This window comes from Listeria weihenstephanensis, assembly GCF_003534205.1.
In the GTDB taxonomy this organism is placed as follows: Bacteria; Bacillota; Bacilli; order Lactobacillales; family Listeriaceae; genus Listeria_A; species Listeria_A weihenstephanensis.
This window is the reverse complement of sequence record NZ_CP011102.1, coordinates 844,045-901,715: the sequence shown is the minus strand read 5'-3', so window position 1 is coordinate 901,715 and position 57,671 is coordinate 844,045. Positions and strand designations below refer to the sequence as shown.

Annotated in this window: 51 protein-coding genes and 1 CRISPR repeat array (1 of these 52 running past the window's edge); of the genes, 14 read left to right on the top strand and 37 right to left on the bottom strand. The window is 40.6% G+C overall.

All coding sequences use genetic code 11. From position 1 onward, the window contains the following. Positions 1 to 307: 307 nt before the first annotated feature. Both UE46_RS04320 and UE46_RS16260 read left to right on the top strand, forming a co-directional pair. Complete coding sequence (locus UE46_RS04320) at positions 308 to 1,309, top strand: LLM class flavin-dependent oxidoreductase (RefSeq protein ID WP_036059253.1); 1,002 nt, start codon at positions 308 to 310, stop codon at positions 1,307 to 1,309. Positions 1,310 to 1,312: 3 nt separating this feature from the next. Beyond that, positions 1,313 to 1,492, top strand: coding sequence for a hypothetical protein (locus tag UE46_RS16260; RefSeq protein WP_233230985.1), 180 nt, complete (start codon positions 1,313 to 1,315; stop codon positions 1,490 to 1,492). On the opposite strand, the gene UE46_RS04315 is transcribed toward UE46_RS16260, so the two are convergent. Then, positions 1,493 to 2,221: a metallophosphoesterase gene (locus tag UE46_RS04315; RefSeq protein WP_118907427.1), complete on the bottom strand. Its 729-nt coding sequence runs from the start codon at positions 2,219 to 2,221 to the stop codon at positions 1,493 to 1,495. It lies immediately after the preceding gene. Positions 2,222 to 2,315: 94 nt separating this feature from the next. Further along, positions 2,316 to 2,510, bottom strand: a complete 195-nt coding sequence (locus UE46_RS04310; protein ID WP_036059249.1) for an Lmo0654 family protein — start codon at positions 2,508 to 2,510, stop codon at positions 2,316 to 2,318. Between the two features lie 161 nt (positions 2,511 to 2,671). On the opposite strand from UE46_RS04310, the gene UE46_RS04305 reads away from it, so the two are divergent. After that, complete coding sequence (locus UE46_RS04305) at positions 2,672 to 3,697, top strand: DUF975 family protein (protein WP_036059246.1); 1,026 nt, start codon at positions 2,672 to 2,674, stop codon at positions 3,695 to 3,697. Beyond that, complete coding sequence (locus tag UE46_RS04300) at positions 3,681 to 4,202, top strand: GNAT family N-acetyltransferase (protein WP_118907426.1); 522 nt, start codon at positions 3,681 to 3,683, stop codon at positions 4,200 to 4,202. The genes UE46_RS04305 and UE46_RS04300 overlap by 17 nt, the downstream gene beginning before the upstream one ends. A gap of 46 nt (positions 4,203 to 4,248) precedes the next feature. On the opposite strand, the gene UE46_RS04295 is transcribed toward UE46_RS04300, so the two are convergent. The 3 genes from UE46_RS04295 to UE46_RS04285 all read right to left on the bottom strand — a co-directional run bounded on the left by UE46_RS04295 (position 4,249) and on the right by UE46_RS04285 (position 6,631). Further along, positions 4,249 to 4,905: a GntR family transcriptional regulator gene (locus UE46_RS04295; protein ID WP_051492804.1), complete on the bottom strand. Its 657-nt coding sequence runs from the start codon at positions 4,903 to 4,905 to the stop codon at positions 4,249 to 4,251. Between the two features lie 102 nt (positions 4,906 to 5,007). Continuing rightward, entirely contained in the window at positions 5,008 to 5,649 is a 642-nt protein-coding gene (locus UE46_RS04290) for a GntR family transcriptional regulator (RefSeq protein WP_036059243.1), read from the bottom strand. 28 nt (positions 5,650 to 5,677) lie between these two features. Beyond that, positions 5,678 to 6,631 (bottom strand): magnesium transporter CorA family protein, encoded by a 954-nt coding sequence (locus tag UE46_RS04285; protein WP_118907424.1) that lies wholly within the window; start codon positions 6,629 to 6,631, stop codon positions 5,678 to 5,680. A 112-nt stretch (positions 6,632 to 6,743) separates the two neighbouring features. Between UE46_RS04285 and UE46_RS04280 the strand changes: the two genes are divergently transcribed. After that, entirely contained in the window at positions 6,744 to 7,043 is a 300-nt protein-coding gene (locus UE46_RS04280; protein ID WP_036059241.1) for a hypothetical protein, read from the top strand. A 67-nt stretch (positions 7,044 to 7,110) separates the two neighbouring features. Here the strand turns inward: UE46_RS04280 and UE46_RS04275 are convergent, their stop codons facing one another. After that, entirely contained in the window at positions 7,111 to 7,965 is an 855-nt protein-coding gene (locus tag UE46_RS04275; RefSeq protein WP_036059239.1) for a VOC family protein, read from the bottom strand. 80 nt (positions 7,966 to 8,045) lie between these two features. Then, positions 8,046 to 8,276, bottom strand: a complete 231-nt coding sequence (locus tag UE46_RS04270) for a helix-turn-helix domain-containing protein (protein ID WP_036059238.1) — start codon at positions 8,274 to 8,276, stop codon at positions 8,046 to 8,048. A 327-nt stretch (positions 8,277 to 8,603) separates the two neighbouring features. On the opposite strand from UE46_RS04270, the gene UE46_RS04265 reads away from it, so the two are divergent. Both UE46_RS04265 and UE46_RS04260 read left to right on the top strand, forming a co-directional pair. After that, positions 8,604 to 9,263, top strand: a complete 660-nt coding sequence (locus tag UE46_RS04265) for a Crp/Fnr family transcriptional regulator (RefSeq protein ID WP_036059236.1) — start codon at positions 8,604 to 8,606, stop codon at positions 9,261 to 9,263. A gap of 273 nt (positions 9,264 to 9,536) precedes the next feature. Continuing rightward, complete coding sequence (locus UE46_RS04260) at positions 9,537 to 10,901, top strand: MFS transporter (RefSeq protein ID WP_036059233.1); 1,365 nt, start codon at positions 9,537 to 9,539, stop codon at positions 10,899 to 10,901. Between the two features lie 50 nt (positions 10,902 to 10,951). Here the strand turns inward: UE46_RS04260 and UE46_RS04255 are convergent, their stop codons facing one another. The 24 genes from UE46_RS04255 to UE46_RS04140 form a co-directional block, all read right to left on the bottom strand. Then, positions 10,952 to 11,332 carry a VOC family protein gene (locus tag UE46_RS04255; RefSeq protein WP_036059230.1) on the bottom strand — a complete coding sequence of 127 codons (381 nt, stop codon included), beginning with the start codon at positions 11,330 to 11,332 and terminating at the stop codon, positions 10,952 to 10,954. Then, the gene (locus tag UE46_RS04250; protein WP_118907423.1) at positions 11,329 to 12,066 is read right to left on the bottom strand and encodes a DUF2238 domain-containing protein; all 738 of its coding nucleotides are present in this window, start codon (positions 12,064 to 12,066) and stop codon (positions 11,329 to 11,331) included. The genes UE46_RS04255 and UE46_RS04250 overlap by 4 nt, the downstream gene beginning before the upstream one ends. Before the next feature lie 85 nt (positions 12,067 to 12,151). Then, positions 12,152 to 13,030: a PhzF family phenazine biosynthesis protein gene (locus tag UE46_RS04245; protein ID WP_411431051.1), complete on the bottom strand. Its 879-nt coding sequence runs from the start codon at positions 13,028 to 13,030 to the stop codon at positions 12,152 to 12,154. Between the two features lie 289 nt (positions 13,031 to 13,319). Next, on the bottom strand, positions 13,320 to 13,532 hold the full coding sequence (locus tag UE46_RS04240) for a hypothetical protein (RefSeq protein ID WP_036059227.1): 213 nt from the start codon (positions 13,530 to 13,532) through the stop codon (positions 13,320 to 13,322). A gap of 138 nt (positions 13,533 to 13,670) precedes the next feature. After that, entirely contained in the window at positions 13,671 to 15,167 is a 1,497-nt protein-coding gene (gene yjeM, locus UE46_RS04235; protein WP_036059226.1) for a glutamate/gamma-aminobutyrate family transporter YjeM, read from the bottom strand. Positions 15,168 to 15,473: 306 nt separating this feature from the next. Continuing rightward, entirely contained in the window at positions 15,474 to 16,997 is a 1,524-nt protein-coding gene (cls, locus tag UE46_RS04230; protein ID WP_036059225.1) for a cardiolipin synthase, read from the bottom strand. Positions 16,998 to 17,103: 106 nt separating this feature from the next. After that, positions 17,104 to 18,213 (bottom strand): sporulation integral membrane protein YtvI, encoded by a 1,110-nt coding sequence (gene ytvI / locus UE46_RS04225; RefSeq protein WP_036059224.1) that lies wholly within the window; start codon positions 18,211 to 18,213, stop codon positions 17,104 to 17,106. Positions 18,214 to 18,291: 78 nt separating this feature from the next. Beyond that, positions 18,292 to 19,233 carry an L-lactate dehydrogenase gene (locus UE46_RS04220; RefSeq protein WP_036059223.1) on the bottom strand — a complete coding sequence of 314 codons (942 nt, stop codon included), beginning with the start codon at positions 19,231 to 19,233 and terminating at the stop codon, positions 18,292 to 18,294. Beyond that, positions 19,226 to 21,868, bottom strand: a complete 2,643-nt coding sequence (locus UE46_RS04215; protein WP_036059221.1) for a cation-translocating P-type ATPase — start codon at positions 21,866 to 21,868, stop codon at positions 19,226 to 19,228. The genes UE46_RS04220 and UE46_RS04215 overlap by 8 nt, the downstream gene beginning before the upstream one ends. 486 nt (positions 21,869 to 22,354) lie before the next feature. After that, complete coding sequence (locus tag UE46_RS04210; RefSeq protein ID WP_036059219.1) at positions 22,355 to 23,032, bottom strand: DUF4956 domain-containing protein; 678 nt, start codon at positions 23,030 to 23,032, stop codon at positions 22,355 to 22,357. Then, entirely contained in the window at positions 23,032 to 23,742 is a 711-nt protein-coding gene (locus UE46_RS04205) for a polyphosphate polymerase domain-containing protein (protein ID WP_036059217.1), read from the bottom strand. The genes UE46_RS04210 and UE46_RS04205 overlap by 1 nt, the downstream gene beginning before the upstream one ends. A gap of 152 nt (positions 23,743 to 23,894) precedes the next feature. After that, a complete protein-coding gene (locus tag UE46_RS04200) occupies positions 23,895 to 24,587 on the bottom strand; it encodes a Crp/Fnr family transcriptional regulator (RefSeq protein ID WP_036059216.1) in 693 nt (230 codons plus the stop codon). A gap of 30 nt (positions 24,588 to 24,617) precedes the next feature. Then, positions 24,618 to 25,580: an NAD-dependent epimerase/dehydratase family protein gene (locus tag UE46_RS04195; protein WP_036059214.1), complete on the bottom strand. Its 963-nt coding sequence runs from the start codon at positions 25,578 to 25,580 to the stop codon at positions 24,618 to 24,620. A gap of 52 nt (positions 25,581 to 25,632) precedes the next feature. Further along, positions 25,633 to 26,598, bottom strand: coding sequence for an ABC transporter ATP-binding protein (locus tag UE46_RS04190; protein WP_233230984.1), 966 nt, complete (start codon positions 26,596 to 26,598; stop codon positions 25,633 to 25,635). A gap of 15 nt (positions 26,599 to 26,613) precedes the next feature. Beyond that, positions 26,614 to 27,423, bottom strand: a complete 810-nt coding sequence (locus tag UE46_RS04185; protein WP_036059213.1) for an ABC transporter permease — start codon at positions 27,421 to 27,423, stop codon at positions 26,614 to 26,616. A gap of 17 nt (positions 27,424 to 27,440) precedes the next feature. Next, complete coding sequence (locus UE46_RS04180; RefSeq protein WP_051492802.1) at positions 27,441 to 28,508, bottom strand: accessory Sec system protein Asp2; 1,068 nt, start codon at positions 28,506 to 28,508, stop codon at positions 27,441 to 27,443. A 24-nt stretch (positions 28,509 to 28,532) separates the two neighbouring features. Further along, the gene (locus UE46_RS04175; RefSeq protein WP_118907422.1) at positions 28,533 to 30,665 is read right to left on the bottom strand and encodes a glycosyltransferase; all 2,133 of its coding nucleotides are present in this window, start codon (positions 30,663 to 30,665) and stop codon (positions 28,533 to 28,535) included. 12 nt (positions 30,666 to 30,677) lie between these two features. After that, the gene (locus UE46_RS04170) at positions 30,678 to 32,828 is read right to left on the bottom strand and encodes a CgeB family protein (protein WP_118907421.1); all 2,151 of its coding nucleotides are present in this window, start codon (positions 32,826 to 32,828) and stop codon (positions 30,678 to 30,680) included. After that, on the bottom strand, positions 32,828 to 33,958 hold the full coding sequence (locus tag UE46_RS04165) for a hypothetical protein (protein WP_118907420.1): 1,131 nt from the start codon (positions 33,956 to 33,958) through the stop codon (positions 32,828 to 32,830). The genes UE46_RS04170 and UE46_RS04165 overlap by 1 nt, the downstream gene beginning before the upstream one ends. Continuing rightward, positions 33,945 to 35,249 (bottom strand): glycosyltransferase, encoded by a 1,305-nt coding sequence (locus UE46_RS04160; protein ID WP_118907419.1) that lies wholly within the window; start codon positions 35,247 to 35,249, stop codon positions 33,945 to 33,947. The genes UE46_RS04165 and UE46_RS04160 overlap by 14 nt, the downstream gene beginning before the upstream one ends. A 10-nt stretch (positions 35,250 to 35,259) precedes the next feature. Next, positions 35,260 to 36,459 (bottom strand): glycosyltransferase family 4 protein, encoded by a 1,200-nt coding sequence (locus tag UE46_RS04155; protein WP_118907418.1) that lies wholly within the window; start codon positions 36,457 to 36,459, stop codon positions 35,260 to 35,262. Between the two features lie 41 nt (positions 36,460 to 36,500). After that, on the bottom strand, positions 36,501 to 37,784 hold the full coding sequence (locus UE46_RS04150) for a nucleotide sugar dehydrogenase (protein WP_036059210.1): 1,284 nt from the start codon (positions 37,782 to 37,784) through the stop codon (positions 36,501 to 36,503). Between the two features lie 36 nt (positions 37,785 to 37,820). Beyond that, the gene (locus UE46_RS04145) at positions 37,821 to 38,291 is read right to left on the bottom strand and encodes a DUF4352 domain-containing protein (protein ID WP_036059208.1); all 471 of its coding nucleotides are present in this window, start codon (positions 38,289 to 38,291) and stop codon (positions 37,821 to 37,823) included. A 76-nt stretch (positions 38,292 to 38,367) separates the two neighbouring features. Next, the gene (locus tag UE46_RS04140) at positions 38,368 to 43,464 is read right to left on the bottom strand and encodes an immunoglobulin-like domain-containing protein (RefSeq protein ID WP_118907417.1); all 5,097 of its coding nucleotides are present in this window, start codon (positions 43,462 to 43,464) and stop codon (positions 38,368 to 38,370) included. A gap of 859 nt (positions 43,465 to 44,323) precedes the next feature. Between UE46_RS04140 and UE46_RS04135 the strand changes: the two genes are divergently transcribed. Together UE46_RS04135 and UE46_RS04130 are read left to right on the top strand one after the other, a co-directional pair. Continuing rightward, on the top strand, positions 44,324 to 44,548 hold the full coding sequence (locus tag UE46_RS04135; protein WP_036059205.1) for a hypothetical protein: 225 nt from the start codon (positions 44,324 to 44,326) through the stop codon (positions 44,546 to 44,548). Then, positions 44,545 to 45,999 carry a helix-turn-helix domain-containing protein gene (locus UE46_RS04130; RefSeq protein ID WP_118907416.1) on the top strand — a complete coding sequence of 485 codons (1,455 nt, stop codon included), beginning with the start codon at positions 44,545 to 44,547 and terminating at the stop codon, positions 45,997 to 45,999. Before UE46_RS04135 ends, UE46_RS04130 begins: the two co-directional genes overlap by 4 nt. 61 nt (positions 46,000 to 46,060) lie before the next feature. Here UE46_RS04130 and UE46_RS04125 read toward each other — a convergent pair whose 3' ends face one another. Together UE46_RS04125 and UE46_RS04120 are read right to left on the bottom strand one after the other, a co-directional pair. Continuing rightward, entirely contained in the window at positions 46,061 to 46,786 is a 726-nt protein-coding gene (locus UE46_RS04125) for a WxL domain-containing protein (RefSeq protein WP_036059202.1), read from the bottom strand. Between the two features lie 146 nt (positions 46,787 to 46,932). Continuing rightward, complete coding sequence (locus tag UE46_RS04120) at positions 46,933 to 47,796, bottom strand: GRP family sugar transporter (RefSeq protein ID WP_036059200.1); 864 nt, start codon at positions 47,794 to 47,796, stop codon at positions 46,933 to 46,935. Positions 47,797 to 48,200: 404 nt separating this feature from the next. Between UE46_RS04120 and UE46_RS04115 the strand changes: the two genes are divergently transcribed. Further along, positions 48,201 to 49,922 carry an ABC transporter ATP-binding protein gene (locus UE46_RS04115; protein WP_036059197.1) on the top strand — a complete coding sequence of 574 codons (1,722 nt, stop codon included), beginning with the start codon at positions 48,201 to 48,203 and terminating at the stop codon, positions 49,920 to 49,922. Beyond that, positions 49,922 to 51,694, top strand: coding sequence for an ABC transporter ATP-binding protein (locus UE46_RS04110; RefSeq protein ID WP_036059195.1), 1,773 nt, complete (start codon positions 49,922 to 49,924; stop codon positions 51,692 to 51,694). Before UE46_RS04115 ends, UE46_RS04110 begins: the two co-directional genes overlap by 1 nt. A gap of 55 nt (positions 51,695 to 51,749) precedes the next feature. On the opposite strand, the gene UE46_RS04105 is transcribed toward UE46_RS04110, so the two are convergent. Continuing rightward, positions 51,750 to 52,742, bottom strand: a complete 993-nt coding sequence (locus UE46_RS04105) for a YeiH family protein (protein WP_036059193.1) — start codon at positions 52,740 to 52,742, stop codon at positions 51,750 to 51,752. Between the two features lie 80 nt (positions 52,743 to 52,822). Between UE46_RS04105 and UE46_RS04100 the strand changes: the two genes are divergently transcribed. The 3 genes from UE46_RS04100 (at position 52,823) to UE46_RS04090 (ending at position 54,800) form a co-directional block, all read left to right on the top strand. Then, positions 52,823 to 53,641: a LysR family transcriptional regulator gene (locus tag UE46_RS04100; protein WP_051492798.1), complete on the top strand. Its 819-nt coding sequence runs from the start codon at positions 52,823 to 52,825 to the stop codon at positions 53,639 to 53,641. Between the two features lie 98 nt (positions 53,642 to 53,739). Beyond that, positions 53,740 to 54,318 (top strand): DUF4240 domain-containing protein, encoded by a 579-nt coding sequence (locus tag UE46_RS04095; protein WP_036059191.1) that lies wholly within the window; start codon positions 53,740 to 53,742, stop codon positions 54,316 to 54,318. Beyond that, a complete protein-coding gene (locus UE46_RS04090) occupies positions 54,315 to 54,800 on the top strand; it encodes a GNAT family N-acetyltransferase (protein WP_036059190.1) in 486 nt (161 codons plus the stop codon). The genes UE46_RS04095 and UE46_RS04090 overlap by 4 nt, the downstream gene beginning before the upstream one ends. Positions 54,801 to 54,845: 45 nt before the next feature. Here the strand turns inward: UE46_RS04090 and UE46_RS04085 are convergent, their stop codons facing one another. From UE46_RS04085 to UE46_RS04075, 3 genes are all read right to left on the bottom strand, one after another. Beyond that, positions 54,846 to 55,652 (bottom strand): Cof-type HAD-IIB family hydrolase, encoded by an 807-nt coding sequence (locus UE46_RS04085; protein ID WP_036059188.1) that lies wholly within the window; start codon positions 55,650 to 55,652, stop codon positions 54,846 to 54,848. 62 nt (positions 55,653 to 55,714) lie between these two features. Next, a complete protein-coding gene (locus tag UE46_RS04080) occupies positions 55,715 to 56,539 on the bottom strand; it encodes a sulfite exporter TauE/SafE family protein (protein WP_077912452.1) in 825 nt (274 codons plus the stop codon). A 33-nt stretch (positions 56,540 to 56,572) separates the two neighbouring features. Then, entirely contained in the window at positions 56,573 to 57,025 is a 453-nt protein-coding gene (locus UE46_RS04075) for a MarR family winged helix-turn-helix transcriptional regulator (RefSeq protein ID WP_036059187.1), read from the bottom strand. Positions 57,026 to 57,398: 373 nt separating this feature from the next. Then, a CRISPR array of direct repeats spans positions 57,399 to 57,671; the repeat unit is 36 nt; unit sequence GTTTTAGACCTCTTCTATTTTGAGGTACTCTAAATC (it continues 225 nt past the right edge of the window).

Below are 57,671 nucleotides of genomic sequence, written 5' to 3'. Positions count from 1 at the left end.
GTACGACTGTACATGATGACTGAAAACAGGGAGAGGGTAGTTTCCTCGACCATGTAAGAAGTTATGCGAAGCGCAGCGTAGAAGAACCGCAAAGATGTAACGCATCCTTGTTCTAAGTCTCCTACAGGAACGCCTATTCGCGATGCTCGCTCATAGGCATATTGGGGCTGTAACTCACTCTGTTTCGTACAGCCCCAACAATGCGAGCGCTTTTCGCCGATTTATCTGGGTTATGCCCCCAGACCCTTTTTTTTGACTATGTTTACGAAGACGCTTATACTATTAGTCAAAGAAGGGCAGTGATTTTATGACAAAAAATAAATTTGGACAAGTTCCACTATCAATTCTAGACCTAGCAACGATTCGTGAAGGTTTTAATGAAGCCGATGCTTTTGAAAATAGTAAGAATTTAATTCAGTTTGCTGAGAAAACTGGTTTTCACCGCTATTGGGTAGCTGAACATCATGGCATCGCTGGTGTTGCAAGTTCTGCGACAGCGGTCTTAATCGGATATCTCGCTGGACACACGAAGACGATTCGCGTTGGTTCTGGTGGTGTGATGTTGCCGAATCATTCTCCACTCATCATCGCTGAGCAGTTTGGAACGCTTGAAACAATGTATCCAAATCGTATTGATCTTGGACTCGGACGCGCACCTGGTACTGATTTCAAAACAGCTCGTGCGCTGCGTCGTGATTTACATGAAACCGTTGAGGCTTTTCCTAATTCTGTTGTTGAGCTGAGCAAGTATTTTTCAGACGGTGGTAATAATGGTATCATCGCAATTCCTGGTCGCGGCCTTCATGTCCCGCTATATTTGCTTGGTTCCAGCACATACAGCGCCAAACTTGCGGCTAAACTAGGCCTTCCATTCGCTTTTGCAAGCCATTTTGCGCCAGATGAACTCGGAAATGCACTAGAACTTTACCGCAGCCGTTTTGAGCCGTCAGATGTGTTAGCAGAGCCTTACGCGATGGCTACCGTCAACACAATTATTGCAGACACGGACGAAGAAGCCAATTTACTCGCAACTTCTGGCTACCTCTCATTCTTGAACTTAACACGAGGTGCGCCAACGCCACTTCCAAAACCAGTGACGAATATGGATGATATCTGGTCTGACTACGAGAAAAATGCACTTAAACACCAAATGAAATACTCTTTTATCGGCGATCAGCAAAAAGTAACCGCTGATTTGAAGGAATTTATGGATGTAAACGCACCAGATGAGCTTATCGTTGCATCTAACATTTATGACCCTCTTCTACGACAAAAAAGCTATCAAGCGCTAGCCGATGTTTGGTTTTAATTAATGTTACTGCTTGACGGTCTACTTTATCTTGTATTCGATGTCATTGGCGAAGCTATTATGAGCTTATTTGATAGAAAAAAATCGGGCGGCAAGCGAAGAACAACGAAGAAAAGAAGTAAGCGAGCGCGCCGTCGTGAAGCAACTATAAAACATCCACGCAAATCAAAGAAGTTTAGATGATCAGACATCTAAACTTCTTTGATTTGCTGGTATACTATACGTTTTTTCGATTCCTGATTCCGTTACAACAACACCATGTAATTCTCCGCCAAATACAGCGCCACCGTCAATATCAACTATCGAACGATCTGGCGAATACCAAATAGCACTTGATCCATCCGCATTCAAGCTTGATGTCGGAGTATGCCCGATAATAAACGTCTTACCCGTGTTGTTCACCCCTTCTTGAAACGGCTCGCGAATCCAGACCATATCATGTGGCTTCGTCTTTTTCCAGTCTGACAGCGTCAAATCAACACCCGCATGCACAAAAACAAAATGGTGCCATTCATGGTAATAAGGCCGTTCACGAATAAATGCGAGTTCAGCTGCCGCCTCTATCTCCACACGTCGTACCAACTCATCTGGCGTCATTTTTGCCGAGGTTTTATTTGTAATAAGGCTCTCAATCGTCTCCATTCCACCTTGACTAATGTAATACATCATCTTTTCACAAGGATCTCGAAGCCAATCTAATAGCATATTTTCATGATTCCCGCGTAAAAAAATCGCCTGATATTGTTTCTCTAATGCCATCGCTTTACGAATCACAGCCCGCGGATCAGGTCCTCTATCAATCAAATCACCAATCACCAAAAGTTGCTGCTTCTCAGGGTCCCATTTCTTTAGCAACTCTTCCATAAGATCCATTTCCCCGTGCACATCGCCAATCGCAAAAATTTCATCCATCTTAAATCACCTCATATGTAATACCTTTCACGAAACTGCGACGTAATACCGACAGTCTCGCAAAAAAGGCTGGCTTTGGCATATATAAAGCCGTTTATAGTTTATTTAACTTCTTTTCGACTGATTTTATTTCTTTATTTAGCGCACTCATTCTAAGTTCGGTAGCAGAAATCGTGCCGTTCACCAAGTTGGCATCATTGAATTGATCTGTCTCACCAAGCAACTCTTGATGTTGGCGACGCAATTCAACCAAGCGTTCTTCTAAATCTTGTTTTTCATTGATCATCATTTTCACTCCTAACATTCATGCTTTTTATTACCTTATACCTTATTCCCCTTTACTTGAAAAGTCAATCATTTTCATTGAATTCTTGGTTTTGGGTATCATTATGACGTATTGTATGGTATTTTTAAGTATATATCTATTTTTAGAAGGGAGTTTAAATTTTTATGATGAGCATTTCAGAAGTTAGAAAGATGACAAAACAAGCCTTAAAGGGAAACTGGGGGTTAGCAATCGGGGGTATGGCGCTTGCCTATGTGATTCTTGGAGCTGTATCGATGATCAATTTTATTCCTGTACTCGGAACGATCGCGTATTATATATTTGCGGGACCGTTTATGATCGGAGCCATGTGGTTCTTCCTTGCGATTAGCCGCCAAGAAAAGCCAGACATCGGTTATTTATTTAGTGGTTTTAAAACGTTTGGCCGTAACTTACTTGCTGCGGTACTAGTTTTTATTTTCACCTTTTTATGGAGCTTACTATTCCTTATTCCTGGTATTATTAAATCATTCTCTTATTCACAAACATTCATGATTTTACGTGATGATCCGAATATTTCACCGCTTGATGCGATTACAGAGAGTCGTCACCGCATGAATGGTCACAAGGGGCGCTTGTTCGGCCTTATCTTGTCTTATGCTTGGGTCTTTTTTATCCCCGTTATCGTTATGATGGTACTTGGAATCGTAGCAATGGCTTCAACAGCAATGTTCGACTATAGTACTTCTTCTTATTCCTATGAGTATTATTCTAGCATGCCTGATATGAGTCCTGTATTCGCGATGATATTTGTTCTCGGCTACTTTTTAATGGCAGCTGTACTGTTCGGTCTAGCGATCTGGATTTATCCACAAATCCTCGTTGCAATGGCAGTTTTCTACGATGATTTATATGCGAGCACTGGTACATTTAATGAAGCACCTGCTACAGACGACCTTGAACCAACGCCTTACACGCCTGATGAAGGGCCAAGCTACACGATTCCACCCGTAGAACCAACACCGCCAGAAGAGCCGGAAGCACCTCAATTTGAAAATAAAACTTGGGGTTCTGAATCGATGGTAGAGCCTGAAAAAGAAACGCCAACTCCAGAACAACCAACAGAAAACAGCGACACGATTAGTGAAGCGGTTCGCCCATCTCAACCAGAAGAATCCACGGATCAACAAAATAATGACGAACAAAAATAAAATCATGCTCGGCGATTTAGATCTAACTGTGAGAGAAGCCACTATTTCCGACGCGGCTTCTCTAGAACAGCTCATGATCGATACCGCATCCTGGCTAAAAAGTCGTGGTTCCTCCCAGTGGTCTGATATTCTAGAAGGAACGGACGTCCACGGGCTTAACGACCGCGTTCGAGATGGTGAAGTATTTTTAGTACTCGATGCCAAAACAATCGCCGCTGCATTTATTCTGAGAAAAACCGCGAGTGACTGGGATCAAAAGCTTTGGGGTGAACGTTCGGAAATAGCTGCACGTTACTTACACCGTCTTATGATTGCACGACCTTACGCTGGCCAAAACCTCAGCAAAAAAATATTGGACTGGGCGCACTCAGAAACAGCAAAAACAGATGCTATGCCCTTACGCCTTGACTGTATTGCAGATAACCTGAAATTAAACGCACTATATCAAGATGCCGGTTTTCATAAAATCGGTATCGTTGATGGATTCTGTATTTATGAAAAGTAGACAAAAACCGCTAGGAATAATGATTCCTAGCGGTTTTTGTCTACTACTATCTAAACGCACTAATAATAAAATCCGCGAATAATGCTTGAATGCGTTCATTCGCTAAATCAAATTCTTTTTGTTCAAAAGCATCCGCAATCGCCGTAAATTTCTTGACCGTCAAATCACGTTTATCCTCAGAACCTTGTTTTACAACCGTCTCCATCGAAAAGTTATTAATCGTGAAAAAGATACGTTTTACATTCTCGTAATAATATGGATTAGGGTCTTGCTTCAAAATTCGGAAGAAAAATTGGTGTTGATTAAAAATATAATCTTCCATATTTTGTAGATAAGACGAGCGATCCATTGAGGAAATATAATTTCGCAATGCATCCACATCCATAAGAACATCATTTTTCTTCATTTTTTGAATCGTGGCATCCATAAATACTTCAATGACATCAAGAAGTTGTGCATACTTAGCAGAATCAATCATAGCATCTCGAACAACAACACCACTATATGTACGATAATCTAATATCCCTTCTGAAACCAACGCTGTAATGGCTTTGCGAATCGGCGAACGACTAACTTCAAGTTCTTTTGACAAACGCTCCTCTGTTAAATGCTCATTTGGCTTCAACTCACCTGTCTTAATTTTCTCAATAATACTGAAATAAACCATTCTATCTAGCGTCTTATACTCTCGTTTACTCTTCACTTCGCTTGACACCCCTATCTTAATTACGAACATTGTAGCACATGTCACTAAAAAAAAAAAGTAATTTACAAAACCATACAAAAAAATCCAACCTATATTCCTCTAACGAAACGTTTTAATGATAAAATAATTAACTAATTCCCTCACAAGTTGCTCAATCTCATCAAACCGTTTCACGCCCAATAACTCGTTCACTCGAGTAAACTGCTCCATCAAATACGTCCCATTATTAAAAGGAATCAAGATAATTTCTTTCGGAGCCTTAGTCAAAAAATCAATGCTCATCTTTCTAACCACATTCTCCGCATAACCATTTCCCATATACGTAACAAAATCAAAAATAATTTGCCAACCTTCTTCTACGAATCCTGTGTTATTCCCCGATTTCAAGCGATCTTCCATCACTGTTAGACGTTTGTTAAATGGCTGTGGCTCGAAATAAATACCCTTATTCTCCATTTTCCGCATCGTATTAATCACAAGGACTTCTAGCATCTCAAGCATTTCGATAAACTTGCCTACCGTGACCTTACTCTCAGACACAAAAGCTCCTCGATTACTTTCAATCGTTAAGAATCCTTCCGTTTCAAGCATCACCAAAGCACGACGCACCGGCGTTCTACTAATACCAAGTTCCTTCGCAATCATATTTTCTGGTACACGATCACCAGTGCGCAATTGTCCATTTAAAATCTTTTCCTTCATCATTTCATAAGCTTTTTTCTCATAATTTTGTTTATCCATGTCGAATCGTTCCTCTCGAAGTTCCATTTTAGAAGTATTTTTTGCGCCAGAATATAATCGTTGTCACAATGGTAATGAAAAGCGTTCCCACCATAATCAACCCAAAGGCATATTCCTGATCTGAAAATGGTAACTTGACATTCATCCCATAAATACTCGCCACAATGGTTGGCAGCGATAAAATAATCGTAAACGATGTCAAAAATTTCATCACGCGATTTAAATTATTAGAAATGACAGATGAAAAAGTATCTGACATGCCACCAACAATTTGCGTATATGTTTCTGTCATCGCAATCGCTTGTTTATTTTCAATCACAACATCCTGCAGTAACTCTCGATTCTCCTCTTTATCTGTATAGTGCGCAGCCACCAGCATCTTATCTAAAATCGCTTTGTTCGATTGAAGAGCTGTCGCAAAAAACACTAAACTCCGTTGAATTGCCATGAAAGCATACAATTCTTCATTTTTCATTGCTTCACGAATATTTTTCTCCAACTTATGCATATGTTCAATCAAACCATTTAAATATTTTAAAAAGTAATAAGATACAGCATATAAAATTTGTAAAACAAACTGGATGTGATTTGCCGTGTCATACTGTTCCATTCGCCGATCAATAATATCCTCAAGGACTGGTAATTGTTTCAGGACAACGGTTAACATCACTTCTTTGGTCGTAATAATGCCAATCGGTATCGTCCTAAATTCCAAGAATCCCATCTCATCTTTCGCCTCAACCGGACAATCAACAATGACGAGGGAATGCTTGAAATTCTCTTCCACATGCTTGAGCTCAATTCGCGAACGTTCTTGCTCATCCAATGGATCTAAAATATGATCTTTTGGTATTTCCAATTTCTTAGATAAGTAATCAATCTCATCAGGACTCGGTGCAACCGCGCTAACCCAACAGCCTACCTCATACGCGTCAATTTTCTGGATTTCGCCATTTTCCTTTGTCTTATAGTATTCAATCATCTTCGTTTCTCCCCCAACCAGTAACGACTTCAAACTTAACTTTACAATACATTTCATTTGTGTTACAATTATTATTATTAATACTAAATTTGTAATAAAAGAGGTGAGCGTCATGGAGTCGATGCAAATGATATTGATTGGTTTTTGTTTCGCTATCTTTTTCTTCGCGCTATCTTTTCTCATTAGTAAACTCGGCAAACTCCCTATTTACTGGGTATCGCTTTGTGCCAACACAGGCTTCTTCCTGGCCTTCCTACTGGTTCAACGCGCCTTCCCTGCTGAAGCACAAGTTGCACTATTTTATTTAAACCTAGGCATTCTAACATTCGTACTCATTCAAGCAGCTCTAGGACTCGCACATTGGCTACTAAAGAAAACGACATCGCGACAAAAGAACTGGAAACACTCCTAAATCAATTATAGCAAAATTTTGTATATAAAGAAAAGCTGAGCACATCAAACCATGCTCAGCTTTTTTATTACATATAATAGTTTGTTGCAATAACCTCGATCGTAATCCCATTTGGGTCCTCTAAAATGATCGTTTTCTCTCCATTTTCCTGAAATGCAATTGATTTCTTAGTCAAATCCTCTTTAAGCTGTTCAATTGATTCCGTTTCTATCGTGAAAAATGATAGGCCTATTTCAGTCGCCTCAAGCTTCGGCAACTCCCGTCCTGCCCAGATATTTGTACCGATATGATGATGGTAATCTCCCGCTGCAAAAAATAGCGCCGATGGAATTTCTGTCGTTATTTTAAACCCTAGGATACCTTGATAGAAATCGCGCGTAGCTTCGAGATCGCTAACCTGTAAATGGATATGCCCGATTTTTGTTTCCTCAGGTGCTTTATACCAGTCAAGTTCAGCGCCTTCCATCAATAAGCCATCACCATCTACACCGTTTGTCGCCATTGGTAGATTCCCATCAGCATCGCGTTGCCACTCACTTTCTGGGCGATCAGCATAGACTTCGATACCATTACCATCTGGATCACGGAAATAAAATGCCTCACTATAAATATGGTCTCCCGCGCCGTCAAGCGGATACTGGCTCTCTAGCATATGATGCAAAAAGCTACCTAATGAAGCTCTGCTCGGTAACAAGAACGCAGTATGATATAATCCCGTTTTCGCTTGCTTTGGAACTGTCGCATGAGGTACCTTCACGATTTCTAGCAGCTCTTTTGTGCCAACACCGAGTACAGCAGTGTCCGCATTATTTGCTAGTACCTCGAGTCCGATAATTTCCTTATAGAAGGCCGCCAACCTATCTTTATCCTTCGTTTTTAAAACTACTTTACCAATCTCTGTATGACCATTCACAAAAATCATTCCCTTCGCATGTTGTAACTATTACCATTACAACATATTTAACGTGAAAAGTCCATTTCATTGCTTACAATTAGTAAGTACTATTTTTTCAGATCTCGCGCCTTTAATTTACGATACAAAATAGAGCGGTGGACACCTAGCTTTTCAGCAGCTTGTGTGATATTCCCATTTTTTTCTGCTATTACCTTCTTGATACAATGTATCTCTACTTCTGATAAATACGTTTTTAAGTCAACAAAATCATCTATATGCTCCTCATAATAGGCATCAAGCGTAGAAGTCGATTTTTGGTGTACAGATAGCTTTTCCAAATTAATTCTCCTCCTTACATTGCTCATCTTTGCACATATTATAACACAAATAATCTCGAAGAAAAATAAGTAATATCCCTTTTTTATTCACTTAGAACTACCTTTTATTAAAAAATAGATTCTTAGATTCATAAATGTTAGATTAGCATTCTGATTTAAAACAATGCAAAAAAGTCATATATTGATTAAAAAGCATAAATAAGATTCATTTTTATTGTCTTGGATGCATATTTTCTCTTATTCTATTTCTCTCAAGTACTATTCTACCAAAAAACAGTAAAACAAAGTAGTGTTATAATTAGATTAAAGAAAGAGGTGATCTTCACAGTGACAGAAAAGATCCAGAGTTTGCAAGATACGTATATAGAGCAAATTGGCAATGGCGCATTTGATTATGATCATTTTTTAGAATTCCTACTTTCCAATCGGGTTCCCTACAAAAAAAAGATACTGAATAGGAATATCTGTATTTCTACCGAAAATAAACCTTTTAAATCGATTTATTTTATTGATAGTGGTGTAGTCTCCTGTAAAAAGGAAGGTAACATTATTGGCTTTCTCGGTGGAAAACATATTATAGGACTTTCTAACCCTTACACAAAAGATAATGCTTTTTATACGACTAAGACAGTCCAAAGTACGTGTGTCTACGAATTCGATCGTGCTAAGATGCTGGCTATGTTGCTAAGCTATCAATTTGGCTGGCTATTTCTATACGCTAATAATCACGATAAGGAAGTAATGCTTGTCGACAAAACACAGTTATTAAAAGAACCGGCAGAATATCGCTTCGTTACATTGCTAAAAGAAATCGCACGTCTTTTTGGCAAGCTACGCAATGAGACGATTTATATTCCAGCATATTTTTCTAAAACCATGCTTGCTAGTTACGCCAACTTGAGCACAAGATCTATTAACACCTTATGCAACGATTTAGTTCAAAAGGGAGTGCTTGTTTTTGAAGAGGAATCACCCGCTCTAGCATAATAGATTGGGGCGAACTTTTATGTTAATGAAAATTGACATAGAAATTTGCCCCATACTCATGTTTGGAGATACATATATTTACTTAAATTGAAAAAAGCAGTTTTTAAGGCTATAATAGAACTTGGCAAGAAAATACTAGAAAATTTATAGGCTAAAGAATCGAAACTTTAGGAACAAATCGTTACAATCAAACATTGTCGCAGGATGTATGCTAATCCCCCAACATAATTTTTTGTAACCTCTTACACTAATGGAACATAGGAGGACTTACTTATGGCAACAGGAACGGACGAATGGATACGGTTAGATGATGCACCTTTAAATAAATTCCATATTAAAATGGCTGGTTTAACATTTGGTGCTCACTTTACAGATGGTTATATTATAGGCGTCATTGGCTTTGCTTTGACACTTATTCAACCTGAAATGGGACTCACGCCTCTTTGGGTTGGCTTGATCGGTAGCTCAGCGTTAGTTGGCTTATTTATAGGTAGTTTGATTTTGGGTTGGATTTCAGATTATATTGGTCGACAGAAGATCTTCGTAACCAGTTTTATTATAATTACGCTTGGATCGGCTTTACAATTTTTTGCAGATACGCCACTGGAATTATTTCTTTGCCGTGTTTTGCTTGGTATTGGGCTGGGCGGTGACTATAGTGTTGGTCATACGATGTTAGCCGAATTCGCACCGAGGAAGCATCGCGGGGGTTTGCTAGGATCATTTAGCGTTATTTGGACAATTGGTTATGTGGCCGCTAGTTTCGTTGGTTTCTTCATGCAATCAATGGGACCTGATGCTTGGCGGATTATGTTGGCCTCCTCTGCTTTACCCGCGTTTTTAATTTTAATTTTACGAATTGGAACGCCGGAATCGCCGCGCTGGTTAATAAGTAAAGGTCGCTCAGAAGAAGCACTTGCAATTGTGCAAAAACATGTTGGCTCGAACGTGATTTTAGATGATGAAATGGAAGTAGACTCTCACAAAAAGCGTAGTATTACGGCGTTATTTAGTAAGGATATGCGTAAACGGACAGCTTTTAATAGCCTATTCTTTGTCTGTCTTGTCATTCCTTATTTCGCGATTTACACGTTTCTCCCCTCTATTCTGAATTTGATGGGGCTTAGTGAAAACTTCGGAACAGATTTATTATTGAATATTATTTTGATCGTTGGCGCTGTGCTTGGTATTTGGTTTACGATGAAGTTCTCCCGGCGTGGTTTCTTGATTTACTCGTTTATTTTTCTGAGCGTGATGTTAGTGCTTCTCAGTATTTTGCCAACGAGTGCAAGTTTCTTAATGATTCTTGTATTTGCTAGTTTTACACTGATTATGTCGGCGGTTAGTAATTTGGTTGGTGTTTTTCCTGCGGAGAGTTTCCCAACGGAGATTCGTTCGCTTGGCGTTGGTTTTGCTACATCGATGAGCCGGCTTGGTTCTGCGATTGGCACGTTCTTACTACCTATTTCCACAGCGATTTTCGGAATTCAATTTTCAACTATGGGGCTAGCGATTGTCCTTGTTATCGGAACGATTGTGTCGATTGCATGGGCACCAGAGACGAAGAATTTGACGCTTTCTGATGCGGCAAAACAAGATAAAAGAACAGTTAAAGTAGCGCTGAAAGAAGAAAAATAATGACATAAAAAGACGATGCGGCAATTTTGAGCGCATCGTCCTTTTTGTTGTTATGAAGTTATTTCAATTTGGTTACCTTCGCTATCTAAGATAACACTCTCATAGTAGCCATCGCCTGTTGTTCTTGGGCCACTTTCAAGCGTGTAGCCATCGTTTTGAAGCTGTTTCGTTAAAGTATCCACATGCTCCTTACTTCCAACTGAAAAAGCAATATGGGCCCAGCCTAGTAATGGAGCAGTTTTCTTGTCTGTTATATCCTTGCGCGTCATAACTTCCAGCCTTGCACCACTCGGATAAGTTATGAAGTACGAAGAAAAGCCTTTTAGCTCATTTGTATACTTCTCGTTAGCCACCCCATCAAAATAGCTAGTATAAAACTGTTTTGCTTTTTCAATATCGGCCACCCAAATTGCTACGTGTTCAATCTTCATTTTATCGCTCCCTTTTTAGGTTCTTTTTTCGTGAATTCGAAATTTTTCATCCATGGTTTTCCTTTTTTCAGCGCCCAATAACCGATGAGGACAAAGACTAGTGAACCGAGTACATCTACGATAATGTCTCCCATCGTGTCTGCCAATGCTGCACGACCAACTAGTGGTGTTCCGTTAGAAAGATCGTAACGCTGCATATTTAAGTTCATCAAGCCATCAAATGTATACTCATAAATCTCCCAAAATGCGCCCAGTGTAACCGCGAAACAAAAAGCGAAAACAGCTAGAAATCCTGGTTTCATCTTCATTACCACATGCTTATCATTGTTGAGCAGATTAACAAATGAGAAGCCAATTGCTCCAAGCATCGCCCCACTAAACGTATGCAAAATTTTATCCCAATGTGGCACGATCGAGTAGAATTTCTGTACCGTTCCAAGATAAATGGAAGCATATAAAAAGACTAAAAATAAAATATAGACCAGTCCTGGAATTTCAAATTTGAAGCGGTGCGCAATGATCGTTGGTAAAAGTAAAATAATCACGCCTAAAACACATTCAAAAAGCAAGAAAATATAATCGCTGCGCAATGTTACTTTCGGTTGTCCTGGCGTTTGTTCCACCGGGGCGAGGAAGATTTCAACTGTAATAAAGATCATCGAAATTCCCATTGAGACGAAAATAAAAATAGCAATCCATTGTGCGATGCTAAGTCCCTTTAATTTTTTCACCATTGTTTTCATCCCCATTCTAATAAAATTTTTTATTGTTCTAATTAGCTCTTTTCATTATAGCAGAGTTTGGGAGATTACTCCTATTTTAACGCTGGATAGAGACGCCAATATCCGCTACATAAACAGCCGTTCCTGATATCTCCACGGCATCTTTTTGCACGTGAACTCCGACTCTACCATCACGACCTACTTCAAATCCCTGCTCAATCACAATATGTAGCTCTTCTTGCGGATTTGCTACTACATTTGCCGCATAATAAGCCCCCATCACACCAGATGCCGTCCCAGTCACAGCATCCTCCACAGTTCCAGAATACGGAGATGAGAAATGTCTCGCGTGCATTGTTGCCTTAGGATCTATTGTTTCCATGCAAAAAGGATGAATCGATACACGTGGCATTTGTTCAAGCACATCTGGAAATTGACTCGTAGCTGGCTTCATTCTTGAAAAAGCAGCCAACGTTTTAATTGGGATTAGAAGTGTCCATGTTCCAGTACTTCCATACATAATCGGCCATTTTGTCTCGATATCCTGCTCCACTAAGCCAATCACTTGTGCTAATCTTGAAACAGATCCTGTGAATGCTTCAAATTTTGGTGCCGCTTGTTGCATCGTAATATTTAGATGCCTACTGGCTAACTGTTCCAGCTTCACATCCAAAATCCCTGCTTTAGTCTCTACCCTTATTTTGTCTTTTCCAGTCAAAAAGCCTTGATCATTTAAAGCATGAATCGCCGCCATCGTTCCGTGACCACACAAATTCATTTCGTGTCCAGGCGTAAAATAGCGCAATCTGATATCGGCAACATCAGATTTCATCGTAAATGCTGTTTCATTGAAACCAATTGCCCTCGCAATTTCTTGCATTTCTTCTGTTGATAACTTGTCACTTTCTAGCATAACTCCCGCTGGATTTCCCATATGTGGCACATCACTAAAAGCGTCATAATGGTGAACTTGCATCCTCATCGCACTCCTTTTCTTTAAATTATATCATTATTTCCCGGGAAATAATGATCGCTTGTCAAATTAGTGTCACATAGCCACGAGATATCTCATTTTGAAGTGCTAGATAAAGATCGACTTGTTCAAAAAATGGAATTGGCTCTACTTTGTGAGTTATCGCTAATTTTTCTAATAAAGACTTCCAATCTGGCAAAAATACAGTCATCTCAGCGGATAATTCAGATTAAATATTAGTATTAAAAAAGCTAGGGAAATTTCCCTAGCTTTTTTGCGATTTATGTTTGGATTACTTATCCATTTCTTCTTGCAACTCTCTTTGTCTTTCTTTGAACATATCGATTGTTTGTTGGAGTCTTTGTTGCTGTTCTTCCGTCTGTGCTCGCATGCGATCGATAATTATTTGAAATGCTTCTGAGCACTCCGCCCAAACTGTGTCTTTCTCGCCATCTTTCAATGCATCCCGTGATTGCATATCAATAGCACCATCCTTTGTTTTCATTTTTTTATATCTTTATCGTGCTTTTTAATTATAACAAATAATGTATGAATTAGCCAACGAAAAAATTAAATAGTGATGTTCCCCTTTCTTCTTCGCAAAAAAACTGCAAGCCCCAGAAGAAACCTACAGTTTCGTGATTTATTTTCCTTGCTTCATTTTGTTCAAATATGTTTCATACAGTAGATACGCTACCAATGCAAATACCACTGGACCAGCGATCATCCAAATTGTACTGCTATAATCGCCAGTGAGTGATGGATTAATGATTGTGAAAATATTAGCGAAACCTACTACAATCAATACGATTGCCGTCCCAAGATACGTTTGCCATTTCTTTTTATAAATCACAAATTCGCGATTCAAGCCTTCTTTCGCTTTAAAGAATGGGAAGGCAAATGCTAGAAATAGGTACGGCAGTGTCATCGATACATTCGCCATCAATGTTAGTTTATTGTAGAACGCTGAAGCATTGTCACCACCAAAGGATGCGAGTAGAATGATAACTGTAACAGCTAAACATTGCATCCACATCGCAAATTCTGGCATTTTTGCTTTGTTCATCTGTGTCATTTTTTTCGGCCAAATTTGTGGCGGTGTTCCTTGAATCAATGTTTTAAGAGGTGAATAAATCAATGTGAAGAAGGCACCTGTATATGCTAGGAACATTGACAAACCAGTAATCCGGGCAAACCAAGTTCCGATTGACATTGCTGTATCAACGCTCAGGTGAAATGCATTTCCAAGCTCGAAACCGAGATTATACATCAAGACATACGTGATATTTCCAAGGTTCGTCGTTTTGCCACTCAGCACTTGCATCCAATTGGCACTTACGCCCCACAAGAAAATTCCAAGCGCGTAGCCGACAGAGATAATAATCGCCGAGATGATAACACCTTTAGGAAAATTTTTCTCAGGATTCTTCGTCTGGTCGACAAGTCCGCCAACAGCCTCAATTCCGCCGTATGCAAAAATTGCGAATACCACGAAGGAAAGGGTTGCAAGTGGTGTCACGTAAGATGGATTGGGAGACTCGACAAAAGATGACCATCCTGTGATTGGTTGTGCGAACTCTCCACCGTTTAAAATAATGATCAGCACACTTACGAGCAGTAATACTAAGTTAAGTCCAGTAACCGCTATTCCCCCGATCGCCGTTACTTTCGAGATTTGCTTTAAACCGCGCGATGCAAAATAAGTAATCACGATCATCCAAACAATCGCTAAAATTCCAACTGTTTGTGTAGGTGATAATGAAAATAAACGCCATTCTTGTGTTTTATCTGCGCCAAAAATGAAGGTGGATAGTGGAATCCACACTTTAGAGGAAGTACTTACCATCCAAATAACGTACGATGCAAACCACATAAATGTTCCAATGAAAGCAAATCGCGGACCAACGCTATCGCTCATCCACGAATATATTCCACCCTCCTCTTTTTTATATGTGGAACCGTATTCGGCCATCATTAATGCGTAAGGGATAAAGAAGCAAATCGCCGAGAAGATATACCACGGAATCGCCCCGTACCCCATGAGATAGAACGCGGACGGACTGTTTGCAAAACCAAATACGGATGTGAAAATCATCAGTATGAGTCCTATCAATGTTAATTTTTTCACTTGTGTTGTCATTATGTATCCTCCAGCTTTTTATTTTTCTATATTTCTCATAATAAGCATGCTTGCTAGTAATAAAAACTACATCTATCTGATAATTGCAGTTTAATAAACTGATTTTTATTCATTCAATGCAAGTAAAAGTTTACTAGTAGGCAAAAGCATTATACCACACAACAAGGTTAACAGTCATCCATTTATTAGCCTATTTTGTTGGAGGTATTATACAATATCCGTTATTATCTCTTTATTTTTATTCAAAGCCAATAAAAAAGTTGCCGACCGATCTAGTTTTCACTGCATACGGTCGACAACTTCGCTTTATAATATTGGTGATAACAAGCTTGCTAGTGTTTCCTTCATTCTTTGCGTTCTTGATTTTGCTTTCATGTCCGCTTCTGTAAATAGGTGGCTTTCTAAGAAATCGGCATTGAAATCTCGTTCTAATTGCACAACTGCATCGCTGCGATTATATAGAAATACCATTAGTTCGTGATTGAGGCGGAAACTACGGATATCAAAATTCGCGGTTCCGACGGCTGCTCGCTCTCCGTCTACCAGCATCACTTTTGCATGGATGAATGAATCGTCACGGTAGGAATACATTTTTGCACCAGCGTCAATCATCGTTTGGATATAGGCATTGCTTCCGTGGAAGGAAACGCCGCGGTCACCTTTACCTGGAACAATGACACGGACATCTATGCCACTCATTGATACGCGACGGATAACGGCAAGGGATTCTTCATCAGGGACAAAGTAGGGACTCGCAATCCAGACCGATTTCTTCGCTGAATCCATGAGATCAAGCATCGAATCACGAACCCACTTCTCTTTATCATAGGGGCCACCATACACGATTTGCACCCAATCATCGGCGTCATCAACTGGCTTGGCGCTTAGATAACGTGCAATCCCCGCTTCACTAATGAACTCGTCGGATGCACCAGCTCGATTTTCCATGTAAACCCAATCGAAAAGGAAGGACTCTTGCAACTCAAGCACACCAGTTCCTTCGATTTTCATGTGTGTATCGCGCCACACCTCGAAATCTGGCGTATTGCTACGATATTCTTCCCCTACATTAAGTCCTCCGGTAAAACCAATTTTGCTATCAATAATGATCATTTTGCGGTGATTTCGGAGGTTGGCTGTGCGCGCAATCCAGATGGAACGAACGGGATCATAAGCGTAAACTGTGGCACCGGCTTGTTTTAAAGGCTCTAAAAATGCCTCTTTCAGGTGCGCTGAGCCCATGCCATCATACATAAAACGAACGGTGACTCCAGCCTTCGCTTTTTCAATCAAAATATCGCGAATTTCAGTAGATATCTCGTCTTGGCGATAAATGTAATATTGAATGTGAATGTGATCTGTAGCTGTTCGCAATGCTGCTAAAATGGCGGGAAATGTTTCTGATCCATTGGTTAAGACGGTTACTTTATTACCGTTTATCGGCCGAATATCGGTTAATGCATACAAACTTTTTGATAGTTCTGGTAGTTCTTTCTCGGATTGTTGGATAGGCAAATTATGTATTGCCTCGATTAATTTTTCTTTTTCGTGCACCTGGTTCGTCGTAAAAATCCGATTTTGTGGGTTTCTGCCAAAGAATAAATATAAAATGACGCCGAAAACTGGCAGGACAAAAACCGCGGCCAACCATGCGATTTTTGATGTAGTATTACGCTGATCCCAGAGAAGTAGACGAACTGCAATAACGACTGCCATGAATTCCCCTATAATGGCTGAGTAGGTAAGAATCGCACCTGACCACGTGTAAAGGAAAAAGCCAACTAGAGCAAACACGACCAACATAACGATAAATTGAATTAATTTCTGCATATGATAGCTCCCTTTTCTTATTTCTGTCCTAATTATACATGGAAATGGGGGTTTTGTCCTCTTCTATCCCAAGTGTCGCTACATTCTGTAGTATGAGCATCGTTTACTAGTATCTCCAAATTTTAAACTTGCCAGCATCGTGTAGATCTTTTACGATAACCGTGATAATTGGCGCGAGAATCAGGCCAACAATACCAAATAGCTGTAAGCCAATGTAGAGTGTGAATAAGGCTACAACTGGATTAAGACCTAATTTTGTACCGAGGATTTTCGGCTCGATGATATTTCGGATCACGGTAATTACAGCGTAGAGAATAAGGAGTTCGATCGCAAAACTCATGTTTCCGTTGATAAGCACGATTAGAATCCATGGAATCATGATCCCGCCTGTTCCAAATACGGGGATCATATCGAATACAGAAATGCCGAGTGCAATCCAAATCGCATTAGGGACACCAAGGATCGTGAGGCCGATAAAGAACTCCACACAGGTTATCCCCGCGATAATAAGATAGGCTTTCAAGTATTCGACAGTCGTTGTTTTAAAGTGTTTATGCACATTTTGAACGGTTTCATTCACGTTATCTGGCAGTTGTTTTCGGATAAATGCGCCGACTTTATCAAAATCCCAAACGATAAAGAAGGAGAACAACATGCTGAATGAAAAGAAGATGAAAATACTTGGTAGAGATAGTGTCACAGAGCCAATCCAACTAGCAATACTGCCTGATAGCGACAAAGCAAAACTACCAATTTTGGCAATGACGGCGTTGAAAACATCGTAATACTGTCCGATGAGATCTGGCGCAATGTTATCGATCCAGTCAGCGCCCCAATCTTCTATTTTTTGCAATGCTGGTAACACATCATTTTGGTAATGACCTGGAATACTGCCAATCGAGCTGCTGAGCAATTTGAAAAGCTCCAGTAGACCGAGAATGAGCAGTGCACTTAGAACTGCGTAAAAAATCAGCATGACAGCTAAACCCCAAATATTGCGGCCACCCCATTTTATTTTACGCGCTAAGAGCCTTGAAAGTGGCATACACATCCAAGCTAGGCCAAAGCCAATTAGAAATGGATAGGTGAGCGGAAGTACATATTTTAAAAATAGAAAGATAATAGCGATAATACTTGCAATATATAAAAATCGGATCAAAAAACGCTTTTCTCGTTCTAAGCCCTTTTTCTCTGGTATTTCTTGTTTTTTCTCCATATGCTGTAGCCCCCGATTAAATTTAGCGCGTCAAGAAATACATTGGTATGCTTTTCTTGACGCGCTTATATACCTATTTTAGAAGAAATCTTTCATCATTGCTTTGATTTCACCAACTGATTTGTCCATATCGCCCTGTTCTTTTTCATTCAGCGGCATTTCAATGATGAACTTAATTCCTTCGCGGTTGATGACAGCTGTAGAGCCAATGTATACATCTTTATGACCATATTGCCCATCTAGATAAACGGAAAGAGGTAAAATCGCATTTTCATCGTCAAAAATGGCTTTCGTAATGCGGGCGAGAGAAATCGCGATTCCGTAATATGTCGAACCTTTGTGCTCGATGATTTCGTAAGCGGCGTCCCGTACTTTGTGGAATAGCTCGTCCAAAACCGCATCGGTGATTTCTGGATGGTCTCGCCTCCATTCTTTGATCTGCAAACCGCCGATATTGGCATGCGACCAAACTGGGAATTGACTGTCGCCGTGTTCGCCAAGCGTGTAGGCTTGCACATCACGAGCGTCGACGCCAACAAGTTCGGCGAGGGCTTGCTGGAAACGGGCGCTATCAAGCGATGTTCCGGAACCAATAACGCGATGTTTTGGTAAGCCAGAATATTTCCAAACGGCGTATGTCAAAACGTCTACTGGATTTGTCGCAACTAGGAATAGACCGTCAAAACCACTTGCCATCACGCTATCCACAATTGCTTTCGTTATTTTCAAGTTTTTGCCGATGAGGTCGAGTCGTGTTTCGCCTGGCGCTTGGGCCGCACCTGCTGTAATGACAACTAGGTCTGCATCGGAACAGTCATCGTAGCTTGCGACATAGATTTTTTTGGGAGACGTATATGCCAAACCATGAGATAAATCAAGCGCGTCACCTGTTTTTTTGCCTACGTTTAAGTCGATAATACCAATTTCACGAGCAATATTTTGAGAAGTTAACGCGAAAGCATAGCTCGCACCTACATCTCCGGCACCTACTAAAATAACTTTTTGATTGTCTTTACGCATATTTTTCGTCTCCTTTTTGTTTTCTATTTTTTATAGCTTTTTGAACTTCTACAAAGATTAATGGGAAAATAGATAAGCCAAATGCGAGTAACCAGTGCGTCAGGCTAAGTGGCACGAGATAGAACATGTTCGCAACTGGCGGAATAATAACCATCAGCAAAATGATAACCATCGATAGCATCGCACTAAAGAATAGCGGCTTGTTAGATAAAAAACCAATTTTGAAAATCGATTCGTCGCTCCGAACGTTAAAAATATGTGATACGGAGGACCATGCCAAAATGACGAACGCCATTGTCATTCCAACTTCATCACTTGCACTCACGCTTTGGTTGATATCGACAAATTTCCCAATATAAAAACCAACTAACGTCACAATGGTAAACACGACAGCCTGTGTTGCCACTTTTGCACCCAGTCCGTTCGCAAAAATACCACTGTTTTTCTTCATCGGCGGGCGATCCATCACATTGGCATCGGCTTTTTCACGGCTTAAGCAAAAACCAGGAATCCCATCGGCGACCACGTTAATTAGAAGCAACTGAACCGCTACAACTGGCGCGCCCCAACCGAGTGTAATCGCAATGAACATAATGAAAATCTGCGAGAAGTTCGTGCTAAGCAAAAAATAAATCGTTTTGCGAATATTCTCATACGCCGTTCTACCTTCTGAGACTGCGTCAACAATTGTCGCAAAATTATCATCCGTAATAACCATATCGGCAGCATTTTTCGATACATCCGTACCTGTAATTCCCATTGCAGCGCCGACATCAGCAGCTTTTAGAGCTGGCGCATCGTTGACACCATCTCCGGTCATCGTCACGACTTCCCCATTTTTCTGCCAGGCTTGGACGATTCGAATTTTATCCTCAGGGCTCACACGTGCATATACTGCATAATCGCGAACCGTGCGTTCTAGTTCCTCCTGCGACATGTCGGCAAGTTCCGCGCCGGTAATTGATTTGTCGCCGTCTTCCAAAATTCCGATTTCTTTGGCGATCGCAGAAGCTGTCACAATGTGGTCGCCCGTAATCATGACTGTCTTTATTCCCGCTTTCTTTGCCTCCGAAACCGCGCGCTTACTCTCAGGTCGTGGTGGATCAATCATCCCAACCATCCCCGCAAAAGTTAAATCATGCTCCAGCGCCTCTGCCGTCAAATCCTCTGGCATCTCAGTGTAGCGTTTATATGCAACCGAAATCACGCGTAACGCTTTCTCAGCAAAACGATCATGAATATCGCGAGCTTGCTCTAATAATTCATCCGTAAAAGTAACGGGGATCCGATCAAATGCACCTTTTGTAATCGCTAGGAATCCGCCGTCTACTTCATGAATCGTCGTCATCAGCTTCCGTCCCGAATCAAACGGCAATTCAAATACCCGTGGAGATTTCTGCTCCAATTCCTTTTTTGTTAGGCCTTTTTCATTTAGCAACCTAATAATAGAAGATTCCGTCGGGTCCCCAATAATGTTCTCCACGCCGTCCGTCACTTCTATCGTCGCGTTATTCGACAAACTCAGCATTTCCAGCAAGTCATTTTCCTGCTCATGGAACGTTTCTTCCACCGCACTTGGCGTCATACCCACCGACCAAATCTGCTGAATTCGCATCTTGTTCTGCGTCAATGTTCCCGTCTTATCCGAACAAATCACCGACGTGTTCCCAATCGTTTCCACAGCAGGAATTCGTCTAATAATCGTGTTTTTCTTCACCATATTCTGCACGCCATAAGCAAGCGTAATCGTCACAATGACAGGAAGCGTCTCTGGAACCGCCGCAACCGCAAGCGATACCGCAATCATTAGCATCTCAATCATCGTTTCCCCGTGCCATAATCCGATACCGAACACAAGCACACCAGCGACAAGCGCCACAATACTCAAGCGTTTCGCAAGTTCCTTCAAGCGTTTTTGCAGAGGCGTCTCGGTTTTCTTCGTCGCGTTAATCAGGCTCGCAATTTTCCCCATTTCCGTATGCATTCCCGTTTCCACAACGACGGCCCGCGCACGACCTCCCGTCACCAAACATCCCGAAAATAGCATGTTAAAGCGATCCCCGAGTGGCGACTTCTCGCTCACAATCGCATTCGCATCCTTCTCCACCGGCAAACTTTCACCAGTCAGCGCCGACTCCTCGACCTGTAAACTGCTACTATCAATAATACGCGCATCCGCTGGAATCATGTCCCCCGCACCAAGTTCAATAATATCGCCAGGCACCAATTCCGTCGCGTCAATTTCCTGCTTCACACCATCCCGAATAACCAGCGTCATGTGCGCATTCATATTCTGAAGCGCCTCAAGCGCCCGCTCCGCATTATTCTCCTGGTAAATTCCCAGCACCATATTCAGCACCACGATTGCCAAAATAACGATGACTTTCGGATAGCCATAACCCGTCGTAACCGCCAAATATAGCGAAATCGCCGCGGCCACAAGTAAGATAATCGTCGTAATCTCCAGCAAATGATGTCCAATTTTGGCAAGTAGCGTCTCCTTCTGCCCTTCCTCGAATTTATTCGGTCCAACTTCCGCCTTTTTCGTCGACGCAGCCGCACCTGTTAACCCCTTATCAGCATTCGTATTTAACGCTGTAAAAATGGCTTGTATTTCTTTTTCCATCCATTTCATAATGATTACCTCCACACTCTGTTTCCGAATTCGTGATTCTACCTTTAGAATAATTGCGCTATTAAAGTAATCTTACAATTCGCGTCTTGGTGATCTATGTAATAATCATGCAGCTACCCTTTCTATTCCCGAAAAAAAAGGCTACAACACCTCTAATAAATATTCCTGACCAAAAATAGCATCATTCCAAGATTTATGAGTTGTTCTAGCCTTATTATGTTGTTTACAATGATGCTACTCAGAACTTTTATGTGTGATCAACGACTAATTGTAAATAGCGCGAAAAATGCAACCGTAAATAGAACTTTACAATCCCCTTTGCCATCCTCACCATTACTTTCATCTTATAATACCATAAAAAAGTGCCGAGTCACACCGCATATATTTCTTTTTTATACCAAAAAATTGTGCTTTAGGTACTCATACATAACAATTCCTATCTTAAACACAGCGAAAAATGCCAGAATCTAGTTCCCTAACGATCCATTATAATTCTGCTTTAATACTCGAAACGCGACCTGAAATAACCGGCAAATTTCCGTTTTTAGTGCGAATCGCATCGATTAGCTCTTTTTCCTGATCAACATTTTTTAGTTTAATATAATACCGTAACTCCATCAAACTCCCCATATTGGTCGTCCGTACTTGATCAAGCGAAATCTCATATCCATAACTTTGCAATAAATCGTCAAAAAGATTCGCGTAATCAATATCCTCAGGAATCGAAATACGCAGACTTCGCTCAGCCACCTTACTCTTTGATCCGAATTTAGTTCGCGTCAGAATGATCAAAACAAGCGCCACAAATGCGGAGAAAATGAGCGCGTACATCAGATAACCCATCCCTGTCGCCAGCCCAATTCCCATCGACCAAAAAATACTACTAATTTCGCGCGCGCCACCTGCCACAGAACGGAAACGAATCAAACTGAACGCTCCCAAAACAGCGATACCCGTACCAACATTTCCATTTACCAGCATGATAACCGACTGCACCAAAATTGGCAAAATCGTCAACGTCACGATGAAACTTTGCGAATACGTGTTGCGGTACATATGAACACAAGCAACCAGTATCCCTAAGAGAACCGAAGCCCCGCTATACATCACTATTTGCCACACATCTAAATCGGCCATCGAACTTTTCACTACATTATCTAACATTATAAAACTCCCACTTTCTGATTTAATAAATATCTTCTATATACTTGTTCATACTTGGAAAATTTGGATGGATAGAGGTCTAAGTCAGAGAGTATTCTCACAAACCATAAAGGATAGGCGTGCAATGATTTCACTTCCATTAATACAGCTATTTCTGGTGCCACAAGTTCCCCATCATGTCCATTTGCCAACTTTAGATCGTCATTGCGCCACCTTATTTTCGCATCAAATGTTACTCTAAACTGATCTTCTTTGTAGGCGCTAAAAGCCCTTCTATCATAGGAAATGATAACTTTAGGCGCAATCGTTTCTTTTTTCTTTAACCAAAAAATCTCGTTGCTGATTTGTTGATTTAATCTGTCTTCAAATTGTTCCTCTTGCTCACTTTGCATATACGCATCTACTTGACTCAGACGCATTGAAATTCTTCGTTTATACACAATCCCCTTTAGTTTTTTCTTGATTTCTAAATAGACCATCTGTTCAATGCTTGGAACCCCGTACGTACGAACTCTGAACTTCTCCTTAAACGTTGGTTTTTCGCTCGATCGTTTGATTAAATCGTAATTGCTTGTATCATAATAAAGCGAACAAATCGTGTGCAAACCATACTTATCTTCCTTCATATGTTCCGAAATTCTTTCCAAAAGCAAGTTGTATTTTTCCTCAGTTAAGATATACTTCTTTTCTCTCCGCTCAAAAATTTGCATAATGACTCCCTTTCCTTCAATATTCTCAATACACAATTTTATATCCCGTTTTATGTTACATGATCTACACTAGATCATTCGTTTATACATGACGAGAAGCGCACCGTAAAAAATACGCTACGCCTCAGATAATGTATTTTAACACCTGTTTATTAATGTAACGATCCCGATATTTCAAAGCCGACCATTTCTTTTAATGTATATATATCCAATATTTTAATTGGTTTTGGCGTCAGCTGCACGAGACCTTCTTCTTCAAACTTAGACAAGATCGTCGTCGCGTACTCACGTGTAATCTGGCAATAACTAGCCAAGTGATGCTGACAAATTTCTTTTGGTAAATGCCCATCTATTTTTCCTAATTTTTTAGACTCTAAATGTAACAAGGATGCGGCAACTTTTGCTTTTGCTGGCAATAGATTAAACTTCCCGTAATAATTCACAGACTGTGTTAGATTCTCGATGATTTTAAGTAAAATCGATGTTCCCCAACCAGACTCATCAATCACATTCAAAACGAAGTATGGATCGATGAAGTAGGCGGTTGTCTCCGAAATTGTTTCTAGTTCAAATTGATTTCTTCCCTTTGATAGCAATGATGCAAACCCGATAAATTCTCCATCCCCTGAAAATGAAATTGTCGTTTCCTTCGTATTATGGCTCGCTACAATTTTGGTCAACCCTTTTTCTATATAAATGAAAGAATGATTATCTGTCACAGACGCGTCTATCACAGTTTTGGCTGGTAATACTTTCTTTGTTGCATATTTATCGAATGACTTATTAGAAAATAATAGTATCTCCAGAAAATTTTCATCGATTTCAACTCCAAATGTTTGTAGCATAATGATGCCTCCTTTTATTTTTAACCCTTTTTACGCTTGTTGTTGTAACATTGCTTCTCGTAATGCCACTAATCCTTCTTTCAAACTAACCTGATTGGTCCATCCCGTCAGCTCTTTTGCGCGGTCATTGGCAAGTACAGAACGTTTCACATCACCAGCGCGTGGTCCTTCAATTGTAATCGCGATATCTTTTTCGAATACATCTAAAATTGTATTGTAAATATCTAAAATTGCGATTTCATCTCCCGTTCCGATATTAATCACCGTGTTAACTGCCTTCTCCGATACTAAACGATTCGCCTCAACCACATCTCCAACGTAAACATAATCACGTGTACAGCCTTTTGGCATATCGGGATACGTCATTAATACAGAAGGTTTATTGGCTAAAATGTTCGTTACAAAAATCGGCACAACCCCACACTCACCGTCTGGTATTTGACGAGGTCCAAAAACATTCGCATAGCGCAAAACGGTGTAGTCAAAGCCATATGTGTTCGCATAGATGTCTAAATATTTTTCGCCGGCATATTTGGTGATGGCGTAAGGGGAAATAAGTTGAGGGGTATCGCTTTCTTTTGATTTTTCTGTGCCTTCAATAACTTTGCTTAAGGCACCACCAGAAGAAACGTAAATAAATTTTTCGATTGGGAATTTTTGAACGCATTGTAGTAGTATGAGTAGTCCGCCGAGGTTAATATCTAGATCATACATCGGGTCTTCTATCGAGCTGACTACCGATTTTTGCGCGGCGTGATGATTGATAATAGTAGGTCGAAACGATTGGAAGATGGCAAGCATTTTTGTAGTATCGTTAATATCCGCTTCCACAAAAGTAAAACGATCGTCTGCAAGTAAGTGGCAAATGTTGTCGACTTTTCCAGATGACAGATTATCAACGCAAAGTACCTCGTAGTCTTCTTTCAGATACATTTCGCAAACGTGAGAACCGATAAAACCTGCGCCACCTGTTACTAAAACTTTATTTTTCATTATTGTTTCCTCCTTCATTATATTTATAAATTTGATCACTGATGTTCACCCTTTAAAGAATACTCGCGAGTAATTCCTGCAATTTTGTGAGGAATGTTGTGGATTCCATTAATAAGGCACTGAATATGGTGAACAGCCAGAGAATACTTAAGTAAACGAGTGTTGTTTTACGCATGCCTCCGTTTATCTGTTTTGGATCAAAAGCATGTGCTTGATCTAGCTGCTCTGTATTCGTTTGACGTTTTTTCAGATTTTGCTGGTACGCGGTTTTCTCTTCTTTTGATAATTTATTAAAACGGTGAACAAATTTGCTGTATTCGAGTCCTACTTCATCGGCAGGACCATCTAGCCTCAATTCCCCGTAGTGAATCCAAATAATGCGATGACACATTGTTTTGACTTGGGAAAGCGAGTGGCTGACAAAGAAAATCGTTTTTCCAGCTGCTTGAAATTCGGCGATTTTATCGGTACATTTCTTATAAAAAGTGGTATCGCCGACGGACAAAGCTTCGTCAATAATGAGGATGTCTGGATCGATCTGGACGGCAATTGCAAAGCCGAGACGCGCCTTCATCCCGCTAGAATAACGTTTGATTGGTTGCTCGATAAAGTCCTGTAAGTCCGCAAAATCGGTAATAGCGGGGATCATCTCGGCAATTTGTTGATTGGAGTAGCCGAGCATGAGGCACTTCATTCGAATGTTTTCCATGCCAGAAAGCGTTGGTTTGAGTCCTGCTCCAATCGCTAGCAAAGATACTTCGCCGCCCGTGTGCACTTTCCCGTGGGATGGTTGGATAATACCTGCTAATATATTGGATAACGTCGATTTGCCGGAGCCGTTTAGCCCAATGAGACCGACCGTTTCTCCGCGCCCAACTTCAAAGGAAACGTCTCGTAAAGCAAGAAACGCTGGCTTCTCGCGATTTGGTTTTAATAGACCACGGAGCTGTTTTGCAGGGCTTGTGATCATGCTATATTGTTTGGATACGTGCGAGACGGACACCATGCTTTCTGTCATCTTTGTTCTTCCTCTCTATAAATAATCCATGAAGCGGTCTTTAAAGCGCAGATGTAATACCGATCCGACGCCGAGCACGAGTAGTGTCATTCCCCAGAAATAGGCGGTCCACCAAGGTTCCTGGAAAAACCACTGTCGTGAGAAAAAGCTATCGCGAAACCCTTCGATAATGTACACGATCGGATTGAGTTTTAAAATTTTAGTCATGAGGGAATCTGGATGCGCGGTGACATCCATGACGGCGCCCGATACGAAAAACAGGAGACGCATCACGGAGCCAATCATAAGTTGATAATCCCGAAACAGAATCGTAATCGTTGCATTTAGAAGGGACACGGCATAGAGGAACAAGCACATACACACGAAGTAATAGAAAAACTGTGTCCAATAAATCGTCGGGTAAATGTGATTGAGGAACAAGAAGCCGAGCAGGATGATGAGCATTGTCACGTAACTATATAGGGATTTAAAAATCGTAATCGATGGTAAAATGCTCATTGGGAATTTCACGCGCGATACCAAACTCAAATTGCTGTAAATCGAATTGGCACCAGAAATGATGATAGCGCTGATGAAAAACCAAGGTATCACACCAGCGAGCATCCACACAATGTAAGGAACCCCTTCTGCCATTGATCCCGCGCCGTTCATCCGAATGCCAAACACGAAATAGAAAATGAGCACTTGGAGCGTTGGACTAAGCACTTCCCACACCATCCCCAAATAGTGACTCTGATACGCGGCTCGCTGATCGTACCTGGCAATCCGCGTAATTTTATGAAAATGCTGCACCTGTTCTTTTAGAATTTGGACCGTTTCTCTCAATGCTTGTTCACTTCTTCCTATTTTTGAATCATTTTAGAAATTGTTTCGAACAGAAATGGCGCGTAATACTGTCCGGTTTGATTATGATCACTGTAATCTTGTAAGTCTAGATCATACGCGACGCCTTTTTTATCAAGTTTTTGTAGGAGTGGTTGTAGATGTTGTTTGTAGTGATAGTCGCCTTTTCCAATGTGGAAAATAAAGTCTGGGAACGCTGTATTGGTGTCGACTAGATTCATGATTAATTCATCATAATATTTAGCGCCAGCTTCCTTATCTTCCCCGAGCATATTATTCAAACCTTTACGCACAACTGGAGCATTTGTAGCACGCTGTTTTAAAAACTTAGCAATAAAAACTTGCGGTGCTCCGACAATTGCGGTCCCAAAGTGATATTTCATCGCGTAATATAGCGAAGCAGCACCGCCTTTGCTTGAGCCTGAAGCAATAATGTTTCGCGATGAAATGCCAAGTTCATTCGCTTTTGTCATGATCAGCGCGATCACCGAACGTTCATAATCTGAGCGACAATCGTGACCCATGTAGTAGCAGAACTGACCTTTGTATTCGTCTAAAATAAAGAGTTTGTTCACGTCACACGGCCATAATGTTCGGAAATGGTTATAAACAGGAGGTCCGCCACGGAATTCATTCGAGTGCAAGCCTGAGAAAGAAATTACTAGTTTATCGGAAGGTTTCTTTGCTGGCTGGAATAGGAATTTAACGGGATTGTCATTGTAGTAGATTTCTTCTTTTTCAAGCGTTGTTGTCACCGTTTTTTTATTTGCTACATCCACATTTAGCATATTTGTAAGTTTGTTGATAATCACGGTATCATCTTTTTTCAAGAACAGACGGAATTTATAGGCGCCACTTCGGATTGGTTTGTAGTTGATCGTGATCTGCTCTTTCCCAACCTCTTGGTACCACTGACGTTCCACCAGCTCGTCATTATAATAAAGATAGTAAGCATAGCTGTAGTAAGCATCCAACATGTAAAGTGCTTTGAAATGAACCGTTAGCATCCCATTCGTATAGGCCATTTCTGACGTATCCATTTTTTCAATGATTAAATCGGTAGTCATAATTTCTCTCCTCGTATCCTCGACTTAACCCACAAAAGTTGCAGTAATTAAGTCCTCGATTTCGTGACAAATTTTAGCTTTATTAAAATATTTATAGGCATAATCTTTATAACTTTGCTGATCGGCTTCGTTTAATTCGTTGTTCGCGATAAATGATGCGATCGCTGCTGGTGTTTCAAAAATCGAATCTTCGGGGTACACCGTTTCGACGCCAGGCCAATTAAGTAAGCATGGTGTCGATCCTGCCGCCATTCCTTCCATCAAAACAGTGTGGAAACTTTCCGATTCACTCGTAGATAGCAAGTAACCGATTTTTTGGAGCCATTCATGTACGTCGTTACCGTGCTTATCGAACACCACGTTGTCTTTCCACTTAGCGCTATTAATTCTGGCAAACACTGCATCGTAATACTCCCGTTCCGCCGTGCGCCCCATCAGCCACGCCACATCTTTTGGCAATTGACCTTTGATAAAAAGTTTGTAACGCTTGTCGGACTCCCAAAGTTGTTCAAAAATATCGAGCGCTTTATCAAGACCTTTAATTTTTGGAATCACGCCGCAAATCCCGATGTTAAAATCAATATTTGCTTTCTTCGGACGATCCAATTTTTCAGTGTCAATCGTGTTGGCAATAAGAACCATCTTGTGACGTGGAATCTGGCAAATCCGGCTCATTTCTTCCATGATAAACGGACAAACCGCGATGATATGATCGATGGCATCCAAGTTATAGTTGAAAGGATGCGGTGTTCGTTTTTCCTGTGCGTGGACGCGAACGATAAGCTTTTGATCCGGTTTCTTATGTTGCGAATACCAAACCGCGTTACCAAGCCCCCACTCGCAGTAGATCATATCCGCCCAGTCGAGCAGTTCCTGACTTTTCGCGAGATCATGCTCCGTGTGATTCGACCAGCGATCAATTTTGACGTTAATGCCTGGCTGATTTTCCAGATAATCGATAATATCGGTCATAAATTTCAGATCGTGACTGGCAAAAAGTAAGTTCAGCGGTTCTTTGTTGTAAGTCCATAACACGTTTTTCAGTCGGTCATACGAAGCTTCCAGCGTAAAATTCTGACTCGCTTCGTACATCGCTTTGGCTGCACGTTTATAGACCGCAGAATTCGATAACACCAGCTCCGTTTTCGCTAAAAATTCAGCCTCCGTATCGACAAACAGTTCGTAATCCGCGCCGAGCAATTGTTCATGCATTTTGGTACGTCTTAGTAGAACGGGCTTGCCAAGTCGTGCGTATTCTAGCAATTTGGTCGATAATTCCACCGAAGCATCATTATCAATCAACTCACTACGCCAGCTAATACCAATGTCTGATGCAGCAATATAGCTTTGCGACTCGGCACGCGATACCGCACCAACCCAATCGATATTTTCCGTCGCTTGAAACGCCTGTTTAACCTTGCCATTGCGTGCACGCAGGTCTCCTTGGAACTTATCGCCCACGATGCAAAAACGAATGTCCGTATCTTCAAGCTTCCTCGCCGCACGAATAATCTCTTCGGTATACCATTCCGCCGCAAATTTCCCACTATAAATCAGTTGGTTATTGCGATTACGGTAATCTGGAACGATCGGTTGTGCGGGAATCATCGGTGACAAGATCGCCACTTTTTCTCCGTCGACATCCATCAATTCACTGAAAATGGCTTTGGTAGCTTCCGTTTGTAAAAACATATTTGGAAAACAATCGTAGACTTGGCGTAAATCCGTGCGTTCTTCCGTTGAAATCGACTTAGGATCATGATTAAAATCGGTAATGTACGGCATCGTTTTTTTCATTAAATCTGGATGCTTCATCATCTCCTTCACCAAGGCAAATCCGCGAATAATAATCAAATGATAGTCATTTTTCTTATTCAAAACTTCCATTCGTTCTAGCGCCTCGGCAACGTTAATCCGATTCCCATTCGTGTAGGACATCCCTTGAAACGTCTCAAACGGATCAAGCAATTGCACATTACTAAAATTCGAAATACCACCCGTTAAAAGTGTATTCTGCTCCTTCGCTTTCAAAAGAACGTCGGTTTTTACATTATTATTTATCGCCAGCATGGAAGCCATCGAAGTCAACCATACAGCGGAACCATCCATAATATTGAGATCCATGTCACCATAGACTAATATTTTTAAGTGTCTCAAAAGTCATCGCTCCTATATTTCTACTTTATTGATGAGGTCTTGCGGGGCATTCGCGCCATTTTCAACAAAATTAAATTTATCAGCGCTGAAAAGTTTCACACCTTGGCGGAAATACGTGCCCAGCGTTTCATCCTTCTCCATATTCACGAGCAAATCTTGGACAGAACCCATAAATGAAATCCCCGTCTTGAGTAACGCTTTGTGGTATGTGATCTCATCTGTAAACTCGTAATCCTTTTCTTTTCCATCTTCTCGCAAATTGTTCTGATCTAACTGGAAGTAATTCTTCTTCCCAATGACATCTGCATCCGTATACTCTGTTGCTAAAAATAAATCCGCGACGTAATGCTCACCATAGAAATTTTTCCCGCTCATATAACTCACATATTCCGTCGTCACAATATCTTGTAACTTCTGATAATGACTCAGATAGGTCATTGTATAGATGCTTACATTTTCTGTATTGTATTGATTCATCAGATCCGTCACACCGTCAAACATCGTCGTGAACAAGATCAGTTTTTTATTGGCGTAGTTCTGACGATCAAAATTCGCCGTCACAGCCTCGATATCTTCCTTCGAATGTACCACCGATATTATCGTCACCATTTTTGGCTCGACCTCCAAATGTATGCCCATATTTGTAAGCATCATCCGCAATCGATGTTTATATGTGTGATTATGATACACTTCACGAATACCTTCGAGTGATTTTTGCTGGTACAGCGCTTCGTCTGTCGTAATCTCTTCAATCTTTTCTTCCAAGCCTTCTTTTGTTTCGGCAATCAGTACGAGGTCACCAAACATGCGCTTGATTCCTTTCGAGTAACTGCTAATAATCGGGGTTCCACATGCCAAACCTTCGAACACACGGCGAGAAAACATCGTCGGTGATTCTTTAATACTGTTAATGTTCAGCATATATTTATAACCTTTGTAGGCAATGTTCATATCATTGTAGGAAAGACTGCCAATCACACTCGGTAAAAACCGTTCTGGAAATTGGAAATCTGGGGAATGCCGCTCAAAATTACGATCATAAATCGCAAGACCGTGCGCTTGTGTTACATCTAAAATTTGATCCATATCACGACGCCGATCTTCATGTCGATTCGCGTAATACGAACCCGCAAAACACATTTTATCGATCCGCTTCGAATATAGTTTAATCGGATTGTGCATCTCTGGTTGAATCGCAAAACTCTGTGCATACACACGATCATGACCTGCAGCTTTCTTATACTTTGGAATCATATCCGCATCCGTCGTATAAATATGATCGAATAATTTCGCCGTATCGATGAATTTATCGTAATGAATCGGATCCTCTTTATTCCAGAAAATCGTCGGTACATCGTTCTGCTTACACCATTCAAGAAGCCCGAGTAAAGCGCTCCGATCCTGATTCGCGTAACGACCAATCTTATACTCCCACGCCTTATGATTCCCGTGCCAAGCCGATTCCACCATCAAAATATGCGGTCGTTCGCGCTCTAGAACTTCCTCCCAATCATCCGGCGTGAACGTAATCAAGTTCACTTCCTTGTCGTAACAAGTCCGCGTAAACTCATCAAAAATGCAGGCTACACGCAAATCCGTCGTTTTCGTAATATCTTTCAAGCCAGTACGCGCCTCAAGTGCCGCACTACCTTGTCTTACTGCCTTCGCTTCATCAAAAGTCCGGCTAAAATCACAACCAGTAATCATTACGACGCTCTTGCTTGGAATTCGCAAAGCAATACGTAAACGCGTGGTTTCTTGACTCACCTTCATCCGATTTTTCTTATTTGGATCGAATAACGTCGATTTCAGTTTTTTATTGTTGCCATATTCTATAATCGCGATCTTACAAGCTTGCGTGCTAGACACATCCATCGCCATATTAAACTCAAAAGTCTCTCCCGGCACCGTTTCAATAATATGCATCGGGTACCGACTGAATAAAAGATTCGTCTCCAAGTACGAAAAGTAAATGTAAATATCGCTATTATTCGTTGCCATGACAGCCTCACCCTGTTGCGTGAAGACAAGATCATCATTGGAACTATGCCATTTATCTGCATTCGTAAAGTCTTTTGCCGCAATCACTTCTGGCTGAATATTGCTTAAAATTCTCTTTTGTAAATACTCAATTTCATGATATAAATTCTCAATCTTTTTCACTAGTCATTCCTCAATCTTCGGCTTTTTTTTAGTTTCCAATACTTACGCATCATCTTGATCACTTTCGTATCGTTCAGGCGCGTGTATTTTTCCGTCATAGTTGCTAATTTTCTCGTTAGGACTGTATTTTCTTTTTTCAAGTTGTTAATTTCTTTGACTTGTTGTGTATGGCGTTTTTTCATTGTTAAAAGAACCGGTTTCTCGTCTTCTAGTAACGTAAAAATGCGTTTATTTAGGTCGTAGTTGACTGCTCGTTCCGCATTCAAAGCATCCGACATATGTTGAACCAACTGTTTTGCTTCGCTTGTTTCCTTTGCTGATTGCGCGCTTTTTTGTTGATGTTCTTTTACTACCTTCGCTTGTTTTTGCGCGATAGCCTTATATTTTGCTTCTAAAACAACGTGTTTCTCATCTTGTTCCGCTTGGATAATCGCTAACTTTCCTTCGTATTCCTGCTTCAATCCATCGATTTGGCGCTTATACGTGTCCAACCGTTCTAATATCTTCATCTCAAGTTGATGCTCATCTTCCTCAGGTTCAGGCGCCACTTCTTGAAAAGTATAAAGCGCGTTCGTCCCACTTTCCTGGAAGACACGATATTTTTTCGCTTCTAACAAACGCCCGACTTCTTCAAAATTCAAAGCTTCCGTATCGAGCCAGAGCATTGTTTGCGAGTCATCTAAACGATCCGCCAAACTCTCGATAAGACCTGCTTCAAGCGCCTGTTTTCCAAGATGTATTAGTTGCGGCGCCTCCGGTTGAATCGTTACGGCCTTCCCATTTTCCATTCGGTGAAAACGGCGCTTTTTCCAATCCGGCTTCAAACATTCGATCGCGACTACCTTATTTCGTTTCGCATCATTTCTTACCTCTTTATACGTCACATGATTCTTCTCAAAAAGATAAACTTTGCTCGCATGATAATACTTCGAAAAATAAATCGCATGGCTCACAAATTGGCTATCCATCACATAAATGACCGCGTTCTCTGGAATAAATGCCGCAAATGCTTCTAGAACATCTTTTTGATAGTAGTCGCCGGTCCGCGTCATTTCTGCTGCCATTAGGTCCTTATTTTTATTCAATTTCACATTATCGCTTAGTTTCAAAAGGGCTCTATTCTTCGTCATATCCATCCTCTAATTCTTTGTAGATTTCTAGAAAAATTGCTTTTTCAAGGTCCCAATTATACACTTCACGTGCTTGGAAACAGTTTGCGCTCATCTTGTCCCGAAGCGCTGGATCAGCAAGCAATGTATTTACACCCACTGCGATCGATGTTGGGTCATGTGAATCGACAATAATCCCAATCCCTTCGCCACGCACGATTTTTCGTATCTCTGGAAAATTACTGCCGATCACTGGCACACCGCTCATCACGTACTCAAACAATTTGTTCGACGAGGCGGAATAGTGATTAAAACAAACATTATTTAAAATTTGAAATCCTAGATAGGCATTTTTCGTATAGCCCAATAATTCCTGTAATGGCACTTTCGGCAAAAACTTCACTTTCTGCTCCATTTTCAGGTCTCTTACTTGTTCTTGGAGCTCCGCTTTAATCCGTCCGTCTCCGATAATCACGACCACACCTCGATCAAAAAGCTTCACCGCTGCGATCAGTTTATCCAGCCCCCGCCCAATTTGCACCCCACCTTGATAGAGGAGAATTGGTTCGGACTCAGGAATATCTAGTAAGCCGTGCAAATCAACGCCTGGGCTTTTTTCCGGGTACACTTTATTCGGGTAGTTATGCACCACCTTCGGATAAAAGTGATACCGTTTTTCAATATAGGCTGCTCGCGTATCATTTTCATGGATACAAACATCGGTAGCATGAAGCAAGAACTTCTCGCTAATCCCGTATATCGGGCTGTTGTATCCCGTTCTACTCGTTTGTACTTCATGCGAATCATAGACGAGTTTTTTACGCCTGAACACCTTGGCACAAAAAGTAGCTTGCGGTAACGTGTTCAAATCGTTAGCGTGATAGATGTCATAGCGTTTGGAGAGCCCTTTGTATACCATTCTTGTAAAAATAAGACTACGCCCAACGAGCACTTGCATCTTTTTGAGGGAAAAGAGAGCTAAAATCACACTAACAATTAAGGTTTGTAGAGGGAAAAACAGGAGGAGTAGTAAAAAGACACAGCTTATTAATACAAGGCTTATTTTGCTTCGCTTGATGTACTTCATGCCGTTTATAAGCGGTTGTAAGAAGTCTGGATAACCTGTTTTTACGCGATGAACCGTGAAGTTTTTAGCGGGGGATTCTTGGTAAGGAAGATCTGGTTGCTTGGAATCGTGAATCGCGATTAAGTCAACATGATAGCCCGCTTCTTGTAGCGCTAGACATTCACGCATGACTCGCGCATCATTTGTAAAGTAGTTCCAGACGAACATTGCAATTTTTTTTGACATGCCTACTACCTCACCCAAACTCGGATATCAATTTCTCAATCCGTTTAAAATTTTCTTGCCAGTTATAATTAGCTTTTGCATACTGTAGGCCATTTTTTCTAAGCCTACCGCGCAATTCATGATCTTTAATTAAGTGACTCAAACCACGATACATCGCGTCTTCTTCGTCACGACCGTAGATAAAACCGGTATTTGACGCGTAAATAATATCTTTACAATAGCCTGAGACCATACCAATAATCGGTAAACCAATGCCCATATAGTCCACAATTTTTCCTGGAATCACTGTTTCAAAAACGGGATGTGGTACCAAACTTACAAAGGCAACATCGGCTTGAGCTAGTTCCATCAACACATTGCATCTCGTATCTGGAGGGCTTACCATGATGTTTACAAGCTCGCGTTCTTTCACGGTGTCAATCAATTTTTGATAGTTTGCTCCGTAACCAATCATTTTGAATTGGACAGCAGCATTATCTTTAAAATAATCGGCCATTCGGATAAAGCTAGCTAATTCTTGTGCTAGCCCGATATTTCCCGTGTAGATTACTGTGATTGGCTCATTCATGATCGGTCGTTTCTTACTTCCAAGCTCTAATTCCTCTGGCGTTAACGCATTAGGAACAAAGGTTATTTTATTTTGATCGATACCTTGGTCTGTGATGTAAGTGGCGAACCGTTCACTATTAACGATAATCTCGTCCGCCCGCTTATAAATTCGTTTTTCTAATCTATACGCGATCCATAGTACAATTCGTGAATTAAATTTTCCTACCCCTTTTAGTGATTCTGGCCATAAGTCGCGAATGTCGACAATCAGTTTTGCTTTTAGCTTTCGTTTCGCTACTAACCCTGCAAGCGCAATAGAAATAGGTGGACTCGATACGTAAACAACATCAAAAGATTCTTTTGTCCTTAAAATTTTCAAAATAAAGCGGCACAATGTTTCTAAATAGAGAAGAAAGCGAAAGATCATTTTTGTTTCGTATTTGCTCGTCCTTGTTTTCACGCGAACGATTTTTTCTTCATTCAACGCTGCGTCCCAAAACTTTTCCTGCTCGTAAATATCGCGGTTCGGGTATTGTGGCTCCGTCGTATAAAGCGTTGTGTCATATTTTTGCCCAAGTAACCTGAATAGTTGCTTCATCCGATTCGCGGCACTTCCGATTTCAGGATAGAAATTTTGAGATATTAAAAGTATCTTTTTCATTCATCATCCACATTTCTATTTTTGATCACAAGCTGATTCGCTTAAACAGTTACGCCAATTTCTTCTAGTTCCCCGATTTTTGATAGCGTTCCGAGATTGAAATATTTATCGATGTCTGCACATTGTGTTGCGATATTTTTAGCGTCTAGAATGGCTACTTCACGCATGTTCGTCAAACTTTGCGGCGTGATATCGCGGAATTCTGAATGGTCCACTAACACTAAGACAAGATCAGCGCCTTTCGTTGCAACGCCCATATCATTTTCTACAAAACTAGCATCGACATGTGGATCGTAAGCCACGACGTCAAATTGCCCCATTGCTTCTAGTTCATGATAGATTTCTAAGGCTGGACTTTCGCGAATGTCATCGATGTCCCCTTTATATGTGAGTCCGAAAACTGCAATCTTTCTGCCTTGTAATTTGTTCATCAAGGCTACGGTGTTTTCTACAATGAAGTTTGGCATCGTTGAATTAATGTGACGCGAGCGCTGGATTAAATGTGATTCTGTCGGTGCTGCTGCTGCGATGAAGTAAGGATCTACAGCGAGACAGTGTCCGCCAACGCCTGGCCCTGGTTGGTGCAAGTTCACGCGTGGATGTTTGTTCGCCATGCTAATAACGTCTAGTGCATTAATGCCAAGTTCGGCTGAAATGTGTACGAGTTCGTTTGCGAGTGCGATATTCACGTCGCGATACGTATTTTCCATTAGTTTGGACATTTCAGCAGTAGATGCCGCGGATTCAATCAATTCACCTTTAACAAAGACGCTGTAGATTTTCTTTCCTGCTTCGGTACACGCTGGTGTTACACCACCAATGATACGGTTATTGTAGATTAATTCATGAATAATTTGGCCCGGTAGAACGCGTTCTGGGCAGTGGACCAAGAAGACGTCTTCTCCTACGATTAAGCCTGTACTTTCAACCAGTGGTAAAATGTGATCTTCGGTGGAGCGGGGAGCGATAGTGGATTCAATAATGATGGTATTTCCTTTTTGAAGGACGGGTAAGATGTTTGTTACTGCGGATAAAACGTAGCTGAGATCACATGATTTGAGTGCATCATTTTTGTTTGGTGTAGGAACAGATACGATGAATGCATCTGCTGGCTCTACAACCAAACCTGCCTTAAATTTATTATTTTGGATAGCTCTATCTAATTCTGCTTGCAATCCTGGTTCTTCAATATGAATCTTTCCAGTATTTAGTTCTTTGATTACTTTCTCGTTCACATCAATTCCTAGTACATCTTGATCGTGATTCGCGAACATGATTGCGGTTGGCAGTCCAATATATCCTAATCCCATAACAACTAATTTCAATTTATGACAACCCTTTCTGGTTTGGTTTTTAATTTCTTATTTGGCTTCTGGAATAGTGATAGACCAGCTTGCTTGTTCTTTGCCCATTGGTGCGTATACAAGTGTGCCTTTTTTAACGCTAGTTGGTAATTCGAAAAATGCTTTTCCTTCTAGTTTTTCGTTTGGCTTGAACTCATCACCAAAGTTATTTCCTTGTGGGAAAACTTCATACGTTTTGTCGCCGGATTTAATTTTGAAGTCGCCTGCGCCAACGCCTACTGTTGTGTTGTCGTTATTTAAGAATGACATGGCGATGCTGACCATATTTTTATCTTTTTTAGTGCTTTCTGTTGTCTTGATTTCACCGATTTTCATGTCGATGTTATTGACTGTTTTAGTTTTGAACTCTTGTTTTGCGGTTTCTGTTGTTTTGGTTTCTTTTTTATCACTGTTGTCCGCTGTATTGCCACATGCACCCACGAAAACTAACGTTAAGGCTGTGATTCCTGCGATTAAAACTTTTTTCATCTGTTTAGTACACCTCATTCATTTTTATAATGAAGGGGAATATTGCTATCCCCCTATCATCTCTTTATTGCACGTATTATTTAGATACGTTTACTATTTGTTCTGTTACTTTGTTACCTAGTGCATCTTTACCGATCACTTTAACAACGTCTGCTTCGTCTGTAATTTTTCCTGCGATGTAATAGCTAAATTCGCCGTTTGCTGCTGGGATTGTAGAAAGTTCAGTTCCGTTAACTTCAACGCTAACTTTTGTTACATCGCCAGTTACTGTACCTGTTAAGCGTGCGGAACCAATTTTGTAATCTTCAACTGTTACTGTTCCAACATTGCTTTTTAGAGATACTGGTTTCTTGTCTAGTTGAACGCCTGCTGCATTGTAAACTACTACGTTTACTACGTCTGTGTCTGATGTGATTGCTGCCGCTGCGTAATAACTGATCACGCCACCTGTTGCTGGAATTTTACCTTTTAATACGCCATTTACTTCTAGTTCAACACGAGCTACGTCGCCTGTGAATGTACCAGTTACATAACGATCTGTTCCAACTTTAAATGATGCGGGTGTTACAGTACCTTTAGATACAACAACTGTTTTACTAACTTTTACTGTTGCTGTGCTTAATACGGAGCCTGCTGCGTCATAAGCAACAACTTCTACTACGTCTGTATCTGATTTGATAACAGTAGAGTTAGCATAGTATTGGAATGCTCCTGCTGTTGCTGGGATGCTACCTTTTATTTCGCCGTTAACTTTAAGAGCGATTTTAGTTACATCACCTGTTAGCGTTCCTGTTACATAAGAATCTTTTCCAATGACATAATCGTTGGCAACGACTGTACCGTCAGTTGTTGTGATTGCTACTGTTTTTGTGCTTACTGCAACGCCTGCAGAGTTATAACCAACTACTTTAACTTCATCTGTAGAGTTTAAGATTGCTGCACTTGCGTAGTATTGGTATGTGCTACCTGATACGCCGATACGTTGTAAGGCAACACCGTTAACTTGTAGTTCTACTCTAACTATGTCACCTGTTAATGTTCCTGTTACATAACGATCTTTACCAAATTTGAAGTTGTTTGCTGTAATTGATCCTGTTAGACCGTTATCTGTTGTAATTGTTACTGTTTTAGAATCTAGTACTTTTCCTGCTGTGTCGTACGCTGTTACTACTACAACGTCCGTTAGATTTTTGATGCTCGTTCTAGCATAGTATTGGTATGTGCTACCAGACACGTTGATTTTTGTTAATTCTGTTCCGTTAACAGTAAGGCTAACACGTGCTACATCACCTGTTAGGGCACCTTTTACATAACCGTCATCTCCAAGATAGAACTTGTCAGCTGTGATTGTTCCTTTTGTTGCTGCTGGTGCTTTTACGTTTACTTTTGTTCTTTGTAATTCTTTACCTGCTGCGTCATAACCAATGATGTAAACTTCGTCTGTTGCTTTTGTAATGTTCTTGCTAGCGTAGTATTGGTATGTGCTACCTGATACGTTGATTGTTGTTAATGCTGTACCGTTTACTTCTAGCGCTGCTCTTGTTACGTCTCCAGTTAGATTACCTTTAACATAGTTATCTGTACCAACTGTGAAGTCGTTTGCTGTGATTGTTCCTGCTGTTGCTGCAATTACGTTTACTTTTGTTCTTTGTAGTTCTTTGCCAGCTGCGTCATAACCAATGATGTAAACTTCGTCTGTTGCTTTTGTAATGTTGTTTTTAGCGTAGTATTGGTATGAACTACCTGATACGTTGATTGTTGTTAATTTAGTTCCGTTAACTTCTAATGCCGCTCTTGTTACGTCGCCTGTTAGGGCACCTTTAACGTAGTTGTCAGGTCCGATTGCGAAGTCAGTTGCTGTGATTGTTCCTGTTGTTGCTTTTGCGTTCACTTTTACTTCTGTTCTTTGTAGTTCTTTACCTTTTTCGTCAAGTGCTACGATGTATACTTTTTTAGCTGGGTCTAGGATGTTTGTTTTTGCGTAGTATTGGTAGCTTAGGCCTGTTACGTTGATCGTTGCGAATTTAACGCCGTCAACTTCTAGGTATGCTTTGGCAACATCGCCTGTTAAAGCACCTTTAACGTAGTTATCTGTACCAATTGTAAATTCGTTTGCTGAGATTGTTCCTGATGTTGCTGCGATAACTTTGATTGTGATTTGTTTTTCGACAGTGTTTTTGTCTGAGTCAGTTACTGTGTAAACAACTGTATATGTGCCGACTTTGCTCATGTCAACGTTGCTACTCTTAACGGTAACTTTAGATGATAGATCGCCATCTTCTTTATCTTTTGCAGTTACGTCTGCTAATACGTCAAATGTATCTCCAACGCGGAATGTTTGATCGTCAGCTGTGATAACTGGTTTTTCGTTTGATGCTACGACAACAATTCCTGGATTACTATCAAGATCATTGTCACCTTTTTGAGTTACTGTAAGCTCAGCGCCTTCTTTTTGGGCTGGAATTGTTACAGAGAAGTCACCTTTATCGTCTGTTTTACCAGGGATTTTAGTGCCATCTGGAAGTGTTACTGTAACGTCTTTGTTTGGCTCACCTTTACCTGTAATCACTGTGTCGCCCTCTTTAACAGAGTTAACATCTGGAGTTCCTGGTACAGATAGATCTTGTTGTACTTTTGTTGTTACGTTTGCACTGTCATTAACACCGTTTGTTTGGTATGAAACAACAGATTGATCTTTCGCAAGTGTTACGCCTGTTGGAACATCTACTGTCCATGTTCCGTCTGGTTTAACTGTAGCTTTTACAGTTGTTCCGTTAGGGAATGTAACTATAACGTCGTTCCCTGGAGTTCCTGTACCTGTTACAGTTTTTGCACCAACGTAGATTGGTTTAACTGTTGGACGATCAATTGCAGTTGATCCTTCTGTTGAAAGACGCGTGTAATCGAATAGGTTGAATCCGTCCATTCCTGTTACTGGACCACCGTAGTAGTTTGTTGTTACTGTGCCATTTTTAGGAGCTAGTGTTACACGGCCAGCTTCAATGTCAGTCCATGAAGTATTGGATGCTTTAGACCAGTCAGTTCCGTGGTTCCATGCCATCAATGTTGCGACGTTGTTGATTTCTACACGTGATTGGTTCGCAACTACTGAGTTTCCGTAACCTTTAACGATATGACCAGTTTTCTTCGTTGCATCGTTGTTATTTTGACGGAAATCTATATATTTAGGGCTGTTAAGAACTAATTTAGAGTTTACGCCACCGCTTAGGTCAAATACAGATGTTGTTGTTGCTGATGAAAGTGTTTCTACGTAAGCCATTGTACCTTTGTTAAATGTTACAACACCGTTTGCTTTCACTGCTGGGTTCGTTGTTCTTGAACCAGCGCGGATGTTAGCTTTTGAGTCGTTTGCAAAAGTCACGGAACCGGAAGTGTAGATACCGTATCCTGCTGCTGCAATTTTAACTGTTGATCCTGTTCCTACGTTAAGTGCTGCTGCTGCGCCACCTTCTTGTTGTATTGCATTTGTTGCTGAAAGGTCGAAGCTTGAGTTCGCACCAATTTTAAGTGTTGAACCGTAGAATGTATGGATTCCTTCGTTGTTTAATGATTTAATAACTACTGTATTGTTATCGCCGAATACCGTATCTTTGTAAGTGTAGATACCATCGTGATTTGCTGATGTAAGGTTCATTGTGATGTTTTTACCTGTTGTTAAACCTTGACCATTTGTGTTTGTAGTTTCAAGCGAGTTTTCGTAAGATTTGATGTCAACAGTAGAGTTGTCACCGAAAATGATGCCACCTGCATTGATACCTTTACCGCTTGAAGATGAGATTGTATTTTTTGTGTTCATACCGAAGTCTACGCGTGAATTTCCTGCTGCATAAATCGCTCCAAGTTTTGCTTTTACAGTAACTTCTGTGTCATCGCCAAAGCTGATTGGGCCACCAGAGTAAATACCGTAGTCAATGGCAGAGTCGATATCAACTTTTACGCGTTCTGCTACTGGTTTTGGTTGATTAGATAATGTACCAAAAGTAATTTTTGCTGCTCCTGCTGAGTAAATAGCTTTATATTGTGTTCTTAATTTTAGAGATGAACCGTCACCGAATGTGATTGTTGCATTTCCGTAAAAACCGTAGCCGTTATCACTTACGATATCAACATTTGCATTTTTACCAACAACGATTGATGCTCCTGTGTTGTATGCGTAAACGGCTGTACCTGTACCTGTAGCTTTAAGTTTTACGTCATCGCCAATTGTGATGTTTCCAGATACGTAGATACCGTTACCAACATCACCTGATGCAAGTGTTAAGTCAGCGCCATTTTTAACGACTAATGTTGCTGCTCTTAAAGTACCGTATTTTGATGCTGATTTAATAACTGCATTTTCACCGACAACAAGGGCACTATTTGAAACATCAAATGCGTAACCTTTGCTTGAACTCATGTTGATATAAGCGTTATCTCCAATGCTTACAGCGCCTGATGAACGAACTTTAACCGCTGTGTTTAGAGCAGATAATTCTTCAATACGAGCGTTGTCTTCAATAACTAATTCGTCAACGTCCATACCAGCTTGGTCTAGGCTGACGATTTTATTGTTTGTTCCACCGATAGATAGGGAAAGTTTACCGTATCCACCCATGATCATTCCTTGTACTTGTACGTTGTTCGTGATGTTTACTGTTGGTGCTGCAGCTGAGTTATAACCTGTGAAAACACCTTTTGTTCCGATGTTTGTGATGCTTAAATCTTGTACATCAACGATAGATGTAGAACGCATAATCATTTGGTAATTACCTGCTATGATTGCTTGTCCGTTACCTTCGATGCGGATATTACTGTTGATAGAAACGTTACTTGTGAAACTGAAGTTACCAGTGATTTCGATAACGTTAATCGTTGTAGATTCTGCTGCTGCTTTAAACTCAGCAAACGTTGAAACTTGAGCGCGTTTTTCTGTTACGCCGTTATCTAAAGCTAATGCTCTAGATGCAATCTCGATTTTACTTGCTGCTTGATCTGCTGTTGGTAATGTTGGTGTTGTTACTTCTTGGCCAGTTGCTTCTGCCGCTGATGATCCTGTTGGCAATACTGTCAATACTTGGCTTGCAATAACTGTCGCTACAAGTAGTGATTTAGCAGCCTTCTTGACTGACTTCATAGATAGTACGTTGATTGGTCCCTTTTGTTCGAATTTCATTTTTATTTTTCTCCTTCTTCCTTATACTGTTTATTTGTCTGTTTGCTTTCCTACATGAGACGATCTGCCTTCACATAATAAACACCCCCTAAGTTGTCACAGAAACTGTATCTTTATCGATATTATTTAAAAATACCGAATCCTCCGAGTAGCGGTTTAATTATTGAGTTGGAATACGTCCCTGCTTTTTCCAAAGTAACATTATATTACTTCTCTCTTGCTGTTTGGATTATATCACAACATTTCGGGGTCACTTTGCGATGTTTTTCTTTGTAAATCGCTCGTTTCTTCTAAAAAGAAATGTAGTTGGGCGATATATCCATTTCAAAATGTTAACTACTTTACTTTAATGTCGCTTGGGTGAAACCTTTGTTAAATCGAGTAAAATTAAAGTTTGATTGTTTTTAAAATTCAGATTTATATTTATGAAAGCTTAGAACTAGTTTATTTATTCTTTAAATATTGTCCAATATTGCTTCTGTAGAACGTTTTTTCTACTTGATGTACTTTATTCAACTAGCATTATTTTCTTGTCCCTGTTTGGTTATTCTTCTGTTTCTATTTCGTTTTAACTCTTTTTTAGCCTAAAATGAAATCTTATTTTTTGGTAACAAATTTCACTTATTTATGACTACTTTTACTCGATTCCCTCTAAATTTACTGATTTGTTACCTTTGGATGTAACTTATCTTGCTTACTTTTTGAAATGCCAGCATCCGAAACATTTCATTCTAGATGTTTCTGCTACCTTCTTTTAGCCTCACCTCCTTATTGTTGTTAAAGATGATTAAACGTTATTTATATAGTTGGAATTTAGTTTTGAAGATGGCTTTCGTAGCTTCATTGGGGGGATTTAAGAATGCGGCAGAAAAACGATTTTCGTGGTTGTTTCTTTGTTCATCGCTTTCTCGGTGCCTCTTACAGTTATAATAATACTATAAAAAACAATAAATTAAGCGTATTATCAAAAACTTCTTGGCGGCGGAATTTTTTGATTTCATTTGCTAAAAACATGACAAATGTGGATTATGGTGCTATATTGAGCATGAAGAATAACCATGCATTAGGAGCGTGTTTGATATGAAAAACTTGGTCATAGCTTCAGAATATCGAAAATTAAGGCTACTACATATGCTATATACAGCGGAACGGAACTATTCTAAAAAAGAACTTGCGAATAAGCTGCATTGTTCTATTAAGACACTCGACACGGATATTAATGCTTTGCAAGAACTCTTTGATCCTGCCATTGCTTATGTTCATGAGGATGAATATCATGTGTTACTGGATGTCGGTGAACAGATTAATTTCTCCTATCTGTATGCGATGACGGTGAGCAATTCTTATATGTATCTGATTTCTAAAGATATTTTTTCAGGAAAACAGCAAAACTTGAACGATTGGGCGGAAGAGAATTTCAGCAGTCTGCCAACCACGTATCGCCGGCTTCGTCAAATTGACACGTATTTGGCCGAGAGTCGGCTTGTACTAGAGACGACACCGCTTGATATTAAAGGAACAGAGATACGGTTACGTTTTTACTACTTCCAGATTTATAGTCGCTCTTATCCTTATACCAAATGGCCGTTTCCTGAAATACCTTACGCGCAGGTGAACGCTTTTATCGAGACTGTGGAGAGCTGTTTTGGCATTTACTTTTCGTTGTCTGCTCGTATTAATTACGCGATTGCGATTGCCATTTGTTTAAGTCGGTTTAAGCAGGGCTATGCCTTTTCGATGTCTGAATCAGATATGGAATCATGGAAAAGCATTGCCGAAGCGCAGCGTGAGTTTCATCCGATTGATTATACGGTATTGGAGGATATTATTGGTTCAGAGCTACCTATACACGAGCGTTATGTCAACGTTTTGATGTGTTTTTGGACAAAATTTTCCTATGTAGATGAGGGACAGGCAAATGTGCGTGTGAAATATAGTAAACGAATTAATCCTAGTAAATATCAGCTTGCGGAGGATTTGATGAAGCTGCTCTCAGAATACCAGATTCATAATAGCCAACAGATTTTGGCAGAAACGATTGATTTCCTGACGCGCTTCTTATTTATCGACAAAATGAACATTTTACCAGCGATTCCGTATACGCATGTTGCGCCAGATAAAAATGAACTTAGCCAGCAAATCCGACAGATCTTAAATTCGTATGAAACTAATCCGAATCATGCTTATATCCGCTCGAATAAAGCGATGATGATTCATTATTTGACCGATTTTTACAATGTTATTATTCAGCAAGAACAGAAATATCAGATACTTCATGTGAAAATTGTTTCTGAAAACGGCTATTTCTGGGAGGAATTTTTACGGACGGAATTACGGAGGAGGTATTCAGAAGAGCAGATTATTATTTGTGACGAGTTGCATTCCCACGAGCATATGCAGCATATTGACCTGATTATTAGTGACTTCCCATTCTATGAGGAAACTGGGATTGACGCGGACCTTCTTGTTTGGAACATGCCGCCTGCAAAAAAAGATTTTGAACAACTAGACCAGCTTTTAACGAACCGAAGTTAAAGCATAAAAACAGGCACGAAACCCGTCATGATTGGGCTTTCGTACCTGTTTTTGCAAACTATTATGCTGGTGTATCAGTTAGTTCCCAAGTTAATGTTGCTTCATATTTACCTGGCGTCTTCGCTGTTTTACCTGGTACGCTTAGTTTGATACTTTCAGCACCTTCTGTTGCATCCGCGCCAAACATCTCAACCCATGTTCCCATACCTTGTTCTTCGTCTGCACTCATTACATCCGATGACGTTCCGGCTGGATCAAGCGTGAAATCGCCTGCTGTTGGTGCGTCACTTTCTGCTGCTGAGGCTAATGATGGATTTTCAAAACTTAGGACTGCTCCTGTTAATTCAGATCCACCATTTACGAATTGACCATCTTGTTTAACCGTTAAGTGCCAACCTGCGTTAGAGCCACGGTTATCTGTGATTTGGATGTAGTTAGGGATATCTTTGATTGTTTCTGATGCGCCAACTTTAATTTGGTCAAGTTGAGCTTTGTAGACTTCATTGTTACCGGAGATTTCTTGCTCACCGAAGTGAATATTGGAGATATAATCGATACTTAGAGGACCTGCTGTACCTGCGGGGTGATCTGGATCTACTGGAACGACCGGATCTGGATTGCCTGGATTAGTTGGATCAACCGGCGTTGTGATAGATGTATTCGGCGTGAATGTCACATCTGATTTAGAACCCAATGTTCCACCATCTGCTGCGAATGCCTTTGTTCCTGTTCCTGCGATTGTTGCCACTGCTACCATACCTACGATTGCGAATTTCGTCAATTTCATACTGTTAATTCCTTCTTTCTTTGGGTTTGTGTTTTGCTTACAAACTAAGAATACTACGAAAAAGAAGGAAAACAGTGATATTGTCAAAAATTTTCGAAACTCGGAAAAAAGTGAAAAAATAGGGGGCATAATGGCTCAAATACGCGTTAACTTTTCGTGACACCGATTAAAATACCACCAATCACAACCAAAATCACGCCGCCGATCACAAAAAGTATCTCTTTTCTTGTTTTTCGCTCTTTTAATAGAAGAATCGCGCCGAGTGTGGAAATCACGACTCCAAGTTGTGACAGTGAAAAGCCCGTCGCGACACCGACAACGCTATTTGCATAGAGCATTGCGACATTTCCCGTTGCCCAGATCATACCAGGAATCGCGAGCCACGCCGTTTTTTTAATGAAGCGACTTTCCTTATCATCTTTACTTCGCGCCGTCATAATCAGCGCTGCAATCACCATTCCAATAGCTTGTGGCAAAATAGCGTCAAAACCATTGATTGCGAATCCTTGAATAATTACGACATAACTAATATATCCCGCCGAAGAAATAGCCAAAGCGAGCAACCCACGATTCAGCATTGTTTGTCCTGCTTCCTCTTTTTCCGCGTAAGAAGTCATGAAAATACCTACTATAATGAGTGTGAGCGCCAAAAATCCAAATACGATCCGAAACGTTGTGTCCCATTCATGGAATAACAAAACACCACATAGCGTCGTCCCAACAAGTTGCATTCCTGTTGAAATTGGCATCGCTTTCGAAACACCGATCAGCTTGAACGACTTCAATTGGAACATCTGCCCGACGCTCCACAAACACCCCGTGATAAAGCTAATAATCACCGTTTCCACTGTATAAACTGGATCTGTAAAAAGAAAGGCAATACACGCAAAAATAAGCGCCCCAAACGTAATCCCCATCGTTTGTTGGCGCGTCGTTCCGCCAATTTTAGTAATGATGAGTGGCATGAAACCCCATAATAAAGCGGGAAAAAGTGCAATCAAAATGTTCATATCTCTTGTTTCCTCCTGTCGTTTTCGCTCGTATCTTCCACACTTACACTAAATCTATGTAAAAAGTAGTCTCCTTAAATGGATTATGGCATAATTCACATCCCGTGTCGATACCGTATGAAGCTACCTTATTATACTAGATGAAAGCCGTTTCATAGCAAGCTTTATTTTGTTCACAAAAAGTACAATTTTACGCGATTTCGCACCATTTCCATGTTATCATTTCTGAAATACAAGTGATACCAAAGCTTAGAGCCCCCAATAATTCGCTACTATCCTGTTCTTTTATTTACACTTCTTAAAAAAACTAAAATATCGTTACAGTTTCTCCTTGCTTCTTAAATCCATTTGTATTAGAATATATGTTCGTGCTGGTTTTCAACACATAAAAAAGGAGGCTTATAATGAAAGTTTTATTTCAACATTTAAAGAAATACAAGCTTCAAACAACGCTTTCCACACTGTTTGTCGTCGTCATGGTTATCTCACAATTATGGCAGCCGAAATTATTACAACAAGTACTGGAAGCAATTATTAAAGACGATATGGATGACATTACAAGAATTGGTATTTTACTTATTGCTATTGCCATTGTCGGACTTATCGCAGGTATTCTAAACACCATCCTCTCCGCGAAAGTGGCACAAGGTGTAGGAGCCGACATTCGTGAAACTAGTTTCCGCAAAATTCAAACATTCTCATTCAGCAATATCGAGAGACTTTCTACAGGAAACCTAGTTGTCCGTCAAACAAATGATATTACGCAAGTTCAAAACTTAGTGATGATGTCCTTACAATCTATCACTCGAATTCCGATTATGTTTATTGGTAGTTTTATTTTAGCGATGTATACCCTGCCTGAACTTTGGTGGATTATTATCGTACTTGTCGTGCTTGTTCTCCTCATTGTTTTCTTGATTTTTGGAAGAATGGGTAAACATTTCGGCAAAATCCAAGGCTTTATTGATCGTGTCAATGCGATTGCAAAAGAAAACTTGGCTGGTATGCGCGTTGTAAAATCGTTCGTACAAGAAGACAATGAATTAGAACGCTTCACAAAAACAAGTGATAAATTAACGCATCACACAATCGTAGTTGGACAACTTTTCTCCATTATGATCCCAGCTTTTATGCTCGTTTCAAATATGGCCGTTGTCGCAGCGATTTATTTTGCTGGTGATTTAGTCAAAGATGATCCTGCAGTTATTGGCGCGATTGCGTCCTTTATGAACTATTTAATGCAAATTATGATGGCGATTATTATCGGTGGTATGATGATGATGATGGCTTCACGTGCGATGATCTCGCTCAAACGTATTGGCGAAGTGCTTGAAACAGAACCTGATATCACATACGACGAAAACGCGCCAAAACAAGATTTAGTTGGTAGTGTTGAGTTTCGCGATGTAAGCTTCCAATATGAAGGCGATGAAACAAAAGCGCTGAAGCATATTTCGTTTGAAGCAAAACCTGGTGAAATGGTCGGTATCGTTGGTGCGACAGGCTCTGGTAAATCGACACTTGCCCAGCTGATTCCACGACTTTACGACCCAACAGAAGGTGAAGTTTTAATCGGCGGTGTTGACTTGAAAAAAGTGAACAAGCAGACGATTCGCGATACCGTTTCTCTCGTATTGCAACGCGCGATTCTTTTCTCAGGTACGATTTCTGAGAATTTGCGTCACGGTAAGAAAGATGCAACACCAGACGATATGGAAAAAGCAACACGCATCGCACAGGCGAAAGAATTTATCGAACGTCATGCGGATGTGTACGAAGCTCCAATCGTGGAACGTGGCAATAACTTCTCTGGTGGGCAAAAACAACGTCTATCGATCTCACGCGGTATTATTGGTGATCCAAAAGTTCTGATTCTCGATGATTCTACCAGTGCGCTCGATGCTCGTAGTGAAAAGCTTGTCAAAGAAGCTCTAAACAAAGAACTAAGTCATACAACAACTTTCATTATCGCGCAAAAAATCTCTTCTGTTATTCAAGCCGATAAGATTCTTGTTTTAGATGCTGGCGAACTCGTTGGCGTTGGCTCGCATAAAGAATTGCTTGAAACAAGTGCTACGTACAGAGAAATCTATGACACACAAAAGGGAAAGGAGGTTGACGCGTAATGAGTGAATTTAAACGTATCTGCCGCTTTTTCTGGCACTATTTAAAAGCATACAAGTTGCAACTAAGCGTGATTATTATCGCGATTATCGGTGCTACTTATTTACAAGTCAAGGCTCCTGAATATATCGGTAAAGCGATTCAAGAACTGGCGACTTATGCACAGCGCTACTTTACAACAGGTGTTGACGATAAAACTGATTTCGTCCATATTATTTGGATGTTAGTCCTGTTTTACGTCCTACTTGCAGGCGCAACCTTCATTCAAACGATTCTGATGGCTGGTGTTTCTGGTCGTGCGACGAATCGAATGCGTATTGGCTTGTTCCGCAAAATGGAGAAACTATCGATTCGTTTCTTCGATAGTCATAAAGATGGCGAAATGCTCAGCCGTTTCACCAGTGACCTTGATAACATTTCCAACACGCTGAACCAAGCGTTAGTACAAGTTTTATCCAACGTTGCCCTTATGATCGGTGTTATCATCATGATGTACAACCAAAATGTGAAATTGGCAACTGTAACCCTTATTTTAGCACCAGTTGCGATCATTATTGCCGCTTTGATTATTCGTAAAGCGCGTAAATATGTGGATCTGCAACAAGATCGTCTCGGTGAACTGAATGGTTACATCGATGAGAAGATCTCTGGTCAAAAAATTATTATCACGAACGGCCTGGAAGAAGAAACAGTTGAAGGCTTCGTGAAACATAACAATATCGTTAAAGATGCCACATTTAAAGGCCAAGTATACTCTGGTTTACTTTTCCCGATGATGCAAGGTATTTCGTTAATTAATACCGCTGTCGTTATTTTCTTCGGTGGTTACCTCGCGCTTGACGGTAGTATCGAACGCGCCGCAGCTCTTGGTTTGATCGTTATGTTCGTGCAGTATTCGCAACAATTCTACATGCCACTTACACAAATTTCATCCCAGTACAGCATGTTGCAATTAGCGATTACTGGTGCTCGCCGTGTTAGTGAAATTTTTGACGAAGAGGAAGAAGTCGAACGCAAAGACTTGAAAACCATTGATGGCGTTCATAAAAGCGTGAAACTCCAAAATGTCGACTTCGCTTACGTTCCTGAAAAACCAGTCCTCAAAAATGTCTCGATTGACGTTGAAAAAGGTAAGATGGTAGCCCTTGTCGGCCCAACTGGTTCTGGTAAAACGACCGTCATGAACTTGCTGAACCGTTTCTATAATGTAGATAACGGCGCGATTCTTTTCGATGATGTCGATATTCGCGACATTAAGCTGGCATCATTACGGAAGCAAGTCGGGATCGTTTTACAAGATTCAGTCTTGTTCTCTGGTACAATCCGCGACAACATTGTCTTCGGTAAACCCGAAGCAACAGACGATGAGGTTACCAATGCCGCAAAACAAGCGAACATTCACGACTTCATTATGGGTCTTGAAAATGGCTATTCCACTAAAATTACCGATGAAAATAATATTTTCAGTGTTGGTCAAAAACAATTAATTAGTATCGCGCGGACGATTATTACGAACCCATCGCTACTTATTCTCGATGAGGCAACAAGTAATGTCGATACCGTAACTGAGAGCCGCATCCAAAAAGCAATGGATAACGTAATCTCTGGCCGTACTAGTTTTGTTATTGCTCACCGTTTGAAAACAATTCTTGACGCCGACCATATCGTCGTGCTACATCAAGGTGAAGTTATCGAACAAGGCACACATGAATCACTTCTAAAAGAAGATGGTTTCTACGCCGAGCTTTATAACAACCAGTTTGTGATGGAATAAAAAATTAAGGAGCGATAGATCTCAGAGAATTGAGATCTATCGCTCCTTTTTTGCGTTAAAAGAAAAGTTTACTTGCGGCAATAGACAAGCCTAGTAGCGCTACTGAACCTATAGTCGCTGCCAGAAAAACACGCCCGCCGCGACGGATAATCACATCAAAATTAACGCTCATACCAAGTCCGGCCATCGCCATACCTAAGCAAAGATACGCAAGTGACACAAGTCCATTGAGGAGACTTGCAGGCATCGCGATAAACGTTCCGATCGCACTCGTTAACAAGAAACCACCCATGAACCATGGAATCGGTAATTTCGCTTTTTCATCCGATGTTCCACGTGCTTTGCGTTGTGCGATGATTCCTACGATCAAAGCCACCGGTGCAAGTAGCAAGACCCGCGATAATTTCATGATAATCGAAGCGTCCAGCGCCTGCGTTCCACCAGCACCACCAGCAGCAACCGCGTGTGCAATCTCATGTAGCGACGAACCCGTCATGACACCAAATTGCGTCGGCGTCATCCCAAGCATCGGTTTTAAAGCTACCTCGATTAACGTAAACACAGTTCCCAAAATCGCCACAACCGCTACCGCGAGTACAGCGTCATCATTCTTCGCCTTCAACTGCGGTGACACACCCATCACAGCCGCTGCGCCACAAATCCCGCAACCACAAGCCGCCAACATTCCTAATGTACTCTCCACTTTCAGCCATTTACATAGAAAATATACCGTCACAATCGTGAACGCAACCACTACAATCGCCAGCACAATCGTCTTCATCCCCGAATCCGCAAGCGCCTCCAGATTCAAACGAAATCCCAGTAAAATAATCCCCAATCTTAAAAATTTATTCGAGATAAAACTCGTTCCCGGCTGCGCACTAACAACAAGCGACCGACTAAGTTGCACGAGCATTCCCAAAATCAAGGCAATAACCAGCGCCCCTACGAGCTGTAATCCAGGCAATAACGCCAAATATTTCCCGGCTAGCGAGCAAGCTAGCGTCACCACAATACCAATCCAAAATCCTTTTTCTCTCCATTTCATTCCACATTCATCTCCTAAATTCCGTTCTAATATAGTATACTTAAACTAACATCACTTTATGTAAAGGAGGCTCGCCCGTCATGTTCCAATGGCTCCAAACCTTCATGGCCGTTTTTGAAGCGCAGAATTTCACCAAAGCCGCTGAAAATTTATTCATCTCCCAACCGACCGTTTCCCTACATATTCAAAAACTAGAAGAACTCACTGGCTCCGAACTATTCATCCGCAATGGTCGCAATCATGCCGTACCAACAGAAAGTGCTGAATTATTATATTTACGCGCAAAACAGCTCGATTCACTATGGGAAAATAGCCTCAGCGAAATCAAACAACTACAAGGCAATACGCGCATCAGCTATCATATTGGAGCTTCTCAAACCATCGGCGTTTACATGCTTCCCCAGGTGCTGCCACAGCTACAAGAAGCCTTTCCAAATTATGATTTTGTCATCCATATCGCGAATTCTACTGTTATTTTTAAGAAAGTCGACATGCATGAATATAACGTCGGCCTTGTTGAATCGCCAATGATCGCGCCAACAATTGAACGCGCTATCTTTGCCTACGATTCCTTAGTTCTAGCAGGCAATCAAAACAGCGATCTCTGGCTTTTACGTGAATCAGGATCAGGAATTCGTGCTTATACAGATCAATTTTTCCAGCAAGAGAACATCATTCCTAAGCAAAAAATTGAAATTGCGAGCAACGAAGCGATCTTAAATATGTTACAACAAGGTATCGGCAAAACGCTTTTATCCGACCTTAGTATTCGCGATCTCACAAGCACGGCGCCACCTGAGGCCATTACGCGAGCCCTCTTTCAAATCCATCACGCCGAATTCCCGCAAGATGACTTTCAAATGGCCCTGTACAAGCTGCTACTAGAGACGTTTCAGTAATCTATACTCTTAGAATACAGGGAATTACACGATAAGTAAAATAGATATTTTAAATACTTTTCATCAGAAATATTAATATTGAAAAGGAGATGCCAACTATGCATAAACAAAAATTTTGGAAAATCATTCATACCTGCGTCAAGCGTTCCAAAGGTGATATTGAATTGTATGAAGAACAATTGGAGAAACAATTAAATAAGCTAACCATCGATAATCTCATCAAGTGGCAGTTGATTTTTGATGAATATCACGAGCTTTCTAAATCAGAACGGCTTTGGGCAGCGGCATATTTACTAAATGATGGCGCAAGTGATGACGGTTTTGATTACTTCCGCGCTTGGCTGATTTCACATGGAGAAGACATCTTCTTGAAGGTCGTTGCCGATCCCGACATGCTTGGTACTCTTATAAGCGCAGATATCGAGACTCTAGATGAAGATTTCTTAGGCGAATTTGAAGAGATTATGTATGTAGCGAGTTACGTTTACGCTGAAAAAACAGGAGACGATGATGATGAACAGTTCTTTAATGCCTGCGAGCAGTTCGCCCTCACCGATCATGAAAAAAAGGAAATTTCGCAGGATGTGAAACTTCCGGAAGCCCTAGATTGGGATGAAGATTCCAATTTAGCGTTGATTTTTCCACAAATCGCTGCACTGAAAGGTGAAGACGCATGACGATAACACTTGAGCCTATTTTAAAAAGTGAAGAACCTGTCCTGCAGAATTTGATCCAGTTTTATAATTACGAATTCAGTATGTATGTGCCGACAATTCGGGTGAAACCAGACGGCCTTTTTAAACCGATGGACCTTACAAACTATTGGAGCGAGCCTGCTTATCATCCCTTTTTTATTAAAGTTGATGATGAAATCGCGGGTTTTGCTTTAATAAAAAGTACCGCTGAATGTAGTCATGTGGAGCAGTTTTTCACGTTGAAATACGTCGCTAATAGAGGCATTGGTAAGGCTGCTGCAAAACAAATATTCGATCTGTTCCCTGGAAAATGGCGCGTTTTACAAATTAAAAACAATTATCCGGCTCAAGCTTTTTGGCGAAAAGTAATCTCAGAATACACGAATGATCATTATGTCGAAAAATATGATGCCGAAGATGATCGAAGTTCTGTCCAAGAGTTTCACACAAACAATCACAACTAAAAAAGGCATTCCTAGAGTTAAAATCAACTTTAGGAATGCCTCTTTTTATTCAATAATAAGCGCTTCGATCGTATCTAAAACAGCTTCCGAGTCATTGGAACCTATGATAGTGCTCGCGACCGTTTTAATTTTTTCTTGTGCATTTTCCATAGCAAAACTGTGCTTTGTGCGCTCGAGCATTTCTAAATCATTACCACTATCGCCAAAAGTAGCAATTTCATCATCCGCTATGCCCCATTTATCAGCTAGGAGCCTCAAACCATGGTACTTGTGAATGCCTGGAATAATTAAATCAATATCTTCGTGCCCACTGGAAACTGGTGTAAGTATATCACCAAGAGAACGCTGTAAACTAGCTAATTTTTCGGTAGCATCGTCCATGGTGTATGAAAGTGCAAATTTGAAAATCGCATCATTCTCTTGCGTAACTTCATGCAAATTGGTGAGCTTTTTTAATTTTGGATAATAAAAGTGAGCGTTTTTGAACGCCTCATCTGATATCTTTTCTGAAATATAAGCACTATTTTTCCCACATACGATTAAATTAGTAGGTTCCAATTTTTCTACTTCCGTTAATGTTTTTTGTATCGTCGCATCGTCTAATTCAGCATTATAAAACGGCGTATCTCCCATCACAATATTCGCGCCATTTTCAGCGACGAACGTTATATCCTGATATGTATCTGGGAAAAAAGAACGCAACTGAAAATATTGATTCCCGCTGGCCACTACAAATCGGATGCCCTTCTCTTGGAGTTGTACAAAAAGATCATTAAACCTCGCTACATTATATGTTTTATCGCTACTCAAAAATGTTCCATCCATATCTACCGCTATCATTTTAATCGCCATCTTTTTACCACCTCTCCATGAAAGTATAGCGGATGAAATGCATTTCATGTCAAGCGAAAATTTTATCCTATCAGCGCTTTTACCGCCATCACAATCATGTAAAGGCTAAGAGCAATCAAGAATAGCGCAAAATAGCGTTTTATGTTGTTATCAGAAATTTTGAGCATGATCTTCACACCCACTTTTGTCATCGGAACCGAAAGAATCGAAATCAGCAACACGGTTGGAAGGTGAATAAACCCCAATGAATATGGCGGCAAATCAGGGTACGTCAGACCGCTAACGGTAAAACCAACAGCAGCAAAAATAGTTAAGAAAACACCACAAAAAGCGGCCGTTCCAATTGCTTTTTTGATATTCAAACCAGTTTTATTAAAGAACGGGACAATTAAGCCCGCACCAGATACTCCGCCCAAAGTTGCAATCACGCCAATTCCAATTGCAGCAAGCGAATTCTTAGTTTTAGGATACGTCATCACGTCCGCTATTTCAGTCACGGTTCGCTTACTCTGAATCAGCATTTTCACGCCAAAATAAACTAAAAATAAGGAGAAGAAGAGCTTCAGAAAATTTTGATCCATGGAAGTTACTATCTGGCTCGTAATAAGGACTGTTAACAGTAGCGCTGGAAGAAATAACTTCACCCGAGTAAAATCGATATTTTGGCTGCGGTATTGATTATAAGCCGTGGCAGAAGTACTGATAATCATCGTCGCAAATGACGTCCCCATAGCCATAAACATTAGTTCTGATTTTGGTACACCGACGAAAGGTAGCAAGACCAGCAAGACCGGAACAATAATCCCACCTCCCCCAAGACCAAACATGCCAGAAACCAAGCCAACAAATACGCCCAAAATTAATATCCCTATAACATAAGTTGTCATCGTCATAACCCCATTTTCATTGATAAATTCCGTTTAGGCATGATTGTCAATTAAATCCGTAGCATGTTTTAAGAATCCGCCGATACTTTCTAATTGATCAGGAGATAGTTCGTTTATGTAATCTAAAAGTGCCTGATCATGTTTTTGATGATATTCTTCGTGGAGCTGGTAAGCTTGCCTGCCAGAATCGCTCAGAAAAAGATGGAATTTCTTTTTATCCTCCTCATCAGAACCTCTAACGATGAATCCCCTTTTTTGTAAAATCCCCACAGTCCGATGAACAACCGCCCGCGTGATACCCAATTTACGCGCGAGTTCAGAACAGTATATCCCTGGAAATTCCCCGATCATTTTGATCATATGGATTTCCCCACGATAAAAAGTCATTTCAGGACTGCCAAAATCGAGAATATTTGTCTTGCTATTCGCTATTTTTTCAGTTAGCGATACAAATGATGTTAGGATGTCATTTTGTGATGTGGTCATGCGTGCTTGCCTCCTTGGTAAAATGTTGTTTTGATATTGTCATCGTAGCATACAATATTTTTGTATGTCAAGCTGACAAAAAAACACTTAAATTATCCAAACGAAAAAAACACCATAAACCGTATCATATCAACAGTTTACAGTGTCTTCATTTCCTAAAAACGGAGAAACGGGGATTCTGATGGTTGGATGAAATGCACTCGTGGTGCTGATTTCAACGCTTATAATGTTGGCTGCGTGGCAATTTTGTGGCAAATATTTTTAAGAAGATGTCGAAGATTTTATTCGTCATCTTCTTTGTTGTGCGAGATTCTAATACTCTTCTGTTTAAAGGGCTCTAGATTTTTTACATAGCTCATCGTTTCAATTTGAGGTTTTAGACCTCTTCTATTTTGAGGTACTCTAAATCCGGAAGATGTGGAAAAAACCATATTGGAACGTTTTAGACCTCTTCTATTTTGAGGTACTCTAAATCCTGATTTAAGAAATCAAAAGGAAATTGATAGTTTTAGACCTCTTCTATTTTGAGGTACTCTAAATCAAATGATCTGATTGAGTGGATGGAGAGTGAGTTTTAGACCTCTTCTATTTTGAGGCACTCTAAATCTTTGGGTGCCGATACGGATATAAACAAGATGTTTTAGAC

Bases quoted from the DNA above. Each gene is read 5' to 3' on its own strand.
- UE46_RS04320 (WP_036059253.1), top strand. From the start codon at position 308: ATGACAAAAAATAAATTTGGACAAGTTCCACTATCAATTCTAGACCTA.
- UE46_RS16260 (WP_233230985.1), top strand. From the start codon at position 1,313: ATGTTACTGCTTGACGGTCTACTTTATCTTGTATTCGATGTCATTGGC.
- UE46_RS04315 (WP_118907427.1), bottom strand. From the start codon at position 2,221: ATGGATGAAATTTTTGCGATTGGCGATGTGCACGGGGAAATGGATCTT.
- UE46_RS04310 (WP_036059249.1), bottom strand. From the start codon at position 2,510: ATGATGATCAATGAAAAACAAGATTTAGAAGAACGCTTGGTTGAATTG.
- UE46_RS04305 (WP_036059246.1), top strand. From the start codon at position 2,672: ATGATGAGCATTTCAGAAGTTAGAAAGATGACAAAACAAGCCTTAAAG.
- UE46_RS04300 (WP_118907426.1), top strand. From the start codon at position 3,681: ATGACGAACAAAAATAAAATCATGCTCGGCGATTTAGATCTAACTGTG.
- UE46_RS04290 (WP_036059243.1), bottom strand. From the start codon at position 5,649: ATGGATAAACAAAATTATGAGAAAAAAGCTTATGAAATGATGAAGGAA.
- UE46_RS04285 (WP_118907424.1), bottom strand. From the start codon at position 6,631: ATGATTGAATACTATAAGACAAAGGAAAATGGCGAAATCCAGAAAATT.
- UE46_RS04280 (WP_036059241.1), top strand. From the start codon at position 6,744: ATGGAGTCGATGCAAATGATATTGATTGGTTTTTGTTTCGCTATCTTT.
- UE46_RS04275 (WP_036059239.1), bottom strand. From the start codon at position 7,965: ATGATTTTTGTGAATGGTCATACAGAGATTGGTAAAGTAGTTTTAAAA.
- UE46_RS04260 (WP_036059233.1), top strand. From the start codon at position 9,537: ATGGCAACAGGAACGGACGAATGGATACGGTTAGATGATGCACCTTTA.
- UE46_RS04255 (WP_036059230.1), bottom strand. From the start codon at position 11,332: ATGAAGATTGAACACGTAGCAATTTGGGTGGCCGATATTGAAAAAGCA.
- UE46_RS04250 (WP_118907423.1), bottom strand. From the start codon at position 12,066: ATGGTGAAAAAATTAAAGGGACTTAGCATCGCACAATGGATTGCTATT.
- UE46_RS04245 (WP_411431051.1), bottom strand. From the start codon at position 13,030: ATGCAAGTTCACCATTATGACGCTTTTAGTGATGTGCCACATATGGGA.
- UE46_RS04240 (WP_036059227.1), bottom strand. From the start codon at position 13,532: ATGAAAACAAAGGATGGTGCTATTGATATGCAATCACGGGATGCATTG.
- yjeM (WP_036059226.1), bottom strand. From the start codon at position 15,167: ATGACAACACAAGTGAAAAAATTAACATTGATAGGACTCATACTGATG.
- cls (WP_036059225.1), bottom strand. From the start codon at position 16,997: ATGCAGAAATTAATTCAATTTATCGTTATGTTGGTCGTGTTTGCTCTA.
- ytvI (WP_036059224.1), bottom strand. From the start codon at position 18,213: ATGGAGAAAAAACAAGAAATACCAGAGAAAAAGGGCTTAGAACGAGAA.
- UE46_RS04220 (WP_036059223.1), bottom strand. From the start codon at position 19,233: ATGCGTAAAGACAATCAAAAAGTTATTTTAGTAGGTGCCGGAGATGTA.
- UE46_RS04215 (WP_036059221.1), bottom strand. From the start codon at position 21,868: ATGAAATGGATGGAAAAAGAAATACAAGCCATTTTTACAGCGTTAAAT.
- UE46_RS04210 (WP_036059219.1), bottom strand. From the start codon at position 23,032: ATGTTAGATAATGTAGTGAAAAGTTCGATGGCCGATTTAGATGTGTGG.
- UE46_RS04205 (WP_036059217.1), bottom strand. From the start codon at position 23,742: ATGCAAATTTTTGAGCGGAGAGAAAAGAAGTATATCTTAACTGAGGAA.
- UE46_RS04200 (WP_036059216.1), bottom strand. From the start codon at position 24,587: ATGCTACAAACATTTGGAGTTGAAATCGATGAAAATTTTCTGGAGATA.
- UE46_RS04195 (WP_036059214.1), bottom strand. From the start codon at position 25,580: ATGAAAAATAAAGTTTTAGTAACAGGTGGCGCAGGTTTTATCGGTTCT.
- UE46_RS04190 (WP_233230984.1), bottom strand. From the start codon at position 26,598: ATGACAGAAAGCATGGTGTCCGTCTCGCACGTATCCAAACAATATAGC.
- UE46_RS04180 (WP_051492802.1), bottom strand. From the start codon at position 28,508: ATGACTACCGATTTAATCATTGAAAAAATGGATACGTCAGAAATGGCC.
- UE46_RS04165 (WP_118907420.1), bottom strand. From the start codon at position 33,958: ATGACGAAGAATAGAGCCCTTTTGAAACTAAGCGATAATGTGAAATTG.
- UE46_RS04160 (WP_118907419.1), bottom strand. From the start codon at position 35,249: ATGTCAAAAAAAATTGCAATGTTCGTCTGGAACTACTTTACAAATGAT.
- UE46_RS04155 (WP_118907418.1), bottom strand. From the start codon at position 36,459: ATGAAAAAGATACTTTTAATATCTCAAAATTTCTATCCTGAAATCGGA.
- UE46_RS04145 (WP_036059208.1), bottom strand. From the start codon at position 38,291: ATGAAAAAAGTTTTAATCGCAGGAATCACAGCCTTAACGTTAGTTTTC.
- UE46_RS04140 (WP_118907417.1), bottom strand. From the start codon at position 43,464: ATGAAATTCGAACAAAAGGGACCAATCAACGTACTATCTATGAAGTCA.
- UE46_RS04135 (WP_036059205.1), top strand. From the start codon at position 44,324: ATGCGGCAGAAAAACGATTTTCGTGGTTGTTTCTTTGTTCATCGCTTT.
- UE46_RS04130 (WP_118907416.1), top strand. From the start codon at position 44,545: ATGAAAAACTTGGTCATAGCTTCAGAATATCGAAAATTAAGGCTACTA.
- UE46_RS04125 (WP_036059202.1), bottom strand. From the start codon at position 46,786: ATGAAATTGACGAAATTCGCAATCGTAGGTATGGTAGCAGTGGCAACA.
- UE46_RS04120 (WP_036059200.1), bottom strand. From the start codon at position 47,796: ATGAACATTTTGATTGCACTTTTTCCCGCTTTATTATGGGGTTTCATG.
- UE46_RS04115 (WP_036059197.1), top strand. From the start codon at position 48,201: ATGAAAGTTTTATTTCAACATTTAAAGAAATACAAGCTTCAAACAACG.
- UE46_RS04110 (WP_036059195.1), top strand. From the start codon at position 49,922: ATGAGTGAATTTAAACGTATCTGCCGCTTTTTCTGGCACTATTTAAAA.
- UE46_RS04105 (WP_036059193.1), bottom strand. From the start codon at position 52,742: ATGAAATGGAGAGAAAAAGGATTTTGGATTGGTATTGTGGTGACGCTA.
- UE46_RS04100 (WP_051492798.1), top strand. From the start codon at position 52,823: ATGTTCCAATGGCTCCAAACCTTCATGGCCGTTTTTGAAGCGCAGAAT.
- UE46_RS04095 (WP_036059191.1), top strand. From the start codon at position 53,740: ATGCATAAACAAAAATTTTGGAAAATCATTCATACCTGCGTCAAGCGT.
- UE46_RS04090 (WP_036059190.1), top strand. From the start codon at position 54,315: ATGACGATAACACTTGAGCCTATTTTAAAAAGTGAAGAACCTGTCCTG.
- UE46_RS04085 (WP_036059188.1), bottom strand. From the start codon at position 55,652: ATGGCGATTAAAATGATAGCGGTAGATATGGATGGAACATTTTTGAGT.
- UE46_RS04080 (WP_077912452.1), bottom strand. From the start codon at position 56,539: ATGACAACTTATGTTATAGGGATATTAATTTTGGGCGTATTTGTTGGC.
- UE46_RS04075 (WP_036059187.1), bottom strand. From the start codon at position 57,025: ATGACCACATCACAAAATGACATCCTAACATCATTTGTATCGCTAACT.